Annotated in this window: 44 protein-coding genes and 1 pseudogene (1 of these 45 cut by a window edge); 12 read left to right on the top strand and 33 right to left on the bottom strand. The window is 44.8% G+C overall.

The window, feature by feature from the left end; genetic code table 11:
• Positions 1-91: 91 nt before the first annotated feature.
• A complete protein-coding gene (locus AB1K91_RS15440; protein ID WP_413091063.1) occupies positions 92-442 on the bottom strand; it encodes an IDEAL domain-containing protein in 351 nt (116 codons plus the stop codon).
• 280 nt (positions 443-722) lie between these two features.
• On the opposite strand from AB1K91_RS15440, the gene corA reads away from it, so the two are divergent.
• Positions 723-1,679, top strand: coding sequence for a magnesium/cobalt transporter CorA (corA, locus tag AB1K91_RS15435; RefSeq protein WP_413091061.1), 957 nt, complete (start codon positions 723-725; stop codon positions 1,677-1,679).
• A 31-nt stretch (positions 1,680-1,710) separates the two neighbouring features.
• On the opposite strand, the gene AB1K91_RS15430 is transcribed toward corA, so the two are convergent.
• The 8 genes from AB1K91_RS15430 to AB1K91_RS15395 form a co-directional block, all read right to left on the bottom strand.
• Positions 1,711-2,022, bottom strand: coding sequence for a carboxymuconolactone decarboxylase family protein (locus tag AB1K91_RS15430; RefSeq protein WP_413091059.1), 312 nt, complete (start codon positions 2,020-2,022; stop codon positions 1,711-1,713).
• A gap of 134 nt (positions 2,023-2,156) precedes the next feature.
• Positions 2,157-2,693: a Rossmann-fold NAD(P)-binding domain-containing protein gene (locus AB1K91_RS15425; protein WP_413091058.1), complete on the bottom strand. Its 537-nt coding sequence runs from the start codon at positions 2,691-2,693 to the stop codon at positions 2,157-2,159.
• A 50-nt stretch (positions 2,694-2,743) separates the two neighbouring features.
• Positions 2,744-4,399, bottom strand: a complete 1,656-nt coding sequence (locus AB1K91_RS15420) for an SLC13 family permease (protein ID WP_413091057.1) — start codon at positions 4,397-4,399, stop codon at positions 2,744-2,746.
• 146 nt (positions 4,400-4,545) lie between these two features.
• Positions 4,546-5,802 carry a metal-dependent hydrolase family protein gene (locus AB1K91_RS15415; protein WP_413091073.1) on the bottom strand — a complete coding sequence of 419 codons (1,257 nt, stop codon included), beginning with the start codon at positions 5,800-5,802 and terminating at the stop codon, positions 4,546-4,548.
• Between the two features lie 8 nt (positions 5,803-5,810).
• The gene (locus AB1K91_RS15410; RefSeq protein WP_413091055.1) at positions 5,811-6,989 is read right to left on the bottom strand and encodes a hypothetical protein; all 1,179 of its coding nucleotides are present in this window, start codon (positions 6,987-6,989) and stop codon (positions 5,811-5,813) included.
• A gap of 12 nt (positions 6,990-7,001) precedes the next feature.
• Complete coding sequence (locus AB1K91_RS15405) at positions 7,002-8,183, bottom strand: M20 metallopeptidase family protein (RefSeq protein WP_413091053.1); 1,182 nt, start codon at positions 8,181-8,183, stop codon at positions 7,002-7,004.
• A 181-nt stretch (positions 8,184-8,364) separates the two neighbouring features.
• A complete protein-coding gene (uppS, locus tag AB1K91_RS15400; protein WP_413091051.1) occupies positions 8,365-9,021 on the bottom strand; it encodes a polyprenyl diphosphate synthase in 657 nt (218 codons plus the stop codon).
• A gap of 76 nt (positions 9,022-9,097) precedes the next feature.
• On the bottom strand, positions 9,098-10,276 hold the full coding sequence (locus AB1K91_RS15395) for a M20 metallopeptidase family protein (RefSeq protein ID WP_413091050.1): 1,179 nt from the start codon (positions 10,274-10,276) through the stop codon (positions 9,098-9,100).
• A 321-nt stretch (positions 10,277-10,597) separates the two neighbouring features.
• Here AB1K91_RS15395 and AB1K91_RS15390 point away from each other — a divergent pair, with 321 nt between their 5' ends.
• A complete protein-coding gene (locus AB1K91_RS15390; RefSeq protein ID WP_413091048.1) occupies positions 10,598-14,137 on the top strand; it encodes an alpha-L-rhamnosidase in 3,540 nt (1,179 codons plus the stop codon).
• Positions 14,138-14,174: 37 nt separating this feature from the next.
• On the opposite strand, the gene AB1K91_RS15385 is transcribed toward AB1K91_RS15390, so the two are convergent.
• The 4 genes from AB1K91_RS15385 to AB1K91_RS15370 all read right to left on the bottom strand — a co-directional run bounded on the left by AB1K91_RS15385 (position 14,175) and on the right by AB1K91_RS15370 (position 17,148).
• Positions 14,175-15,251 (bottom strand): zinc metalloprotease, encoded by a 1,077-nt coding sequence (locus AB1K91_RS15385; RefSeq protein ID WP_413091046.1) that lies wholly within the window; start codon positions 15,249-15,251, stop codon positions 14,175-14,177.
• Positions 15,251-15,781 (bottom strand): DUF2812 domain-containing protein, encoded by a 531-nt coding sequence (locus AB1K91_RS15380; RefSeq protein ID WP_413091044.1) that lies wholly within the window; start codon positions 15,779-15,781, stop codon positions 15,251-15,253. Before AB1K91_RS15380 ends, AB1K91_RS15385 begins: the two co-directional genes overlap by 1 nt.
• Positions 15,778-16,113 carry a PadR family transcriptional regulator gene (locus tag AB1K91_RS15375; RefSeq protein ID WP_413091042.1) on the bottom strand — a complete coding sequence of 112 codons (336 nt, stop codon included), beginning with the start codon at positions 16,111-16,113 and terminating at the stop codon, positions 15,778-15,780. The genes AB1K91_RS15380 and AB1K91_RS15375 overlap by 4 nt, the downstream gene beginning before the upstream one ends.
• Before the next feature lie 132 nt (positions 16,114-16,245).
• Complete coding sequence (locus AB1K91_RS15370) at positions 16,246-17,148, bottom strand: RluA family pseudouridine synthase (RefSeq protein WP_413091041.1); 903 nt, start codon at positions 17,146-17,148, stop codon at positions 16,246-16,248.
• 180 nt (positions 17,149-17,328) lie between these two features.
• Between AB1K91_RS15370 and AB1K91_RS15365 the strand changes: the two genes are divergently transcribed.
• From AB1K91_RS15365 to AB1K91_RS15345, 5 genes are all read left to right on the top strand, one after another.
• Complete coding sequence (locus AB1K91_RS15365; protein WP_413091040.1) at positions 17,329-18,264, top strand: LysR family transcriptional regulator; 936 nt, start codon at positions 17,329-17,331, stop codon at positions 18,262-18,264.
• 475 nt (positions 18,265-18,739) lie between these two features.
• Complete coding sequence (locus AB1K91_RS15360; protein WP_413091039.1) at positions 18,740-19,954, top strand: hypothetical protein; 1,215 nt, start codon at positions 18,740-18,742, stop codon at positions 19,952-19,954.
• A gap of 18 nt (positions 19,955-19,972) precedes the next feature.
• Positions 19,973-21,325 (top strand): M20/M25/M40 family metallo-hydrolase, encoded by a 1,353-nt coding sequence (locus AB1K91_RS15355; RefSeq protein ID WP_413091037.1) that lies wholly within the window; start codon positions 19,973-19,975, stop codon positions 21,323-21,325.
• A gap of 207 nt (positions 21,326-21,532) precedes the next feature.
• Positions 21,533-23,416 carry a rhamnogalacturonan lyase gene (locus tag AB1K91_RS15350; RefSeq protein WP_489686337.1) on the top strand — a complete coding sequence of 628 codons (1,884 nt, stop codon included), beginning with the start codon at positions 21,533-21,535 and terminating at the stop codon, positions 23,414-23,416.
• Positions 23,417-23,531: 115 nt separating this feature from the next.
• On the top strand, positions 23,532-24,008 hold the full coding sequence (locus AB1K91_RS15345; protein ID WP_093728102.1) for a cupin domain-containing protein: 477 nt from the start codon (positions 23,532-23,534) through the stop codon (positions 24,006-24,008).
• Between the two features lie 40 nt (positions 24,009-24,048).
• Here the strand turns inward: AB1K91_RS15345 and AB1K91_RS15340 are convergent, their stop codons facing one another.
• From AB1K91_RS15340 to AB1K91_RS15305, 8 genes and pseudogenes are all read right to left on the bottom strand, one after another.
• Positions 24,049-25,509: an aldehyde dehydrogenase family protein gene (locus tag AB1K91_RS15340; protein WP_413091035.1), complete on the bottom strand. Its 1,461-nt coding sequence runs from the start codon at positions 25,507-25,509 to the stop codon at positions 24,049-24,051.
• A gap of 14 nt (positions 25,510-25,523) precedes the next feature.
• Positions 25,524-26,201, bottom strand: coding sequence for a methyl-accepting chemotaxis protein (locus AB1K91_RS15335; protein ID WP_413091033.1), 678 nt, complete (start codon positions 26,199-26,201; stop codon positions 25,524-25,526).
• Between the two features lie 101 nt (positions 26,202-26,302).
• The gene (locus AB1K91_RS15330; protein ID WP_413091031.1) at positions 26,303-26,986 is read right to left on the bottom strand and encodes a chitosanase; all 684 of its coding nucleotides are present in this window, start codon (positions 26,984-26,986) and stop codon (positions 26,303-26,305) included.
• Positions 26,987-27,213: 227 nt separating this feature from the next.
• Positions 27,214-27,402: a hypothetical protein gene (locus AB1K91_RS15325; RefSeq protein ID WP_413091029.1), complete on the bottom strand. Its 189-nt coding sequence runs from the start codon at positions 27,400-27,402 to the stop codon at positions 27,214-27,216.
• Between the two features lie 11 nt (positions 27,403-27,413).
• Complete coding sequence (locus AB1K91_RS15320; RefSeq protein WP_413091027.1) at positions 27,414-27,938, bottom strand: GNAT family N-acetyltransferase; 525 nt, start codon at positions 27,936-27,938, stop codon at positions 27,414-27,416.
• Positions 27,939-28,324: 386 nt separating this feature from the next.
• A pseudogene (locus AB1K91_RS15315) lies at positions 28,325-28,799 on the bottom strand (GNAT family N-acetyltransferase).
• Between the two features lie 45 nt (positions 28,800-28,844).
• On the bottom strand, positions 28,845-29,027 hold the full coding sequence (locus AB1K91_RS15310; protein ID WP_413091026.1) for a hypothetical protein: 183 nt from the start codon (positions 29,025-29,027) through the stop codon (positions 28,845-28,847).
• 20 nt (positions 29,028-29,047) lie between these two features.
• Positions 29,048-29,230 carry a hypothetical protein gene (locus AB1K91_RS15305; RefSeq protein ID WP_093728108.1) on the bottom strand — a complete coding sequence of 61 codons (183 nt, stop codon included), beginning with the start codon at positions 29,228-29,230 and terminating at the stop codon, positions 29,048-29,050.
• A gap of 137 nt (positions 29,231-29,367) precedes the next feature.
• Between AB1K91_RS15305 and pabB the strand changes: the two genes are divergently transcribed.
• Positions 29,368-31,101, top strand: a complete 1,734-nt coding sequence (gene pabB, locus AB1K91_RS15300; RefSeq protein ID WP_413091024.1) for an aminodeoxychorismate synthase component I — start codon at positions 29,368-29,370, stop codon at positions 31,099-31,101.
• On the opposite strand, the gene AB1K91_RS15295 is transcribed toward pabB, so the two are convergent.
• From AB1K91_RS15295 to AB1K91_RS15265, 7 genes are all read right to left on the bottom strand, one after another.
• Positions 31,098-31,844, bottom strand: a complete 747-nt coding sequence (locus AB1K91_RS15295; RefSeq protein ID WP_413091022.1) for a class I SAM-dependent methyltransferase — start codon at positions 31,842-31,844, stop codon at positions 31,098-31,100. The genes pabB and AB1K91_RS15295 overlap by 4 nt on opposite strands.
• Positions 31,845-31,991: 147 nt before the next feature.
• Positions 31,992-32,405, bottom strand: a complete 414-nt coding sequence (locus AB1K91_RS15290) for a MerR family transcriptional regulator (protein ID WP_413091020.1) — start codon at positions 32,403-32,405, stop codon at positions 31,992-31,994.
• Positions 32,406-32,611: 206 nt separating this feature from the next.
• Entirely contained in the window at positions 32,612-32,926 is a 315-nt protein-coding gene (locus AB1K91_RS15285) for an NUDIX domain-containing protein (RefSeq protein ID WP_413091019.1), read from the bottom strand.
• A 67-nt stretch (positions 32,927-32,993) separates the two neighbouring features.
• Entirely contained in the window at positions 32,994-36,125 is a 3,132-nt protein-coding gene (locus AB1K91_RS15280; RefSeq protein WP_413091018.1) for an alpha-mannosidase, read from the bottom strand.
• Between the two features lie 12 nt (positions 36,126-36,137).
• The gene (locus AB1K91_RS15275) at positions 36,138-36,962 is read right to left on the bottom strand and encodes a carbohydrate ABC transporter permease (RefSeq protein WP_413091016.1); all 825 of its coding nucleotides are present in this window, start codon (positions 36,960-36,962) and stop codon (positions 36,138-36,140) included.
• Between the two features lie 16 nt (positions 36,963-36,978).
• The gene (locus AB1K91_RS15270) at positions 36,979-37,836 is read right to left on the bottom strand and encodes a carbohydrate ABC transporter permease (protein WP_413091015.1); all 858 of its coding nucleotides are present in this window, start codon (positions 37,834-37,836) and stop codon (positions 36,979-36,981) included.
• A gap of 72 nt (positions 37,837-37,908) precedes the next feature.
• Positions 37,909-39,273, bottom strand: a complete 1,365-nt coding sequence (locus AB1K91_RS15265) for an extracellular solute-binding protein (protein WP_413091013.1) — start codon at positions 39,271-39,273, stop codon at positions 37,909-37,911.
• Positions 39,274-39,541: 268 nt separating this feature from the next.
• On the opposite strand from AB1K91_RS15265, the gene nhaC reads away from it, so the two are divergent.
• Both nhaC and AB1K91_RS15255 read left to right on the top strand, forming a co-directional pair.
• Positions 39,542-40,948: a Na+/H+ antiporter NhaC gene (gene nhaC, locus AB1K91_RS15260; protein WP_413091011.1), complete on the top strand. Its 1,407-nt coding sequence runs from the start codon at positions 39,542-39,544 to the stop codon at positions 40,946-40,948.
• Complete coding sequence (locus AB1K91_RS15255; protein WP_413091009.1) at positions 40,938-41,810, top strand: MBL fold metallo-hydrolase; 873 nt, start codon at positions 40,938-40,940, stop codon at positions 41,808-41,810. Before nhaC ends, AB1K91_RS15255 begins: the two co-directional genes overlap by 11 nt.
• Positions 41,811-41,847: 37 nt before the next feature.
• On the opposite strand, the gene AB1K91_RS15250 is transcribed toward AB1K91_RS15255, so the two are convergent.
• From AB1K91_RS15250 to AB1K91_RS15230, 5 genes are all read right to left on the bottom strand, one after another.
• Positions 41,848-42,132 carry a hypothetical protein gene (locus AB1K91_RS15250; protein ID WP_413091007.1) on the bottom strand — a complete coding sequence of 95 codons (285 nt, stop codon included), beginning with the start codon at positions 42,130-42,132 and terminating at the stop codon, positions 41,848-41,850.
• Between the two features lie 172 nt (positions 42,133-42,304).
• The gene (locus tag AB1K91_RS15245) at positions 42,305-42,745 is read right to left on the bottom strand and encodes a GNAT family N-acetyltransferase (RefSeq protein WP_413091005.1); all 441 of its coding nucleotides are present in this window, start codon (positions 42,743-42,745) and stop codon (positions 42,305-42,307) included.
• A gap of 32 nt (positions 42,746-42,777) precedes the next feature.
• Positions 42,778-43,374, bottom strand: a complete 597-nt coding sequence (locus tag AB1K91_RS15240; protein WP_413091004.1) for a YdeI/OmpD-associated family protein — start codon at positions 43,372-43,374, stop codon at positions 42,778-42,780.
• Between the two features lie 43 nt (positions 43,375-43,417).
• Positions 43,418-43,792, bottom strand: a complete 375-nt coding sequence (locus AB1K91_RS15235; protein WP_413091069.1) for a VOC family protein — start codon at positions 43,790-43,792, stop codon at positions 43,418-43,420.
• Positions 43,793-43,816: 24 nt separating this feature from the next.
• Positions 43,817-44,572, bottom strand: coding sequence for an AAA family ATPase (locus tag AB1K91_RS15230; protein ID WP_413091002.1), 756 nt, complete (start codon positions 44,570-44,572; stop codon positions 43,817-43,819).
• 46 nt (positions 44,573-44,618) lie between these two features.
• Between AB1K91_RS15230 and AB1K91_RS15225 the strand changes: the two genes are divergently transcribed.
• Both AB1K91_RS15225 and AB1K91_RS15220 read left to right on the top strand, forming a co-directional pair.
• Positions 44,619-45,020 (top strand): hypothetical protein, encoded by a 402-nt coding sequence (locus AB1K91_RS15225; protein ID WP_413091000.1) that lies wholly within the window; start codon positions 44,619-44,621, stop codon positions 45,018-45,020.
• A gap of 255 nt (positions 45,021-45,275) precedes the next feature.
• A protein-coding gene (locus tag AB1K91_RS15220) for a glycoside-pentoside-hexuronide (GPH):cation symporter (protein ID WP_413090999.1) crosses the window boundary here: on the top strand, positions 45,276-45,288 show its 5' end (the start). Its footprint extends 1,343 nt past the window's final position; 13 of the gene's 1,356 nt are visible here — the first part of the coding sequence; its start codon is at positions 45,276-45,278; the stop codon falls past the right edge of the window.

The following is a 45,288-nucleotide window of genomic DNA, read 5'->3' as shown; positions in this document are numbered from 1 at the left end:
AGTCCGGTACAATACCGGCTCCACACCAGCCAACAGGCTATCTAATATTGACTCTAACTTTTAGGGTGCACATCATTTACGCTCGGTCTGTTCAATTCGGTATATACGCCGTGCTGGACTCTGATTCCAATTCATCCAGTTCCTTCAAATCTTCTGTCAACTGTAAGAACCAGTCCTTATCCCCCGAAATAAGGGATAAATCGATAAGGTTCAAAAGATGTGCCTTGCTCGGCTCTACGCTTGGCGGAAAATATTTAATCTTGCTCTGGAAGGTTTCGATCGTTTTGCCGACCGTATTTTTATGATCACTTTCTGTAACGTATACTTTCACCGTATTCAGTTTCGCATTCACCGCTTCGACGAAGCCAGTGAATAATTCATCATTTATCGAATGTCCTGTTACCCAGTCACCAACAGTTACAAAGCTTTGATTATCAGACATAACATTGTCCTCCTTCAGCTTAACCGGCTGGCTAAGCAATGGTGATTGTTGTAGGTTGTTGATTACTATAAAAGATTCACCGCAAAAGCGCAATACTTTTGCATACAAAGTTTTAAAATATTCAGATAAATGTCCCTTCAGCACTTTTACAACTGTTACAACTAATGGCTGTCTATTCATTTTATACCCCGTAGCCCTTTTCTTTAATCCAACGGCTTGCCGTTTTCTCTCTTCCTCCGAATACGTTATAATGTGGCTATATATTGCAGGAGGTTGTACCATGATACGCAGCATAGCGGTAACACGTGACAAAAAAATACTTAAAGATCTGTCGTATCAGGAATTGAATAGTCCGGATATAGAATGGTATTGGGTTGATTTCAGCGTACCGACGGATACAGAATCGAATAAACTTGGCGAGATTTTTCACTTTCACCCATTGGCAATCGAGGACTGCTTTCATTTCCTTCAGCGGCCTAAGCTCGATGAATATGATGGCTATCAATTCCTTGTCCTCCATGAACTGAACCATGAGACGTTCGTCTCGGATGAGTTGGATATTTTCCTTTCCGATCACTACGTCGTCACCTTCCACTTGGAGGAATCAATGGCGGCAGACCATGTATGGCAACGAGTGATGTGCGAAGGACCTGCAGAAAATACGCCCTCGAAAATCGTTTATCATTTAATTGATAAGTTGGTAGATGATTACTTCCCCCCTCTATATAAGATGGAGGATCGACTGAATGAAATTGAGGATGAGGAGAGTCACAAATCACCGCAAACAATGATAAATGAGGTATTTGATATACGAAGTGACCTGCTAAGGGCCCGTCGAACGATTGCACCAATGCGGGATCTGATCTACCGGTTGCTCAGTATACAGAAACTCGACTTCGTCCAGGAACAAAGGGCTTATTTCAATGATATTTATGATCATCTGCTGAAACTTACGGAGATCGTTGATTCCAACCGGGAACTTACATCGGATATGCGGGATAGTTACGAGTCGATCAATTCCAATCGAATGAATGCCATCATGATGACATTGACGATTGTCTCGACTATTTTCATTCCACTCACTTTCATCGCCGGTGTATATGGAATGAATTTCGCATATATGCCAGAGCTTCACTGGAAATACGGTTATCTTGCAGCGATACTATTGATGGCAATCATTGCATTGGTGATGCTATGGCACTTCAAACGCAAGGGATGGTTCAATATATTCAAATAAGAAATGCGTGCAGATAGTCTGCACGCATTCCTTATTGGTCGTCCACTACCTCTTTTAGTAACGACATAGCTTTTAACGAAGGCGGGAACCCATTCAATATTGCACAATGTTGGATTGTCTCCATTATCTCTTGGACAGAGATGCCGGATAGGAGAGCCACTTCGAATTGCTGCCGAAGGGCACGCTCATCTCCGTTCGTTACAAAAACAGCGATATTGAGCAATGCCAGGAACCTACCGTTCAGCCCGATAGATTCCTTCTCTCCACTGTCAGCAGCAAGGTTCTCTTCTTCCTTCATCAGCTTGGCCACCAACGCCCAACCTTGATTTTTCGCTTCCTTCATGGGGGACCCTCCGCTTATACTTGAGCAAATCTAGATCTATTTTCCTAGTTGCACAATTCTATTATCGGTAGAATCCACTCACTTATGAACTCTTTATAAGAAAAAAATCAATTTTGTCTAAAGGGAAATCGAATTTATGGTCTGGCGCTCCATGGCCAGACTGTCCCGACAATACAGCGGGGTTGCGGATGCTTGACGGCTTGTATTACTCCATCTGCAATTTCCTGATTCGTCAGCCATCTCGAAATATCTTCCGTGATCCGGAAACCAAGAATGACTTCGTGATAATCAATATTTTCTGCAAATTTAGGAATATAGTTGTGTCGAGGATCATGGGCTTTACTTCCTTTTATATGAAAAAATGATATTGGTTTTTGTAATGTACCATAAAGGTCACACATGGCTTGTATTGCTTCCTTGCCGCTGCTATGAATCCAGCTGACAATAATATCTGGAGCCGAAAGATTTTCAAGCTGGTTTTGGAAACTATCCAGCTGATGATAATCTGTCTGTATCATATGTATACAATCAGGATGGACAGCTCGTTTGACTACACGCAGCAGGCTTTCTTTTGTTCGGGCAATCATGGTTACTTCATGGCCCTCCTCGTTCCAATTGAGAACAGCTGCCTGGAGCATGCCCGTTCCCCCAATAACCAATAAATGTGCCATAAGTTCTCCTTTAAAAGTTAAGAGCCTGCCGTTGACAGACTCCAATTATTTTATTTCCATGACTCAGGATACACATTCAAATCGAGTCCCCACAGTGGTCCGACCAGTGCAAAGACACCCAGTATGAGAAGTATAAGAGTGAAGATATTCAAAATAAAGCCTATCTTCACCATTTCCGCTATCGTTATTTTACCAGATGCAAATATGATAGCATTCGGTGGCGTTCCAACCGGCAGCATGAAAGCGCAGTTGGCGGCCATCGCTGCCGGAACCATGATCGCATATGGATGAACATCCAAAGCCAATGCCAATGATGCCATCACTGGCAGAATCATCGTGGCAGTTGCTGTATTGGATGTAATCTCCGTCAAGAACAATACTAGTGTCGTTGAAATGATGATGATCAAGAGGATATTCATACCTTCCAAGATCGTCAGTTGGTCTCCGATCCATTGTGAAAGCCCGGAACTAGTGAATCCAGCTGCGATTGCAAGCCCGCCGCCGAATAGAAGCAGCACCCCCCATGGCAGTTCTTTGGAAACGTCCCAATCAAGAATTCTCTGTCCCTTTTTATTTACACTTGGTATCAAGAATAATAATACCCCTGCCAATACCGCGATGAATGTATCACTTATACCAGGTATAGCGATAATCTCAAGCACTGCATCCGCTTCCCAAAGGAAAGTGCGGCTTACCCACATAAAAGCAGCGAAAGTGAATACAGTAAGAACGGCTTTTTCCTCGAAGGACATTTTACCGAGATCTTGTTTTTGTTTAAGTATGAGGTCTTTTCCACCTGGCAGCTCCTTCATCTTGATCCGGAAGACAACCTTAGTAAGATAAATCCATGACGAAAACAAGAGAATTACTACAATTGGTACCGCAATCAGCATCCAGCCCCCAAAGGAGATTTCCATCCCGAACAAGCTGCTTGCCATCGCTGCCAGGATAATATTCGGAGGTGTTCCGATCAGCGTTCCAAGCCCGCCGATTGTACCAGCATAACCGATGGCGAAGACCAGCGATTTCTCGAATTTCCGATTATCTTCCCCAATTTCCTGTTTGCTGGCTTTTGCAGCTTGACTAGCTTGATAGATGATAGCCGTCCCTATCGGCAGCATCATCATGACTGCCGCCGTGTTGGAAACCCACATCGAAAGGAAGCCGGTCGCGATCATGAACCCAAGTACGATACGGGATGTACTCGTTCCGACGACACTGATGATATTCAGTGCAATTCGTTTATGCAGATTCCATTTCTCCATTGCCATGGCAATCAGGAATCCACCAAGAAAAAGGAAAACGATTGGATCGCCATAGCTTGAGGCTGCTGTATCTCCATCCAGTCCTTGCGTCACTGGAAGAAGAATGAGCGGCAATAAACTAGTTGCCGGAATGGGAATCGCTTCTGTGATCCACCATGTCGCTACCCATAAAGTAGTGGCCAATACCATGCGTCCTTCGTAACTCAGACCTTCGGGGTAATAAAACAAAATGACAGACAGAAACAAGAGAGGACCTAAAAATAATCCAATCAACTGAGGGCGTTTATACGTTCGAGGTGCTTTGTTGGAAGTGCCAGACTGCTCCAGGGTATTAGTTTGTGTTGTGTTTTTCGAAGTAGGTACAGCAAATAGCAATAATTTCTTTGTCTTGTCATGGATATTCCATAGACCATTCCAAACGGATAACATACTAGATTTCATCCAATCGCCTCCTTTTATTTAAGCGCTTACATAGTGATGTAAGCAAATACAGATGATTACATGATAAGCCTATTAGACTCTGGGTTGTTCTGTCAAATATTTGTACAAAAAAACAGCAGGCATTTGCCCGCTGTCCTCCTTACTAGTTAACTTGGAATTCCCGCTTCGATGGAAAGCTGCTTTTTTAGCTTCCCTCCCTGGATGACCATAAGGATATTATCCGTATCAGCAAGCGAAGCTATATTTTCCAAAGGGTTTTCTTTAACAATAACGAAGTCTGCTAATTTCCCTTCGGCTATTGTACCAATTTTCTCTTCCCAGCCTAAGCATTCCGCAGCTGCCTTGGTAGATGCCAAAATCGACTCCATTGGACTCATGCCGATATCACACAAGAGCGCCAATTCACGGAGATTCGTACCATGAGCCATCACACCCGCATCAGTACCCATTGCAATTTTGACACCTGCCTCATATGCCTTTGCTACGCTGCGCTGATGGATTTCCATCACTTCTTTCGCTTTGTCGACTGCATAGGCAGGCATACTTTCATTTGCCTCACTTGCTTCCACGACACTGACAGGAGCAAGCAGCGTCGGAACAAGATATGTCCCATGCTCAAGCATCAGCTCGATTGCTTCGTCGTCCAGGAAAATACCATGCTCGATGGAGTGGATACCTGCCCGTACCGCTTGTTTCACTCCTTCAGCACCTTGGGCATGTGCCATCACTTTTCGTCCTTTGCGATAGGAAGCTTCTTCCACGATAATGCGCAGTTCTTCCATGGAGAATTGAGTGAATTCCGGATGATCCGTCGGACTCATGACGCCGCCTGTCGCATGCACTTTAATGATATCGGCACCTGCACGCAGCATTTCCCGAACCTTTTGCCGAACCTGCTCCGGCCCATCACAAATACCTGATGGAAAGCCAGGATAGGCTTTGTCAGTCAAATCCATATCGGACACCATCCAATTATCTCCATGGCCTCCTGTGATCGTAAGCGGATTGACACTGATTTGCATGCGTGGACCGTTGATAAGACCTGTTTCGATGGCCTGCTTGACACCTAGGTCTGCATAGCCGGCATCTCTTACTGTTGTAATGCCAGCATCCAGTGTTCGTTTCATATACGCCTGTGCTTCATAGAATCTCATTGAAAAAGGTGTAACCAGTGTTTCGCGCACATCCTTGATTTCCATCATCATATGCACATGCGTATCGATCAAACCAGGCAGGATATAACTGCCTTGAACATCGATGACTTCCTTGGCATCGATCCCGATGAAATCGGAAGCAGGCCCGATGGCGGCGATACGGTCTCCTTTGACTGCAATGACAGCATCCTTTATTATTTCTCCAGTTCCATCAATGACGACACCGTTGCGAATAAGCGTGTCCATGATCATCCTCCTTAAAGTGTTTGTACAAGAATACTTGCTATGACCACCGAACCGATGGAAACCGAAGCAAATCCGCCCATAAGCATCGGCGGCAGCAGCTGATTCAAAATCATTGCTTCTTCTTCCTTATTCCTGCCGACACTCCTGCTCACTTCCTGGGTGATCAAATAGTCCCCAGGGAAACCATACATCGCCGTCAGCACGACTGGTATCCCTTTGTTGCAGTCCCACTTGAATAGCTTGGAACCAATGAATCCACCTACCAGCAAGCCAATGGTACCGATGACCAAAATAGCCGAAACAGCTGGCAATACCGCGAGTATATCCGCTACTGTCACATCAACAAGTGATTCCATCACGACAAAGATCAATCCGACCATTGCAATACTAAAACCATTGGAACGCTCCAAAGCTTTTTCCGGGAAGAACCCGATGGCAGAGCCGATGATCCCGAGTGCCAAACCGAATAGACTGTAACTGATTCCAGTAAGTCCACCCAGCCAGACAGCTAAAGCAGAACCGATGAAGATCAGAAATAGAACGAAAAAGTGGCTTTCCATCAATTTTTCAGGGAACAAGCTTTTTCGTTTGGCTGGTTCTTCCTCATCCACTTCGCCATCTGCTACTGTCGCAGCTACATAAGCCTTGTTTTCGTCCATATCCTGTAGAAGCTTCAAACCGTGGCGGCGCAGCATCCAAGAACTTAATGGCATTCCTATCAACTGCTGCAAAGAAAGGATGATGGCAGGAATCGCAACCAAAGCTGTCAGACCCTGTGCCTGTAGACCTTCTGCTGTAACAAGATAGGCAATGATACCGCCGGTGAGCGGTCCTGCCCCAGCGACAGCTGTTTCATAATCAAAAAAGATCGGAACTGCAGCGAGCATCAGGACACAGGAGATAGTGATTCCAATCAATGTGATGATAACGGCTTTATATTGCTGTTTCATTACTTTCAAAGGAATCAGCGTTCCCATATGCACGAGGATGGCCGGCTGCAGAACAGCCCCGACCACTGTAAAAGTGGAGGCTGCCAGTATGTCTTTCGGCAGCACACCGATTTGCAATAAGGTAAAGAATACTACCACTACCACCAGCAATGTCGGAATCTTTGCCCGGGAAATAATCGAAAAAACTTCCCCCAAAGCGATGATCGCCAAGATGATCAGCGTCGCTGTTACAGCACTCATGAGAGCACCCTCCTATTCCAATACCAAGTCTTCAGCAATGGCTAGGAACATATTTGCCCCATCGGCCAAAGCCGCTTCGTCGATAAGGAATTTTGGATGATGATGCGGCGCCGGCGACTGGTTATCAGGGGAGCAAGCACCGACGAACACAAAGCAGCCAGGTACAACGTTTGAAAAAGCTGAGAAATCTTCGCCTCCCATGATTGCCTCTCCTTCAACAGCTGCCCCATCGCCCAATCTCCTTCGGATAGCTTCAAATGCAATGGCCGTTGCTTCCGTTTCATTGACAACCGAGTCGTAGCCATACGTATAATTCAATTCGTACTGACAGCCATTCGCTGCAGAAACGCCTTTGATGATCTGTTCGATTGCCTCGACTGCCCGTTTCCGTACATCCTGACTGAAGGAACGGACAGAAGCTCCGATTTTCACCTCTTCCGGGATGACATTGACCGCATCCCCTGCTTGTAATGTCGTGACAGATACGACCAATTCATCCTTTGGGCTGGTGATACGTGAAACAACCGTCTGCAGGCTAGTGATAATCTGCGCACTCGTAACGACCGGATCAATTGTATTCTCCGGCTGTGAGGAATGACCACCTTTTCCTTTGATCGTGACGTGGAACATGTCCGAATTGGAAGTAGCCGCTCCCGGTGTGATCATCAGCTGACCTAATGGTGTAAGAGAAGATAGATGCAAACCGAACACATAGTCCAATCCTTCTGTCACGCCAGCCGCAACCATTTCCCTGGCACCCCCCGGCAGCAGCTCTTCAGCGTGCTGGAAGAAGAAGCGAATCTCGCCATGAATCTTCTCTTGCTGGGCACTTAAAGCTTTGGCGACACCAAGCAATATAGCTGTATGTCCGTCATGTCCGCATGCGTGCATGACACCCTCGTTTTCGGATGCAAAAGGTAGACCGGTTTCTTCCTGGATCGGCAATGCATCCATATCAGCCCGGAATCCGATCGTCTTCCCCGGATGCGCTCCCTTGAGAACTGCCATCACACTTGTTTCTGTAGGTCTAGTCACTTCCAAGTTGGGGAAAGTGCTTAATGTTTCATAAAGGAAAGCAGATGTCTTATATTCCTGAAACGACAACTCCGGATGCTGATGCAGATATCTCCTCCAGCTGACAATTTCTTCAACCTGTTCATTGGACAATTCAATTTTGGTCTGTTTCGTTAGCATAAGATCTCTCCTTTGGAAATTGAATAATAAAATATTTCAGAAAATTTTATGCTAACTATAATAGCACTCCTGCTTTCCCCTTAAAACCCCTAAACTGTGTATTCATTCACCAACTCTTTATAAATGCGAAGGTTGAAACAAGCTATAAAATGTTTTTATGTCAGAAATGGATAACAAAAGATCATTGAATTGTAATAGCTTCTGACAGCATATCTCCCTCGAAGTCCGGCCAATACGCTTTAATGAACACTAATTTTGCATTGGCTGCTTGCAACAGCAGGAAGTTGCTGAGACGCTGTTCCCCGCTTGTCCGGATCAGTACGTCCACATCTGGCATCTCTTTCGTCCAGAAAAACTGCCGCAGTTGTTCATATTCCTGTATTCTTTGGCTACTTGATTGAATCATTTCTTTAATTCCATTAACAATCTCATCCTTGCTTCCGTAGTTGAGCGCAATCCGAAGAATCAATGTTCGGTTATGTATCGTTTCCTCCATCGTTTTCTTTACCACCGTCAAGGTCTTCGGCGGTAATGCTTGCAGATTTCCGAAAAACTCTACCCTGACCCCTGCTTTTTTGAGTGCTTTCATCTCTGTGTTATAAAAAATGCCAGGCAAACGCATGATATAATCCACTTCCTGTTTCGGGCGCTTCCAGTTCTCTGATGAGAAAGCATATAACGTCAGATTTTGTATACCTAGCTGGATTGCCGCTTCGATAGTCCTTCTCACTGCAAGCATTCCGGCATAATGTCCAGCACTGCGAGGTTTTCCCTGCTCTGTCGCCCATCTTCCATTTCCATCCATCATGATTGCCACGTGCTTCGGTATCCTGTTCATGCCATCCCCTCCTGCTTTGTAGCTTAGAATATGTCGCAAAAATTGTAAACAAAAAGAGGAGTACAATGACTCCCCTTTAAAAAACAAGCTCTTCTGCAACACCAAGAAAGAATTGGACACCATCCTGCATCGCATCTTCCTCAATTCGGAATTGCGGATGATGGTGGGGGGCAGGAGACGGATTATCTTTTTCCTTGGCACCGATAAAGACAAAGCAGCCAGGGACGGCATTAGCAAAGGCAGCAAAGTCTTCTCCTCCCATGATTGCACTGCCACGAAGAACTGCGTCATCTCCCAGTTTTCGCTTGAGGGCCCGCTCTGCTATTGCAGTAGCACCTTCATCATTGATAACAGAATCATATCCGTACGTAATTTCAAGTTCATATGCAGCTCCATTGGCTTCAGTTATGCCTTTCACCATACGTTCCAATGCAGTCATCGCATTTTTCCGTACATCTTGGGTAAGCGAACGCACGGATGCTCCAATACGTACTTCATTCGGTATGACATTCACTGCGTCACCAGCATGCAGCGTGGTGATGGAGACGACCAGCTCTTCTTTCGGACTAGTCATCCGCGACACGATTGTTTGCAGATTGGTAATGATCTGAGCACTGATGATAACTGGATCCACTGTCTTGTCAGGCTGTGAGGAATGTCCACCTTTTCCCTTTACTGTTAATTGGAACTGATCCGAATTGGACGTTGCTGGTCCATAGATGACACCAACCTTACCTTGTGGCAACTGTGATGCCACATGCTGCCCAAATACCATCTCCACACCGTCAGTGACACCAGCTTCCACCATTTCCTTGGCACCGCCTGGGAATAATTCTTCTGCGTGCTGGAAAAAGAAGCGTATTTCTCCGCATAGTTCTTGCTGCTTGGCACTCAGAATCTCTGCCACAGTAAGCAGGATTGCAGTATGGGCATCATGGCCACAGGCGTGCATCACACCTTCGACTTTTGAAGCGAAAGGCAAGTCTGTTTCCTCCTGTATCGGCAATGCATCCATATCTGCACGGAAGCCGATCACTTTACCAGGCTTCGCTCCCTTCAGCTTCGCCATGACACTCGTTTTTGTCGGCCTGCTCAACTCCAGGTTTCCAAAAGATGCCAACGTATCGTAGACAAATTGAGATGTACGCTCCTCCTGGAAAGAAAGCTCCGGATTTGCATGCAGATGTCTTCTCCACTCTAATAGATGTTGTTTGTGCAATTCAGTGACTTTCAACATAAAGTCTTTCGTCCTCATTATGATCCTCCCTCAATTAATCGCTCTCTTTTATTTAACTCAAGTGAATTATTTAATTGTATAAATCATAGAGTCACGCTACAAGAGACAAATGATCGAGTACTGCCGCCTAGATTTTTTCCATTATTAACCTCACAAACTTCTTATGAATCTCCCCCTAATCCGAGGAATAACCCCTCTATTTCTGTTGATGAATAAGGTAAAATCAATATCGATGTAAGCGCTAACACACAGGTGCATACAGCTAAAGCTGTCTATATATATGCACAGAAAGGACGGCTTTTAGGGTAGTACAATCAACCATCATAAAGGAGGAATCGTATGCGAACTCGGCTTTTTCGTCGTATTGTGCTGGTAACCTCTCTGTTTCTTGTATTATCCTCGCTTTTTCCCTTTGCTTCCAGTCCAGCACATGCAAAAAATCAGAAATCGAAAGTTATCAATCTATTGACCGATTTCAGTTCGACTCCGCTCGGACTGGATAATCCAAATCCTACTTTCAGCTGGCAAATGGAAGCTCAACATCAAGGAGCTAAACAAAAAGCTTACCAGATTGTCATAAAGGACCCCGATGGAAAAACCGTTTGGAATACCAAAAAACAGCATTCTGATAAGTCGGTCGCCATCCAATATGCCGGCACAGAACTCAAACCTACGACTCGGTACGAATGGTCAGTCTCTGTCTGGAACGAAGCCGGCAAAAAGTCTACTGCTGCAAGCTGGTTTGAAACCGGACTGATGAATACCGACATTTCTGCGTGGGATGGCGCTGAATGGATTGGAACCGAAGCAGAAGATCTTGTCCTTCAGGCACATTACTTCAATGTTTACAAAGTGCATTATAGCCTCCAGCTTGATAAGAAAACAGATACTGAGAAAGCCAGCTTCATACTCGGTGCAAATGACCCCAGATTAATGGATAAAAATAAAAACTTGTACAACCTGGAAAATGATCACAATGAAAGCTATGTTAAGTTTCAGCTAGACGTTTCCGATATTAAGAAAAACAGCGGAAATGCAAAGCTGGCAATCTTTCGTTCCGGTTACGAACCGGAAGATGATCCCGACAAACCACTTACGGAACTGGTCATTCCGCGAGATTTGATCGATCACACGAATAAGTATCAACCTCATGACATTTCACTTTGGGGAAATTCAGGTATTTTCCATATCTTCATAGATGGAGATAATCAAATAACTCCTGATAATGGCTACAATGTGAACCCCGTCGGCTCAGGCGGCAACTACATCGCTTTCCCAATGCTGTCCGAAATTGGATTTTCAGTCGACAAGAAGGATCGAGCTAGCTTTAGCAATTTAAAAGTCACGAACTATCGCAAACCATCAAATACGCTATTTGAAGAAAATACAGAAACGAAGAATTATAAAGGTATATTTGCGAAGGCGAAAGGAGTAACTGTCAAATCCGGTTCTTACAGCGTATCAGGGGGCAAAAAAGGTGTCTTCGTCGTTGCAGATCCAAGCGCCCATTCAACGCCTTATTTTAGGACCGAGTTCAAAACAGACAAAAAGAAAAAAATACAAGATGCAAGACTTTATGCGACAGCCAGAGGGATATATGAACTCTATTTGAACGGGGAACGCGTCGGGGATGATTATTTCAATCCAGGCTTGACGCAATACAACAAAACGCAAATGTACCAAACCTATGATGTGACAAATCAACTTAAATCCGGTAAAGCCAATGCCTTAGGAGCTATGCTCGGAGAAGGATGGTGGAGCGGCGCCAGCACATTTACTACAGAAAACTGGAACTACTTCGGTGATCGCAATTCCCTGTTGGCAAAGCTCGTCATTACCTATGAAGATGGCACGACAGACACCATCGCGACGAACCCCGAGTGGGAGTATACAACAGATGGACCACTCGTCTACGGCAGCTTCTTCCAAGGTGAAGTCTATGATGCGAATAAAGAAATGAAGAATTGGAGTAAGGCTAACTTCCAGCCAAAGAATTGGAAACAGGCTGTCGAAGTTCCGTTGGATGAAACGACGACAGCTGGAAATTTGGATTATAGTGATTTGCAGATTACGGGACAAATCGGCGAAAATGCCCGGATTGTCGAAACATTGACAGCACAAAGCATGGAAGAAGTCCGGCCGGGCGTGTATGTTTATGATATGGGCCAGAGCATGGTTGGTGTCCCGCAAATCAAACTGAAAAAGCAGAAAGCGAATGAACAAATCACCCTTCGTTACGCGGAAATGCTATATCCAGACAGCGAAGACTCCGGTGAAAATACCGGTATGCTCATGCAGGAAAATTTGCGTGCTGCGCTGGTGCAAGACACTTACCTAACGAAAAAGGGTAACCAGACGATTCAGCCTCGTTTCACTTTCCATGGGTATCGCTATATCGAAATCACCGGGGTGGAAAAGGCACCCGCCCTCAAGGATGTGAAAGGCTTGGTGATCAGCTCCATTCATGATTTGGATTCGAGCTACGAGACGTCCAATCCAACCGTGAATAAGCTGTGGGAAAATATAACTTGGAGCATGAGAGGAAATTTCCTCTCCATTCCGACAGATACACCGGCCCGAAATGAACGGATGGGATGGAATGGCGATATTTCCGTCTTCTCGGAAACAGCTACTTATATGGATAACGTAAACCAGTTCCTGCGCAGGCATAATCTAGCCAACCGTGACCTGCAGCGTGATGACGGGCGCTATTCCGATGTAACACCAATCGGCCCTGGCTTTGGCGGCATACTTTGGGGGAGTGCCGGATTGACCGTACCGTGGCAAGCTTATCAGCAATACGGAGACGGAACTGTCCTGCACGAACACTATGCATCCATGAAGCAGTATGTCGATTATCTCGATACGAAAGTTAATCCGACAACAGGTTTGATAAACGAAGGTCCTTTAGGTGACTGGCTCAGTCCTGAAAACAGTAAGACGGAGAATGTTTTCCTATGGGCTGCGTACCATGTCCATGATCTGGAGATCATGGCAAAAACAGCTGAGATCCTTGGACATGACGATGATGCTGCTCATTATTGGAAACGATATGAAGAGCGTAAACAGTTCTTCAATGATAAGTTCATTGATCCGGAAACGAAAAAGACATTGAAATCCGATGGATCTATTTCAGACAGTCAAGCATCCTATGCCGTACCACTGGCCCTGAACGTATTGGATGAAACAAATGCAGAAGCTGCAGCTGACCACCTAGTGGCCGCCGTCCAAAGGAAGAACATAGATGATTTGGGTAAGGAGCGCCCAGAGTACTCCTTAATGACTGGTTTCATTGGAACCGCAGCAATCAGCCAAGCGCTTTCTGATCATGCTCATGATGATATAGCCTACCGCTTATTGCAACAGACATCGTACCCTTCTTGGCTGTATTCGGTTGAAAACGGTGCAACGACAATTTGGGAACGCCTCAACTCCTATACGGAAGAGGACGGTTTCGGCGGCAATAACAGCATGAATTCTTTCAATCACTATTCGTTCGGAGCTGTTGGGGCATGGATGTACAAGGAATCCCTGGGAATCAAACGTGATCCCGATAACCCTGGCTTCAAGCACTTCTTGCTTGAACCGACGCCAGATCCGGATCGGGTAATGACATGGGCGAAGGGACATGTGGATTCCATGTATGGCCGTATCGAGAGCAGCTGGAAAGTAGACGATCAAACATTCAGCTACGATGCTGTCATCCCTTCCAATACGACAGCTACCATTACAATCCCGGCAAAAAATACGAAATCAGTTCGGATCAACGGTAAGCCAATCCAAAAAGCAATCGGAATCACTTTTAGAGAACATAAAAATGGAGAAGTTACCTTTGAAGCAGAGTCCGGTAGTTTTACATTCACATCGATTCTGCCATAACTAAAAGAAAGGCTCCCTCGCCGGGAGCCTTCTTCATTTAAGCAATCGTTTTAGCTGATGTTCGGATTCGGGTAGCAAGCATCCTTGTCCATTCACGCTCCAAAACCCCGAATCCATTCAATTTCGCATAAGGGGAAAAAGCTTCTTTGCTGTAAGCCAATGCTTTGTCTATATCCTGTCTGGTCCAAGCCAGCATTGCTTGCATTCGGCTGTATGTACCCTCGCTGAAGATCGTTACTCCTTCAGCATTCTTGTACAGTGCCTTATCATCCAACGTCCCGCTTAAGGCATCGGCAAGCATTCGCCATTCCAGGAAGGGGCCGTGATAGACAGCCATCCTCTTATCGGATTCTATCCGGAAGTGATTGAATTGACGCTCTATCGCTGGCTTTATTCCATCTCTATCTGCCTCCACGTAAAAGACGAACATAGACTCTATAAATACATCTTTAAGCTCCGCCGCTTTCGCCATTTTCTTTTTACACTGCTCATATAGGGTGGACGACCAAAACGCAGGACGCTTCGATCCATACATTTCGGCCATCAGCTTGGCTGATTGAATCTGACGTTTCCCAGCTTCTGTTTGTCTGATTAATCGATAGAAAGCTGAGCCGTCTGTCTGAAAATCACCATTCGGCAGCGGCAAAATGGTGACTACCAGAATTGCCCCATGTAACAGGCTGCAAAATGCAAAGAATTCAATATTGCTAAAATGCCACATTGCCAGGAATAAAACCCCAAGACTACTACTCATGATTGGACCGCTGATAGTCATGACTGACAAGTCCTTCCGAAGTCTATCTTCCGTATGACCTTGAGCCGGAAGCATTAAGGCGACCCCGCCGATGAGCCCCCAATTACGATTTTCACGCAATCTTATGCCTTTCCTTCCTTTTTCAATATGAAATGGCCCTGCAACAACGTACCCAAAATCCATTCCCATCAGCTTCCCGCCGATAACATGACCAAGCTCATGCAGCGCGATTGCCAAGAAGCCTGCCGTAGCAAGCTGTGCATATGTGATGACTTCCGACTGCAAATTCGGCAGGAAGAAATACACACCCGTAAACACAAACACTGCTAAAACAAATCCGAACAACGGTCTTCTATGCATCAGTCTTTCCCCTTTCTCATCAGCTTGATGGAACGATAATAAAAGGCTGCTGTCATCATCAAACTCAACACAGCCAAGATGAACAGCAGTAAGCAAACAATCGAGGCTATCCAGCTATCTGTTACGCGGACGATCAAGAAACCAATAAGAGTCAAAATGGTTGTTACCAAAGCCATTTTTGGAATGAAAGTCGCTGCTCGCTTTAATTTATCCTGCTTGGTATCTGCATCGGTATAAATGGGCGCTGCTTCTGGAGAAGCCTCGAAGATGTACATTCCATATGAGCTACAGACCAATGTCCAGCCAGAAAACTCGAACATTTCCAAGTACTCTTGTTCTTCTGCTTCATCCAAAGTACGATAATCAATCATGTATTGCACTTGCTTCGGTTCACCGCGCACTAGCCGATAACCCATAAATGCAAAATCCTGCAGATGCCAACCTTTTGCTGCTTGCTTGGCAAGTTTTTTCATATCCTTTTTCTCCGAAAAGGCCAGTCCGCCTGAACTTACATACTTTGTTTGTCTCATCGTCCCTTCCTCCCTTTCGTCTGTAAAACTTCTTTCGCCAAGTCGACCATTCTGCTCCGCCTTTTGATTTCCTCTTCTAGCTTAGAAATACCAGCTGCTGTTGTTACATAAGTTTTCCGCCGCGGCTCGCTGTCTGGTTCAGCTTCAATCAAGTCAGCATCCACCAATTTCTTGATGATGGTGTACAGCGTGGCAGGACCAATCTTAAACATTCCATCCGTTTCTTCTTCTACATATTGCATGATGGCGTATCCATGCCTTGGCTCCACTAATGCAACCAGGATGTAAAAAACGGGATCCGTCAGTTCATCCAACGACTTTCCTTTCGCCATAATCAATTCTCCTTTATATCCGTTTTTGATATATCACTTATGGATATAGTACTGTGTATGGAAGTTGCTGACAATAGGTATAAATTTTTTCTATAGAAAAAAGCAGAGCAACGTTTGCTCTGCTTTTTCAAATCACCTTGATTTAGATGTGAATAGTTTCGGAATATCGGATACGAACCTAAGCGGCATGCCATTGACAGGATGTTCAAAATTCAGCTTGCGAGCATGCAGGCAAAGACGTTTAATGGTACGATCCTGCGCTCCGTACTTTTTGTCTCCCGCTATCGGATGCCCGATATCTGACATATGAACGCGAATCTGGTTTTTCCGTCCTGTTTCCAGGCTTATTTCCATCAGCGTAAAATCTTTGTTCCCCTGGAGTACCTGGTAATGCGTCACTGCCTTCAATCCGTCGTTTTCGTATTTGCTTGAATACATCTTATGCGTACTAGTTTCCTTCAGCCAAGAAGTAATGGTTCCTTCTGACTTGGAAACATCACCTTCCACGAGGGCAACATACGCTCGTTCCTTCGTTGTTTTCCACGATTCCTGCATTCTTTGTTTAATTTTCTCTGATCGGGCGAATACCATGACACCGGATGTATCGCGATCCAGCCGATGGACGACAAAAATCTTATTATCACTATGCTGCGCTTTTACATAATCAGATAATTGGCGGTAAGCTGTATTCGCTTTTTCATTATCGGTAGCGATTGACAACAGACCGGAAGCCTTCTCGATAACGATGATCGTATCATCTTCATACATGATCGTAATGCCTTGAAGCGGTGCTGCTTCTGTTACCATATCTGTCCGTATGGCCACTTCCTGACCTGGCTTCAGCTTGTCGTTGAATTGCGTGGAAACCCGGCCATCAATGGACACCTGACCGCGAGCCAAAATGGATTTGACTGAATTTCGGCTCTTGCCGACAACTTTCAATAAGAAAGGTAATAGCTCTTCTGCCTCTGTTACTTTATATACTTTCGGCTTCGCAGGTCGGAAACCTCGAGAGCGCGGACGTTTATTTTTCATATTTGGATCCTTTCTGTACCATTCGTGATGGCGCCATTAGTGCATCCTTTCATCTTAAGTGTTCTCGATTGGAAATACAAGCTCTGCCCTTCTAGATAAAGGAATTTTTCAAAGATTCCTATACATTTTGTGTAAAAAAATATAAGATGGACAAGTATAGAACGGCAGGAGTGAAGGAACATGAATATTGACGGATTGGAGTCATTTCTAGCAGTAGTCTCCAATAAAAGTATTTCCAAAGCATCAAAAGCCTTGCATATTACACAGCCTACATTAAGTACACGGATACGGAAACTGGAAGAAGAACTTGACTTCGTCTTGTTGACTCGCAGCTGGGATGGTATCGAGTTGACAGAAGAAGGCTACTTTTTCCTTCCTTATGCAATTGAACTGCTCGGGGAGCTGCAAGATGCGTCATTTGCACTCACAGGGGATAACAAAATAAGTTATCAGCTGCTCAGCAAAATCAATGCCGGTAAAGATGAATTCAGGATCGGCATCAATATTTGGTTGGCACCGGTATTCAACCACATCATCATCCCCTACATGCGGGAAAACTTTCCCCACATTCCTTTCAAATTCATAACGAGACCGACGAACGTTTTGAAAAAATTATTGGAATATGGCAGCATTCAGTTCTCCATTCATTATGAGAATTTGGCAAAGACTCCATTTCTCTGTGAACCGCTGCTTCAAGATGAATTTGTCATCCTTTGTCATAAGGAGGATGCACCGATTCTCGATGGTAAAATCGTAAATGCAAATAAGTTAGATAAGAAATTGATTGTCTTCGAGCACGCAGCATTGACGAATAATCTGGAAAAGATCAGCTCCCTTTTAGGCTTATTGCAGGCCAAAGAATATCAGATGGTTGATGATGTACAGAATATGTTTTCATTTATCGAGAGCGGCTATGGATATACAGCCCTACCGCGCTCCATCCTTTACCATATGAGTGAGCAAAGAATGTCCAACATCGCCATCATGCCCATAGACGACTTGGATCTAACAGCTTCGGTAGCTCTTGAATATCAGGCAAACGACCGATTCCAGGATGCAATCAGCGGGTTGACGAATGAACTTAAACGCTTCGTCCAAGTCATGTACAAGGAATAAGAGCTAAGCGAATGTCTCGCTTGGCTCTTTCTTTTGACTAGTTCTACTTAGGCCCCTGCGCTTTGCTTCATAAAGTCCTCCACCCGCTTGGCACACTCCGCATGGCATATACCGATCCTTACACTCACTTATCTGCTGTCTGCAAACAGGCATAATCGATGATTTGCATCGACTGAGCGAGCTTCACGAAAAAATGGTCAAATACAGCCTGCATGAACTCCTCCCTCCTCGTAATCTGAGCTTCAAACGCCTTCAATCATAAGCACTTCTTGTAAAAGTTCACAACAACCGGTCATATTTGCAGCCAGACGGAAAAAGCCGGAGCATCAACAATCGACTGAAAGAATGGCAGCCGATACAAAACATTTGGAATAACGAACAAAAGATACCACTAATTGATTAGTATGTTGACAATTTTCTGAATATAGTTTAGTTTTTAATAATATTCTTACATAGAAACTGGAGGAGGATGTAGATGTGGAGTGAGGTAAGTAGCAACCCCGTCATGATTACCTTATTATTGATTGCTGTTTTAGGTTTGGGAGAACTAATCTCCATTTGGACAAAAGCCCGCATCCCTATGCTGCTGGCTGCTTTGCTGCTTTATGTTGCACTCCTTTGGACCGGAATCATACCGACTGGGCTTATGTCTGATTCTGTCATCACCGCGTTAGGTTCGCTTATTGTGGCTCCATTTGTCGTGCACCTAGGTACAGTGGTGCCTTTCTCCTTGATTAAAGGGCAGCTAAAACCAATCCTGATTGCTTTGATTGGTTCGATTACTGCAGTAGCACTTGTATTGGCAGTCGTTCCGATATTTTTTGATTATGAAACTGCAGTCGCGGGAGCTGGTCCAGTAGTCGGCGGGATTGTGGCTTATCTTGTGACAAGTGAAAGACTGACTGAACTGGGATTAGCCAGCCTTGTGATCATCCCTGCATTGGTATTAAGCATTCATAAACTATTCGGTATCCCGCTTGCTTCCTTTTTCCTGAAAAAACATGCCATCATGGTGAAGCAGCAAGTACAGGCACGTCTCCAAACCGGTGCTGCTTTGGAAAAAGAAGCAGCCGTAGAAGAACGGTCCAATACCGTGGTCAAAGCGCAGAATGAACGAAAACTGCTTTTACCCGAAAAATATCAGACATCCCTTATCTTCATCCTCCAGCTTTATTTAGGCAGTGGTATCGCCATCATCCTTGATGCCCTCACCGGTATCAACTACACTATTTTCTGTCTGATCATAGGGGTCATCGGCGCTTATATCGGCTTCTATCCAGCAAAAACAATGGAAAAAGCAAATGCAACCGGCCTGGCCATGATCGCCGTGATCTTCATCGTCATCTCTTCCATGGATGATGTGACACCGGCTGCTTTGGCCAGCTATATCCCGGAGATCCTGTTAATCTGTGTGCTTGGTACCGCAGGTGTGACATTGGGTGGACTATTGGCTTCCAAGCTCTTGGGCGTTGGCAAGTATCTTGGTATGCCGGTTGCATTGACTGCGCTTTTCGGATTCCCTGCGGATTATATCCTTTGTGAAGAAATCAGCCGTGAAGTCGGGGATACAGAAGAAGAACGGGAAGCAATCATGAATGAGATAGTGACACCGATGCTTATGGGTGGATTTACAACCGTGACGACTTGTTCGATTCTGATTGCCACCGTATTGATTGGTACACTTAATTAAGAAACAAAGGAGAATTCGATGGACACGATTGCAATAAAAGACTATATCCAAACAAATAAGCAAGATTTCCTGGATCAGCTTTTCACCTTGCTCAGACAGCGCAGCATCAGTACGCAGGATGATGGCATCGAAGAATGCGCAGAACTTTTGAAGGGTATGATGGAGGAGCTCAGAATCGAGACAAAGATCATCCCAACCGCCGGCCATCCTGTTGTCTATGGTGAACTGATCAAAGACCCTGAAGCTTTTACTTTGCTCATTTATGGCCATTATGATGTCCAGCCACCAGAGCCTTATGAAGCGTGGGATTCCCCGCCATTCGAACCAGAGATCCGCAACGGGAAAATTTATGCCCGTGGTGTCGGCGATAATAAGGGGCAGCTGATGGCACAGCTCTTTGGCGTAAAAAGCTATCAGGAGACAGCTGGTGAGCTGCCGATCAATATCAAATTCGTCTTCGAGGGAGAGGAAGAAAAAGGAAGTACCAATCTGGCAGCATTTGTGAAGGAACATAAGGATTTGCTCAAGGCCGATCTTGTCTACACGTCCGATGGTCCATCCCACAACAGCTCTTCCCCGCTCGTATTGCTTGGAGTACGCGGCATGCTATCGATTCAATTCGATGCCAAAGGGGCTGATCGGGATAACCATTCCGGCAATACAGGCAATATCGTACCTAATCCGGCCTGGAAACTGATCGAACTTATGCAAACGATGCGTGATGCTGACGGACATGTAAAAATTGAAGGCTTTTATGACAGCATCCGTCCATTTACGGCCTACGAAGAACAGCTGCTCACAAAACTGCCTTACGATCAAAAGACACTAGGGGAAAAGATTGGCTATCCAGCACTAACTCTGGATGGTCCCTCCTATTATCAGAAGATGACCGGTGAACCTACCTTCAATATCTTTGGTATGGAAAGCGGCTACACAGGAGAAGGAACAAAAACGATCATCCCTTCCACAGCCAGACTCAAAATGGATATTCGTCTTGTCGTCGATCAAGATCCTCAAGACATTTTTGAAAAAATCAAAAACCACGTCCAGACCTATGCACCAGATATTGAAGTTACATATCTGGGCAGTATGCAGCCATCCCGCACCAAGGCTGAACTTCCTATCATTCAGAAGGTCATCAGCGCTGTCGAGGCAGCTTATGAAACAAATCCGCTCATCCAGCCGAGCATGGGCGGTTCCCTTCCGGATTATGTGTGGACAAAAATCCTGGGCCTGCCATCTGTCATCGTACCCTATGCGAACTTCGATCAGCATAATCATTCGCCAAACGAGAACTTGGAGGTGGACTATTTCCTGAACGGCATCCATTGCACAGCCCATGTGATCCATACTTTAGGGAATTATAAATAACAATCAATTGGATTCAACTTAGCCGAACGTACGCGAATCCTTCAAGCAGGATTCGCGTACGTTCGGTTTTTGTTTTTATAGTTTACGTAGCCTCTTTTAAGATATTTACAACCATATTTGAGAACCCACTGCCTCGTCTAATAAGATTTGACCTTCCCTCCTGCAATATCATGAAAACGCTTCAATAAAAAGGAGAGGAATGATCATATGAAAAAATGTCTGCTTTTCCTGCTCGTCCTGCTTCTGACATTCGCAATCCCCTTCTCTGCTGACGCCAAGAAACTACCTAAACGTCAAATGGAGTATTTGGACCGTGGGGCTGTCGCCATAAAAACAGAGGACGGCGTTTTCCTCAGCTGGAGATTCCTTGGGAATGATACGAAAAAAACTTCTTTCCATGTTTACCGGGATGGGAAGAAAATTACTCGTAAACCCGTGAAGCATAGCACAAATTTCCTTGACACAGATGGGACTACCAATAGTGTCTACCGTGTGGAAGCTATCGGGAAAGGCGTAGATCAAGATAATATAAAAGTGTGGCAGGACAATCAGCTGCATATCCCTCTCCAAAAGCCAGCTGATGGCAAAACACCGGATGGGAAGTCCTATACCTATGCTGCCAATGATGCCAGCGTCGGCGATCTGGATGGTGACGGGGAATGGGAAATCATTTTGAAATGGGATCCCTCCAATGCACAGGATAATTCCCGCTCCGGCTACACAGGCAATGTTCTAATCGATGCTTATGAAATGGATGGGACGCATAAATGGCGAATTGATCTTGGGCCTAATATCCGCGCAGGCGCCCATTACACACAAATGCTCGTTTATGATTTTGATGGTAACGGAAAATCTGAGCTCGTCGTCAAAACTGCTGACGGAACAAAAGATGCAAAAGGAAAAGTCATCGGCGATGCAGATGCAGATTACCGCAACGCATCAGGCTATATACTCGAAGGACCAGAATATTTGACCGTATTCGAAGGCAACACAGGTAAAATCAAACAAACAATCGATTACGAACCAGCCCGCGGCGATATTTGTGATTGGGGTGACTGCTACGGAAACCGAGGCGACCGCTTCCTTGCCGGAGTCGCATATCTGGATGGCAAAACACCGAGTATCATTGAGGCAAGAGGCTATTATGAAAAAACGGTAATTGCAGCATATACCTATAAAGACGGCAAATTGAAAAAGCAATGGATGTTCAATAGTGAAACACCAGGAAATGAAGCCTATGCACAGCAGGGTAATCATAATTTGAGTATCGGTGACGTGGACGAAGACGGCAAGGACGAAATCATCTATGGTGCCATGGCATTGGACGATGATGGCACTGGTCTTTATTCGACTGGTCTTGGTCACGGAGATGCGATGCACCTTAGCGATTTAGATCCTAATCGTCCAGGGCTTGAGGTTTTCCAAGTCCATGAACCGTATCCGAATGAAGCTGGTATCGAATTCCGCGATGCTCGGACAGGAGAACTAATCTGGGGCGTCCCGACAAATATGGATGTAGGGCGCGGACTTGCATCTGACATCGATCCCCGCTATCCAGGAGCCGAGATGTGGGCAATTGACGGCGCATGGAACAGCCCGACAGGCGGACTTTACGCTGCTTCAGGGGAGGAAATATCCACGAATATCCCTCCTGCAAACTTTGCTATCTGGTGGGACGGCGACTTGACTCGTGAAATCCTTGATCATACTTTCGATGAAAGCATCCAGACTGGCACTGGCGTGATCGGAAAATGGAACCCAGAAACAGAAAAAATGGATACATTACTTGATGCAGAAGGAACTTACTCTAACAACGGAACCAAAGGAAACCCTGCTCTCCAGGCTGATTTGATCGGCGACTGGCGCGAGGAAGCCATCTGGCGCACAGAAGATAGCAGCGCTCTTGTCCTTTATACAACAACAGATCTAACCGAAGAAAAACTTCCTACTTTAATGCACGATCCTGTCTACCGTTTAGGAGTTGCTTGGCAGAATGTAGCCTATAACCAGCCTCCTCATACAAGTTATTTCTTGGGAAACGATATGGAGCAGCCAGATATGCCACGAATCGACGTGATAAAGGCTAAATGATCTTTTTCAGAGTACAGGTAAAACTCCTGTACTCTTTCATTTTGCTTTTCTAATTTGAACCCGCAGTAGGCAACTGCATAGGATAAGATATAACAGCATCAAAGGAGAATAAAAAATGTATGATAGAAATCCTCACAACCACTGGCATCACATTCCAAACGATTGGCGTAATTATCAGTGGCAGCAGCCAACACATGATCACGGAAATTCACCATATGTTGTTGATATCGAACAAGTTACCGAAAATAATCATTTCTTCCGGACCACTATATGGACAGGAACACATCTTCAAGTGACATTGATGAGTATACGCCCAGGAGAAGATATCGGATTGGAAAGGCATCCGAATGTCGATCAATTCCTTCGCATAGAATCCGGACGGGGGCTAGTACAAATGGGCCCTAGGAAAGACAACTTACATTATCAGCAATATGTCCAAGATGATTTTGCCATCATTGTGCCTGCAGGAACATGGCACAACATTATAAATACTGGTCATACCCCTTTGAAACTATACAGCATTTATGCACCGCCTGAGCATCCATTTGGAACAGTCCATCGAACGAAACAAGATGCCATGGCTGCAGAATAGCAAAAGACCCCCTGCCTTCCAAGCTGGGGGTCTTCTGCTATTAGCTATATGGATATTGTCTGCGATCGTGCTGGATGCTGATCCATTTTGTCGTTGTGAATGCATCAAGGCTCCACTCGCCGTTCAGACGGCCAAGGCCGGAATTCTTCACGCCGCCAAATGCGACAGTAGGTTCATCATTGATCGTACCATCGTTGATGTGGATCATACCTGTATCCATTTGCTTCGCAAGCTCAGCTCCGCGCTCCACGTCTCTCGTATGGATTGCGCCGCTCAAGCCATAATCACTGTTATTTGCATAAGCTAACACTTCTTCATCGCTTTTCACTTTCAAAATACTAACGACTGGCGCAAACAGCTCTTCGTTTGCAAGTGTCATATCTGGTGTCACATCGCCGAAGACTACTGGTTCGACAATGTTGCCTTCCACTTTACCTTTGATTAGCGGCGTTGCACCTTCTTCGATACCTTTTTCAATCAACGCTACAGTCGTTTTTACTTGCTGTTCATTGATAAGCGGTCCGATGATTGTGCTTGGATCTTTTGGATCACCGCAAGTAAGCGTGGAAACCTTCGCCAAATACTTTTCAACGAATTCATCATACACATCTTCGTGCACAATCAGACGATTGGCAGACATACAGATTTGACCTTGGTGTGTGAAACGGCTGAATACAGCTGCACTAACTGCAAGTTCCATATCTGCATCCTCCAAAACGACCAATGCACTGTTACCGCCAAGCTCCAGATGCGCTTCTTTCAAATTCTTACCGGCTACCATTCCGATATGTTTACCGACTTTTGTAGATCCTGTGAAGGAAACAGCACGCGGGATCGGATGCTCTACGAAATTATCGCCGATTTCACTGATTTCTGTCACGATGACATTCAGCAAGCCCTTCGGAATACCAGCTTCCTCGAAAAGCTTCGCAATCATCGTACCGCCAGTGATAGCTGTATGCTCATGCGGTTTCAATACAACACCATTGCCAGCTGCCAATGCAGTCGCAACAGATTTCATGGAAAGGAAGAATGGGAAGTTGAATGGGCTGATAACACCCACCACACCTACAGGCACACGATAGACACGGTTTTCCTTGCCATCGATCGGGGACGGCAAAATCTGACCATTCATGCGGAATGGAAATGTGGATGCTTCCTTGATGATATTCGTTACAAGACCGATTTCGAATTCAGCTTTTAGTCTAGTACCGCCGATTTCTTCTATGATAGTCGCAACGAAAGCTTCGTGATTGGCTTCGAGATACGCAACCGCTTTTTCAAAGACAGCGCGTTGTGCCACCGGATTGGTTTTTGCCCATTCCTTTTGAACACGCGCCGATGCCTCATACGCTTCGTTCAAGTCATCCAAATTCGCAGCTTGGTAAAGAGCGATTAGTTCACCGTCAAATGGATTGCGATTCTCCATTTTCACACTGCTCTGACCTTCTCGCCATTCTCCGTTGATATATTGACTGTTCAAGTGCTTGAAATTCTCCATGCCGGTCACCTCTATTAATCTTTGATTGAGATATTATCTTTTGCTAGTTTTGCCAGCGTTTTAACGTTTGTGTTAATTTCCTCCATCGTCGCTGTCAGCTCTTCGATGGCAGCTGATTGTGTATCCGATTCTGCATTTGCTTCTTGAATCGAATTGCCCAGCTTGCTAATCACCGTCTTGATTTTTTCTGTGATCTGATGGATCTCCGTTACCTGCTCCTTGGACCCGGCGGCCATCTTGCGAATCTCATCCGCTACTACGCTGAATCCCCGGCCATGTTCCCCTGCGCGAGCCGATTCAATTGCTGCATTGAGACCAAGCAAGTTACTTTGATCTGCTATACCTTTGACGACATTGGAAACTTCCTCGATGGCATCCACGCTCTCCGTAACCTCTGTTGCTTTTTTCGATATGTAAGACATGCCTTCTGCCAAACCGGAAATGGACTGTGCCATATCTTGAATCGTCGCTGTAACGTCACCGATAACTCCAGAAAGGTTCGAAGCTATGGTAGATAACTGATTTGCACTTTCAATGCTCAATCCAACACCTACACCGCCAATTACGTTTCCTGCTTCATCATGCAACGGTATCGCCCTGGCGATAATATTTACACCGAAAAGCTCCTCTGGCACAACTGCATACTGATTTTTATTCTGACGGATTGCTGCTGCTACGATATCCCCATCCATCAATGGATCGCCAGGCGTCACATTCAATGAGAAGGTTTTAGCAGGATAATTGATAATAAGCTTTTCTGTACTGTAAATCCCAATCGTGACATCTTCATTGATCAGATTCTGAAGAAAGCTTTTAAATATTCCGCTTCCTTCCCCTTTTGAGACGGTGACTTACTTACTTTTAGTGCTTCTTTTCTAATCCCATTAAAGCTATCTGGATCTTCACCTGGTCCGTGAACAACAAGCGCATCATAATAAATATATTGACCTAATAAACTCAATCCATCTTCTTCAGCAAATTTTATCGCAGGATAAAGATATATTTTGTCGACAATATTATCTTGTGCTTGCATCATTTCTTTTGTCTGACCGACTTTTTCCCAGTCCTCTTCGAAAGCCGCCCCCAAACCTTCGTGGGAATCAGACCCCTCGACTGCTTCCAAAGGAGACAAGTATTTTACCAAGATATTATCAGCAGGTTTTATCTTTTGGTATTCCTTTACTACCTCAAGTAGGTCCCCAGTTCCAGAAGTAAAACCAATAATACCAGCTGTATACCCCCGGCCATCCTGGATATCCTCCATATATGAATATTGTTCTTCATAATCAGTGGAGGAATTCTCAGCGCTCGAAACAAATGAATAGACAATCTGACGATAATACCTATTTTCTATCGTTTTATCAGGGTTCTTCTTCTGCGTATTTATATCTGTATTTCCTTCCTTGCACTGGAAGAAATATATACCTCCAAAAATCACTAACAATGAAAATAATACATAAATGAATCTCTTTTTCATTCCGACACTTCTTTCTCTCAGCTGCATAACGGGTATTTTAGAATCCTGAACCCTTTCTTTATAGGTGTCTTTATGGAAAAGCCAGTATTTCCTTACAACTGCCTAAGCAAGTACTAGGCTTCAACCATTCATAATGCTCCGTCTTGAACCAAAAAAATCCCCAATTTAATTGGGAATTTCTTTTGTCTTGGTCTAAAAGGTCCTACTCCTGATCAGTGCTGACCCTATCATATTCTCTTATTATTGCGAGCTTTTACAATCCGCCAATAACCGATTTGGAAAAGTACTATCCCTATTATGATAATTGCTATACCACAAATAATCGCAAGCATATCATCAATACGCCAGAACAAAATCAATAGGATTCCGACTAACTCCAATAGTACGCCTGCTATTAGCAGCCATTTATTCATCATTTCCCTCTCCTTTACATGAGGTCCCGAGGGTTAATGATAGCAAGAGTTTGATGATCTTGCCACTTTCCATTGATTTTGACATTTTGTTTTGCAATACCTTCTTTATGGAACCCTGCCTTTTGCAGCACTTTGATCGATCCGATATTATGCGGCATGACACCTGCTTCCAGCCGATGAAATTCCAATTCATCGAAAGCGATATCGACTACCTGACGAACCGCTTCCGTCATATATCCTTTACCGTTCTGCACTTTATCCAAGAAATAACCAATCCAGCAGCTTTGCAGATTCTCACGTAATACTTCCGATAACAATACAATACCGATGATTTTTCTGTCCAAAAGAATCACATAATGATATCCGGTATCCTCGTCGGCTGATACAACCGCCCGCTTGATACGCTCGCTTTGTCCATCCAATGTATAGAAATGCTCTTCACGCTTACCTGTATAAAGCTGGAAGAATTCCTTATTGCGCAGTTCCAGTGATAAGAGATCTGCTGCATCCTGTTCTTTGACTAACCGCACTTCAATCATTTTTGCTTCCGCCTCCTAATATCATATTCCTATTTCCCCCCACATCTCGAAACCAGAGTGTCCGATAAAGTGATCTGGCTCGATAACCCTACAGGCTAGTTAGGGGACACCCCGGCACGGCGTCACCATTGTCACACCGTTATCCCTTCCTAATGATAGGATAAAAAGAGCAAGGAGGAAGGAATACACCACTCACCCCTTCCATCACTCTGTGAATTTCAGCAAGGTAAGCACTTCTGCTGTCGTATACTGTATCTATCGTATTTCGAATTTCATGATGAAATAGAAAAGCTAGTATCGGTTGATGCTGCCCATTAAAAGGATGGACAGCATCAACCAATCCTCTAACATGCGTTATGCCTTTTCGCATAATCATACGACGCATACTATATTAACCATTTTTCGTAATAAACCAAATGTAGCCCGTACGTTCAAAGGTTGTACTTTACCAGTCAGCTGATAGCCTGCTTTTTCATATAGATAGCAGTTTCCCTTCTCTTCCCGCAGTGTAGCTAAACGCCACACCTTTGCATCAGAAAACATATTTTCTACTTTCTTCAATGCCTGTTGTGCAATTCCCTTACCTTGATAAGAAGGATGAACGAACATCGGACTGATCCAATATGTACCAGGATCTTCAGAAAAAATACAGATAGCTCCTACAAATTGACCGCCTGCCATTATTTTATAGAATCCACCATCTGGTCTGTTGATACGGATCTGTGTACGGGTTAATGGCTCATTGGCTGGGTTTGTTTCCATGTCCAGGTATTTATCAAGCAGCGGCTGGAAGGAAGCTTTTTGGTATTCGTAAATTTGTTTTGCATCTGCATCTGTCGCCTTATGTAACGTGATATTCATTTTCTTGCCTCCATTGCGATAAAGGGAATAAGTAATAGACATGTATTAGTCCTCAGTTTTTGACTGCTTCAACACGGCTACTGCTTTTAACCCCAACAAAAAAGCCCATACACTGTATATCACTAGCACCATCCACTCCAACCAGCGAAGATGACTTATATCGACACTTGTCATAAACAAAATGAAAGTGAGCAGGATAATGCCATCGGTAGCGTTGAAACGTTTCATTCTTGCATACCTCCTCCTCGTCAATACTCTTTTTTCCGTACAAAGCGGAGCACATAAGCAGCCAGCGAGAGCACAATTGCTGCACATATCAAAAGATCCGGTATCCACAGGACATATCCATCGAGATTTGGCCGGATTCCAATCAGATAGATAACTGCAAATACCCAAAAACCTATTTCCTTCAACACTTGGATTGTCCGCAACTTGCAACTCCTCCTGTGATCTTATACATCTGATACGGAAAATTTATGGAAATGGTTTCAATTATTACACTATTTCAATTTGCTGTTCCGGAAATTCGCTATGTGAGATACTAGGAAGGCAGGAAAGGAGATGTTCCATGTACGCTTATTTCAATTTTGCTGATGCAGATGGACAGACCCGGCATCGGCGATTCACGGGGCAGCATAAATTGCTGACTGCCCGCACAATAGAAGAAGTCATACCCTGTCTCGAGCAGGTGCAAGCATATACAAAAAGAGGATTCTACGCAGCTGGCTACCTTTCTTATGAGGCTGCAGGAGCATTTGATTCTAGCTATGCCACAGTCGAAGGATCAGCGCTGCCGCTTTTGCAATTTGGTATCTATAAAAGTTTTGGTGAACAACAGCCTGGCGCAACGGATGCTGCAGTTGAAAAACTGAATTGGGTGCCAGCCATCCAAAAAACAGCGTATGAGCAGGCTATTCAGACTATCAAAGAGGAGATTGCTGCCGGGAATACCTATCAAACGAATTACACAATGCGTCTGCGTACCCGTTTTACAGGTGATCCTGCTGCTCTTTTCCGCCAGATGCAGCGTGCGCAGCGTGCTGATTATACTGCCTATCTTGCTTGGGAAGATATGGCGGTGCTATCTGCTTCTCCTGAGTTATTTTTCCGCTGGGATGGCAAACGTATCACCACGAAGCCAATGAAAGGTACGATCAAACGCGGGGTTGCATACGAGCAGGATCTAAAACAGCGGGAAACCCTCGCAGCATCCGTTAAGGATCGTGCTGAAAATGTCATGATTGTCGATCTTTTGCGCAATGATATCAGCCGGGTTGCCAAGCTTGGTACTGTCCGCGTCCCGGCTTTATATACAATTGAGAAATACCCGACTGTCTACCAGATGACCTCAACTGTCGAAGCGGAAACCTTACCAAACACAACGATTATCGATATCATGCGTGCACTTTTTCCATGCGGGTCGATCACAGGTGCTCCCAAAGCAAGCACGATGAAAGTCATCTCTGAAATCGAACCGGAACCACGTGAAGTCTATTGCGGCGCCATCGGCTATATCGAGCCAAACGGTGAGGCTGTCTTTAATGTGCCCATCCGCACAGCGATAGTCAATAAAACTAACCAGCAGGCTACCTATAGCGTCGGCGGAGGCATCACCTGGGACTCCACTGCCGATGGAGAGTACGAGGAAGCTATCGCCAAATCGTCGGTGCTGCAGGAACAACTTCCTGACTTCGAACTGCTGGAAACAATCGCGTATGAAGATGGTGCTTTCGTGTTAGAGGATAGACATATTCATCGTCTGGTACAGTCAGCAGATTATTTCAGTATTCCAATCGAGGAAGCACAGGTCCAGAATCTCTTGCGTAAACATCAAGCATCGTATCCGGGACAATCCCATCGGATACGAATTTTAGCTGATCAACGCGGAAAGCTAGAACTTTTTTATAGTGCGATGCCAGCTCCAATAAAAGGTAAGCAAAAATTCGCATTGGCTGCCACACCTATCGACAAGACAAATCGATACTATTATCACAAGACGACTCATCGTAAAATATACGAAGATTACAAGATGGAGGAGCCAGATGTTTTTGACACGCTGCTCTGGAATGAAGCAGGCGAGCTGACGGAATTCACGATCGGCAATCTCGTCATGGAGCTGGATGGCAAACTGCTTACGCCTCCATTGGCCTGCGGCTTGCTGCCAGGCACATTGCGGGAAGAATTAACGGTAAAAGGTACGATCAAAGAAGCTGTCTTGACGAAAAACGATCTCCAAGCTGCCTCACGCATCTGGCTGATCAATAGTGTCCGCGGCTGGGTGGAAATGGAGCCCGTCGATTAAGGACGGGCTGCTTTTCTTGCCTTCAAAATCAAAAAAGATGGCCGGCGCAGCTCATGTTCGATGCGCGGAAGCTTAGCAATTGCTGCTTTATCCGGAATCGGTTCGATTACTTCTTCCAGACTGAAACCATTCCGGATAAGTCCATTGCATAACGACGCAATCGATCGATGGTAGTAAATCACTCCGTCCACATACCATTTTGTCTCGCGCCTGCCTTGCTCGTGATAGTTGTCAACGGCGAAATGGAGCCGGTTCCCTTCTGCATCCGTGATCCATTTATCGCCTTCTTTTCTGGCAGTGCTGATTGGATGCTCGGTGGAAAACAAGAGGATAGCCCCTTCTTTCAAGGCAGCATGGATGGATTGGATGACTGCTTCATAGCCTGCAACGTAATGCATCACAAGTGAACTGACGGCAATATCATAGCTTTCGCTTGCCATCACCGCATCCTCCAAAGCTGTCTGAACGTATTCAATTGCGGGGTGGGAATTTCTATTTTTCGCTTCCTGCAGCATGTTACTGGATGGATCAATCGCTGTCACACTTGCTGCTCCTTGCTCTGCACAATACCTTGCCAAGTCTCCCATGCCACAACCGATGTCCAAGACACGTTTGCCCTTCAAGTCGGGCAGCATCCGTTTGATTTCCGGCTGTTCCAGAAGTTCATTGTAATTCACCGGATCTTCCCGAAGAGCCTTGTAATTGGTAAAAAACACCTCATTGTCATAAATATTCTGCTTCATGATATCGCCTCCTAATCTATAATCGAATACAATTCCATTTTGGTATCAAATAAAAAAAAATACTAGACTTATGATTCTGACTTTTGTATCATTTAGATTGAGGCGTATCTGCTTCAAGTAATAAAAAAGATCACCATCGTGACCTTTTCAAGATTTATCCTTCAGCTTCTCCATCTCTTTTTTCATCTGTTTCTTCACCTGCTTGAACAGCTTTTCCCTTTCTTTCTTCACTGCTTTTTTCACTGCTTGCGAGATGAGCTTCTCCAATTCCTCCGAGGTTATATCCAGCTTTTTAGTTTCTGCCTTTTGCTCTTTTGTCTGGCTATGCCCAGTCAGCTGCTGGATCGCATCTGCGAATGACAGTTTTTCTCCAAGCAATCTCTTTAGTTCTTCCAAAGTAGCAATGTCTTGTTCCGTATAAATCCGCTGCCCTTTCTCATTTCGTTGGAATAAATAATGGGCACCTTCCAATGCAATCGCCCATCTTCTGAGTGTCGAGGTTGTTACATCCAATGAAGCAGCCAGATCCTTTGCTGTATACTGCATTTCTTGCGTGGACAAATACATTCCCCCTTAGCGTATGTATACTGGAAACACTTTCCTAAAGTATACTATAGAAAAGGTAGTTTCCAAAGCCTTGATAACCTATGGAAGTCCGTTCCATTTTCGGACCGCCCAGGCCTGGTGCTCATGTAACAATCCGCTTGCAGCTTCATCAGGCGGCAGCCAAATCAGCTCATGATCTTCCTCCACTGGCTCCATTTCTTTTAATCCAGGCGTACAGCTAAAAAAGACGCTATGTTCTGTATGTACTGACTACCATCCCTTGACTGGAAAAATTGTGTCGCTTCACATAGGAATGATGGCTTGCTAATCGAATATCCTGTTTCTTCCATGACCTCTCTCCTCAGGGTTTCCAACTCATTCTCTTCCTTTTCCATCCCTCCCCCTGGCAGAAAAAGCAACTTGTCGTATGTTCTTTGGATCACGCCTATTCTGCTGGAATGGTCGTACATTATCCCATATACCGCCAGCCTTTTTATATATTTTTGGTCAGGCTCTTTTGTACCGAACAGATGCATAGTCTCTCTCCTTATCATTGGTAAACGTAGTATACAGCAAAAAAGAAAAGCCCATAAAGGACTTTTCTCAGGATTTGGATAGACGAATCGTCTTTATCTCATAGGGAGTGAAGGATAACGCTATCTTACCTTTGTTAGGTTTTTTGTCTATTACTCTTTCCCGCAGATCGCATTCCTGCCAGCTCGTATACGCGAAGGCAAGCTGTATTATTACCTCCTGTGATCCCCCTGTGTATTCATGGAAGCGGATGATGATGTCGTCATTATCCTCCGCTTTTTTGATTGCATCGAGCTGTACATATGGATTATCAATAACAAATAGTTTTTCCAGGCTTTCCTTTTTGCCTCCGCTGTATACTTGGAACGGCTGATTGAGCTTCCAAGCTTCCTGTACCGTATTTGCTTCCACCCATCCTTTTTCATGCGGATAAAGGGAATACGTAAAGAAGTGGCGGCCTTGATCTTGCTCGATATCCGGTGCGATTGCGGATTTTAGCAAGGACAGGCGAATCGTATGATCTTTGATATCGTGTCCATACTTGCCATCATTCAGCAAGCTGACCCCATAATTCTGCTCGGAGAAATCCACCCATTGATGGGCAACCGATTCAAACCTAGCTACATCCCAGGAAGTGTTCCAATGTGTCGGCCGCTTGACGTTGCCATATTGGATATCATACGTTGCTTCCGTAGCCCGAATCTGGACAGGAAAGGCCACTTTCAATAATTGCTGCCGTTCATGCCAATCCACTTCTGTCTTAAAATCGATCACCTTCCGATTGCGATAGAAAATGATATCTTGATGGATCGTCGAACTGCCATAATGCCAGTTTGCTTCCATGACAAGCTGGAGCGGCCCTGCTTCTTTCAAAGTAAAATCAAGCAGATTCGTAATCTCCTTCTTTTTCTCCTGATAGAACAAATCAATATCCCAGGCATCATAATCTAGCGGCTTATCCTCAAACACCTGAAATACATTTCCGGATTCTGATTTTGCTATGACATGCCTTTTTGCTTTTATATCAAACAATGACTCAATCTGACCATAATCATTGAATTTCACTTCATAGAAAGGGGTTACCAGCTCGCGATTCTTCCATTCGAACCACTCTTCCTCTGATTCTGAACTTGCCTTTTCAGTATTCAGATAGATTTGTTTACAACCCGTCCCCGGAACCGCCGGAACATCGACCAGCCAGCCGGCCTTGTGCTTTTGGGCCAGCAAAACATCCCCGTCTTCATCCTCCCATACACCTGAATCCTCTGTATTTATTTTCACGATACCGTCTAATTCCCATGACGAGGAATTGACGATACTCCATGTGTGGTTCTTATCTGCAGTCAGTTCATCTGCTGCCCCTTTTTGTAACGTTTGAAGCTTTGCATATGCATCCTCATATTCCATCTTGCTGTCCTCATACACTTCCCGAATGGACGAGCCGGGAATGATATCGTGGAATTGATTGCGCAATACGGTCCGCCATACTTCTTCCAGTGTAAGGGATGGGTATTTTAGAAAGTCATCTGCCTGTATCGCTTTGAAGACATGGAGGAATTCCGTTGCACGCAATTCCAATTCCATTTTTCGATTCATTTTTTTATTGTAAGCCTGGCTTGTATAGGTGCCTCGGTGATACTCCAAGTATAGCTCCCCATCCCAAACCGGCATGAATTCCGATGTATGCTGGGTTTGGTGATGCAGCGATTCAAAGTAACTTTTCACATCGCCTGTTTTGACGTTCGGCAATCCTGGTATCCGATCCAGTCTCCGCCTCATCTCGAGCATCGTCCTATTGACGCCGCCACCGCCATCCCCATATCCATAGGAAAGGAGCAGCTCCTTTGCAAGTGCTTTATTTTTATAGTTATCCCAAGTACCTGTTACGGTATCTGGCAGAATTTGACCATTATAAGTGGCGAACCAGGTGTTTTCCCTTGGGGATGGATCCGGCGTCGTGATGAATTGCGTCAGGACTTCACTTCCATCCATACCACGCCATGTGAATGTGTCATTCGGCATCCGATTGAATTGGTTCCAGCTGATTTTGGATGTCAGTAATGTCTTGATCCCTGCTTTCGTAAGGATCTGTGGCAAGGCCCAGGAATAGCCGAACACATCCGGCAGCCAGAGATAATGTACATCTTTGCCGAATTCTTTCTCAATGAATTTGGCTCCCTGCAGGATCTGGCGCACCAGGGATTCACCAGAAGGCAAGTTGCAATCAGCCTCCAGCCACATTGCTCCATCCACTTCCCACTGACCTTCAGCGATTTTCTCTTTAATCTGGGCGTATAGTTCCGGGAAGTCTTGTTTCACATAGCTGTAGAGCTGCGGCTGTGTTTGCAGGAATTTATAGTCTGGATATTTCTCCATCAAACGCAAAACAGTGGAAAAAGAGCGTCCTGCCTTTTCCCTTGTATGCTTAAGACGCCACAGCCACGCGACATCGATATGGGTATGGCCGATACAGCGAATGGTAATTGGCGACGTGCTGTCCATAGCATCCAACTGCTTCTGAAGATGATCATTTGCCCCATAGACAGACTGATAGAACGTATCGCTGCCCGGTAAGCTCCAGTCAATCAATCGGATGGTTTGGTCCAAAAGCGATAAAAGCTGAACCCTCTCCGCGGCATTCTCATCCAGTATTCGTATCGTTTCTAAAATGGCGAAGGCCGTATAATACAGATCATCTGCTTGTTCATCGAAAACAGCTAGCTGAGCCTGTTTCAATTGGTGCTCCTGATCTATCCTTTTGCCGCCTCCTTCCAAGCCGGACCAAAGACGGAATGCCAGGAAGATGGAATCACCATGCCAATCATCCTCAAAGAATAATTCCTGATGATTGGAATCCACCGCTTGATACATCACGTTGTTCACATAGCACTGTGACTCAAATCCCGAATTCCCTCCTCCGCCAGTTTTACCGAAATCGAATAAACCAACAACTTGCTTTCCTGCCCACTTATCCGGAAGGTCGATTTCCTTCGCCAACCAAAGATAACGATCACGACCTTTCCAATGATCACCCACATAAAGCTTTTCTTTGAAAGCCTCCAGTCCTGGAACTTCCGGAGCCACCTTCTTCTCCATATCGTCCATCGCTAAAAAGTGCTGTAAATCAATTCGGTCCTGATACCGGTATTTCTCCAATTCTTCTATTCTTCTTTCCAGCTGACGTTCTTTCAAACCAAACATACTGACACTCCTTTAGCCCTTGGAGGCTCCACCGAGGCTGAAGCCCTTGGACATATATTTTTGAGCAAAGATATAAAGAATGATCGATGGCATCGTATACAGCATCGAAAACGCTGCCAATTTGCCGTACTCGATGATGCCGTAATTCCCGAAAAACTGATACAGCGTCACGGATGCCGGCAGTTTTTCCTGTGTCTGAAGCAAAATATACGGAACGAAAAAGTTCCCCCAGCTGCCTGTAAAGGTGAAGATGGCAATCGTGAAGATTCCCGGCAGCATCAGCGGTCCAACCACTTTTCGCATACTAGTCAGTACAGATGCCCCATCCACCCATGCCGATTCCTCCAATTCGACCGGCACCGCGTCCATGAAATTCTTCATCATCCAAATTGCATATGGCAACCCTGAAGCTGCAAGGAAGATCGTCGTGAATAGGATGGAATCCTGGATGTTCAGGAAGAGGAACAGCTGATAGACTGGCACCATGACGGCAGTGATCGGCAAAGATGTCATGAATAATATAGTAAGCAGGAACGACCGCTTATATCGCAGCCGATAACGAGAAAGCGGATAAGCAGCCAATCCGGCAACAATCACGACGATCGTTGCCTGCCCAAGCGAGATGAACAAGCCGATTGCAAACGAGCGGATATTACTAGGGTCTGAAAGAATGGCCGTAAAGTTATCCAGCGTCCACTTCTCCGGCAGCTTGATGGCTTGTGTCGCCTGTTGATCAAATGAAGCGAAAACAAGCCATAAAAACGGCAGCAAGAAGCAGATGGCTAAAAAGACCAGCGCCAGATAGTGGACCACTAATTCTTTTTTTGATATCTTCATTCTGCATCCCTCCTCCTTATAGTTTCACTTTCATAAAACGCATGTACAGCAGGCTTGCAATCGTCCCGATGACGAGTAATACAAGGGAAATGGCTGTGCCGTATCCGAATTGGTAGTTTACGAACGCTTGATTGTACATGAAGATCGGGAGTATCTGCGTAGCGTTGCCCGGTCCTCCGCCTGTCATCGTATAAATCAACGTGAATACACCAAGTGTCTGAAGGGTTACAAGCATCATATTGGTCACGATCGACCCTTTGACAATCGGCAGTGTCACACGGAAAAAAATCTGCCAGCGTGATGCACCATCAATCACGGCTGCTTCTTGCACCGATTTTGGCACATCATCCAATGCCGCTTGGAAAACCATCATCGAAAAGGCCGTCCCATGCCAGATATTCGCGATGATGACACTAACCATCGGGAAGGTGAACAACCAGGTGATCGGTTCAAAACCGATCCCTTGCAAAATGCTATTGAATGTACCTGCATCACTCAGGAAAGCCACCCAGCAAAAAGCAACGACAATCTCCGGCGTGACCCAGCCGGCAATCACAATGACACCGATGAATCGTCTAAACCCACGACGTTTTTCTTTCATCAGCAAAGCGATGATCAATCCTAATACAACCTGTCCGATTACAGCAGAGAAAAGTAAGAAGACAATTGTCCGGAACACACTGACCCGAAATTCCGGATCCTGGAACATGTTGGCGAAATTTTGAAATCCGATAAACTGAATATTGGCTGCGTCTGTTCCAGTCAATGACAAATTCGTAAAAGCAAAACCAAAAGTCAGTAACATCGGAGTAATGAAAAACAACAATAAAAGGATCCAAGATGGGGACAAAAAAAGTATCGCTTTCCTATGCATACATATTCGTCACCTTTCTTCTGCCCAATCAGAGGGTACTGGAAAGTCCAGCACCCTGGATGGGATGGTTTCCTATTCAGCTACCTTCGTATTTTCTTTGCCTACCACTCGTTCCACACCAGCTTTATATTGTTCGACTGCATCTTCAGGAGATAGTTTGCCAGTGGCAACTGCTTCCACTACTGTCTGCAGCTGTGTGGAAACTGCCGGATATTTATCATTAGCTGGTCTGAACTGCGCATTTTCCAGGAATGCTTGTGCTTCCTTGGCATAAGGACGATTCACATACTCTTCTACCTCAACGGCATCTGTACGGGTATTCAAGTTACCGTCCGTCAACGAACGATTGATGCTGTTCTCTTTCTCCATCAAGAATTGAATGAATTCCCAAGCTTCCTCCTTCATATCCGCTTTGGACGGAATTGCCCAAGCCCAGCCTCCGCTCATCGTAATCGTTCCAGGATCCTGCCCTTCTTGAGTCGGCATCGGTGCAAATCCGATTTTCTCTTCCACATTTTCAATCGGTGCTGCTCCGTTCTCTGCCCAGTTCCGGGCATTCCAGCTGCCGTCCAGTGCTATTGCCAGTTTCTTTTGCGGAAATAACTGCTGAAAAGCCACATTTCCGGATTGGCCACTCATGACGACCGAGAAATCAGGTCCCAAATTTTCTTCGTTGTATACTTGTTCGATAAAGCGGAACGACTCCAGCAACCCCGGACTATCCACGACCCATTTCTTCTCGTTTTCGTCATATAATGTATCGCCGGTACCATAAAGCAGCATCTCCAGCGTCTGCATGGAAACCGCTTCTCCGTTGGCCTTGCCTACTTGCATGAACAGTGGCGTCACTCCGTCTGTCTTCTCTTTGATTGTTATCGCTGCATCTAATACATCATTCCAGTTTTTCGGTTCCCAAGGTACAGGAAGACCTGCCTCCTGGAATAATTCCTTGCTGTACCAAAGCCCACGAGAGTCGGAAGTCGAAGGAATCCCATACACCTTGCCATCTTCCGCTGTTACACCGGACTTTAGATTTTCAATGATATTACCCCATTCGTCCCAATCAGAGATACGATCATCCAAAGGCTCAAGGTAACCGGCATTAGCATCGGAATTAAGCATGAATGTATCCTCCGATACAACATCCGGAGCCGTTTCCGCTGACTTCATCTGCAATGCAACCTTTGAGAAATAGTCTCCCTCGCTCGCTGTAATCGGCGCTATTTTTACATCGATATCAGGATGTTCCTTCTCGAATTCATCCACCACCCCTGAATCGAAGAATTTTTTCAATGAATCTACTGATCCAGGTGATCGATAAACAACAGTTAATTCTTTCTTGCCATCCGATGATTCTGTATTGCTTGAGCATGCTGCCATCGTGACTAGAATGAAAATAAGCATGAACAAGCATATACCTTTGGCACTCTTCCACATCTACAATTCCTCCTCCAGATTCCTCTCTAATCGATAAATGAAAGCGTATACATATTGTTCCAAATGAAAAGTCAGGGGTTAACCTGACACCTATAACGGATTATATGCCTTGCTCCCTCCCTTATTCACATGATTAAAGGAATTAACTTCTGACTATTCTAAATTTTAATGTTACATTGACACTTATACCCCTGACACTTATTATTGTAAGAATATATAACAAGGGGACATCCAAAAATTTTAATATGTTCTCAGAAAGGAAACTATCATGACGCAGAAACAACCTCTTTTCATTCAAGCGCTGCTTCCGCTAATCGCGCTCGCAGTCGCTGCGTTTTTCTCCCTGTTCTACTGGAATGCGGGAATGCTCATGCCGTTGATAATCAGCTTGATTGTCACTTCGGTACTAGGCGTATTACTTGGACACAAATGGAGTGATCTCGAGTCCTATATGGGCAAAGGAATCCAAAGGGCGTTGCCTGCTGTCTATATTCTGATCATCGTCGGTATCATTATCGGGTCGTGGATAAGCAGCGGGGTAATTCCAACGCTTATCTATTATGGTCTTGATCTTATTCATCCTTCTATCTTCATCCCGAGTGTGGCACTTGCTACCGGTGTTCTTTCTATGGCACTTGGCAGCTCGTTCGCTTCGATTGGAACTGTCGGACTAGCCTTCATTGCTGTTGGAGACAGTATGGGCTTCCCATTAGCTTTAGTAGCTGGGGCAATTATTTCCGGAGCTTACCTTGGAGATAAATTCTCGCCATTATCGGAAACAACTAACGTAGCCGCATCTATGGCAAACGTTGACTTATTCAGCCATATCCGACATATGCTGTGGGACACTATACCGGCATTCTTGCTGTCGGTACTGATTTATTGGATTGTTGGCTTGAACTATGCAGGTGAAGTAAAGAGTATTGAGGAAATTCGCACGATCAATACGCATTTGGCGGATTCATTTGTTATTCATCCATTACTATTGTTTGTACCGGTTTTGACTGTAATCGCATTGATTAAAAAATATCCTACTCTACCTTCTTTGGTATTGATAAGTTTTGTGGGAGCTATCCTCGCATACATTGTTCAAGGTGCGTCCGTAACAGAGATTATTGGAGCAATGACGAACGGCTACAGCGGCGATACTGGCTTGGAAAGTTTGAATAACCTGCTTCACCGCGGCGGTATCACATCCATGATGGGCACAATCGGGCTCGTATTGGTTGCAACTGCACTTGGCGGTATGCTTGAGGATATTGGAGTATTGAAGACAATTACAGAGACGTTCATCAATCGCGTGAAAAGTACTGGCTCCTTGATAGGAAGCACCGTGCTTTCTGCGCTAGTCGTTGGTTTTGCAACTGGCGCACAGATCTTGGCAGTCATTCTGCCAATCCGTACCTTTAAGCAAGCCTTTGAGGATCGTAATCTAGCAGCGAAAAATCTATCACGCTGTGTCGAGGCAGCTGGTGCCGTTGGTATCAACATGGTGCCTTGGAGCGTGCCAGCCTTCTTCGCTGCAGGTGTATTGGGTGTAAGCCCTTATGATTACATCCCATTCGCTTTCTTTATTTTCTTAGTTCCGCTTATCAACGTGATATATGGATACACAGGATTATCGATTGCAAAGAAAGAAAATGGAAAAGAAGAAGGTGCCAAACATGCCAGCTGATAACATTAAACTTAGGTTTTTAGGCAGTGCACAAGATGCGGGGGTCCCGCAAGCTAACTGTTATTGCACAAATTGCCAACGTGCTCATGCAGACCGTAATTATCGCCATTTTGCGGCAAGTCTGGCAATCATCACAGATGATTCCACCTGGCACATGATTGATGCGACACCAGATTTCAGGGAACAGCTGTACAGCATGCAGAAAGCCTATCCAGAAGCAGGCATCATGGACAGCATCATCCTGACACATGCACATGCAGGACATTATCCTGGTTTGCTTTTTCTGGGGAAAGAGGGAATGTCCACATCTGAATTACCTGTTTATGCGAGCGAGAAAATGGCACAGCTGTTAGCGAATGATGCACCTTGGAGCCAGCTGGTAGGATTGAAGAATATTGTTACCAAGCCAATTCAAGCTGGCATTGCTCAAGAACTCACATCCACTGTTCATTTCACACCGGTAGAAGTGCCGCATCGGAATGAATACTCTGAAACATTTGGTTTCCTCATCAAAGGACCGAATAAAAAAGCGTTGTACATTCCGGATATTGATTCCTGGAAAGAATGGGAACATGATATCGGAGAAATAGCAAAAGATATTGATTATGTCATTGTAGACGCTACTTTTTACAGTAAGCAGGAAGTCGCGGAAGTCGGGCGGGACATCAGCCAAATTCCCCACCCTTCAATCACGGAGACGATGGACCGACTTCAAGAGGCCGTCGATACAGCCAGAACGAAAGTTTATCTGACGCATCTTAATCATTCCAACCCGATACTGGATCCTGAGAGCGAGGAGCTCCAAACGATAAGGAATCGCGGTTACTTCCTGGCAGAAGAGGGATTGGAATTGGAACTATAACAAAAAAGCTGCCAGCCGTAATGGGCTGACAGCTTTTTTACTTATATAAAGAACACAGCCGTGAAGTTTTGAAAGTAACAGTGAACTTGGGAAGTTCCTGCTGTAGTGAGGCAAACAATAGTCTGCCTTCGCTGTTGAAAATATTTTCCTTCTTTTCCGCATCAAGTTTAAGTTTGTCCTGTTCCCAATCCACCCATTCTCCGTATCCTTCCGCCCATTTCTCTATCTTCTGTTTCAATGTGTCTGTAACTGGTAATTCATCAAAAACCAGATTTTCTTTACAGCGCGCACACCAAATCGGATCGGCAAAATCTGCTTCCAAAAGAATCTCCGTCATTTTTTTACAGCCGCATTCCAATCATAATTCCCCTCTTTCCGCAGACATCAAGTAACCAAGCAATAGATAAGTACATCTTTCTGTTGGAAGCTCCACTGCCTTCCTTAGTTAGACGAATGTCCCGTCATCAAGATATTCACTGTCCTGCAAAACTTCTCTACAACCTAAGTTCATAATGGTAGAACTGCTTGTCACGCTCGTAACCTTTCCGTTCATACAATCGCTGTGCCTTCTCATTGTCAGGCGCCGTACTTAGCGCAATGCTCCCCGCTCCGGTTTCTTTTGCAAAAGCCTCGGCTGCTGCAAGCAATCTTTCTCCTACACCTTGTTTCCTCGCACTTTCCGCCACATACAGATCATTCAAAATCCAAGCACGTTTCATGCCGATCGAAGAGAAGGTAGGATAAAGCTGGGTAAAACCGACACAATCATCACCATCTTTTGCGAGAAATATGACAGAATCCCCTTTCTCCAGTCTTTCTGCTATGTACGCCTCTGTCCCGCTTAAGTCATTAGCTTGTTTGTAAAACTGACGATACTGGTTGAATAAATCTGCTGCATGTTTTACGTCTCGTAATGTTGCTTTCATAATGTTCATTTGTTCCCCTCCAATTCCTTCCTATCTTCTTTCTATTTATCATTCAATCCCTTGCCATCCAGAATATGCTTTACATATTTTTCAACCCTTGACTCTCGGGTTTTGGCTTGTTTAGCCTGGGAAAAATATAGGATGTATGCTCTTTGCCGTCCCGGTGTCAATGCTTCAAAAGCAGTCTTCAAGGCAGGTATTTCATTGAATTTATTGTGAAGTTCTTCAGGAATTATGTAATCTGTTTCCTTCTTAAAATCCACTTCCAAACCCGCTTTCTCAACTTTGACAGCATCATGGATATAGTCTTTCAGGATAGCTTCCATTTCAGCTATTTCCTTAACGTTGGTGAAACGAATTTGGCGCGCTGCCTGCACATTCTCCGTTTGCTGGATCAAGATTCCATACGGATCTTTCAACAATGCACCCTTGTGAAACAAAAGCGCACAATAATCTTTGAAGCCATGGATTAATACGACGTTTTTCCCTTCAAAAGTGTAACAAGGATGCTTCCATTTGAATTCTTCTGTCAGTCCACAATCACGGATAATACTTCTTAGGCTTACAAACTCTTCTTTCCATTGTTTAGCCTTAATCAGAAAATCATCAACTTTAGGATTCATCTTACTTTCCGTCACTTTTAGAAACCTCCTTATCATCATATTCAATTCTTATATCTAGTTATTTTAACTGATTTATCCTGTTTTGCTCTTTTTCTTTATCAAGATATTCAAAATAGCCAAGCTGATTCCCCCAAGGATCAGGAAAGGTTGCCCACTTAACCGGTACACCTGATCGTGTATAAATATCAAAATCCTGTATATCAAGCTGTTCCATTACTCGTGCTCTTTCTGCTTCCAAGTCTCTGACTCCTAAGCGCAATGGCCCGTTTCTGTATTCCGTTTCCGCCGATTCGGCTAGCTGCAGCCAGCAGCCTGATACTACTTCCCATTCTAGAAATCCTGCATGCGGAATGAAATCCGGATCTTTTTGAAGAAAAATTGTATACCAAACCCTGGCTTCCTCAATATGGGGAACAGCAAAACGAATTGTCATCTCGAACAAAATTTATCTCCCCAATCATTTTCCAATCAGATGATGCAAAAGTCTGCCCCTGTCCTCAAAAAATTGCTTCATGACACTGTAATGCTGTGTTTCTTCGAGTTGGACTTCTTCCATCCCTTCTGCATCCAGCTGCAGAATTTTCGCATCCGGATAAGCCATCAGCAGCGGCGCATGTGTGGAGATGATGAATTGCGACCCTTTTTCCACCAGCTCATCAATCCGTGCAAGCATCGACAGCTGACGGATCGGGGATAAAGCCGCTTCCGGCTCATCGAGAATATATAATCCATTGCCGGCGAAACGCTCCATGAAAGCCGCGAAAAATGCCTCTCCATGGGATTGTTCATGCAAGGATTTCCCGCCATAGGAATCAATGATCTTTCGTCCGAATCCCCCTTGATCCAGTTCTTCGATATGCGTCGCTACATTATAGAAAGTCTCTGCCCGAAAAAAGTAGCCATCCCTTGGGCGGTTCCCACCGCGAATAACCCTTAATAATTCATGTAAATCTGAATGGGACTCATAGCTGGAAAAAGAGAAGTTCTTCGATCCGCCTTCAGGGTTGAAGCCGAGCGCAACTGCAAGCGCTTCGAGCAAAGTCGACTTCCCCATTCCATTTTCCCCGATGATATATGTAACATTTGGATGGAAGGAAATATGTCCTAAGTTTTGAATAACCGGCAGGGAAAATGGGAATTGATTAGGGAGCAATGAAGCTTCTTCAATGAGACTCATTTGTCTCACATATTGATTAGTTTCAGTTAATTTCACACTATCATTCCTATCTTTATACATATCAGCTTGAGGAGGATTTATCATGCAAGAATATATTCTGTTCGTGATACTGCTTGTCCTGTTTTTAGCAGTCATCATTTTCACTCGTTATTTGAACAAACCTGTTAAAAGTCTATTTACTGTCTACTACTTGGCACTCGGAGCCCTATTCATTGTCGTCAAGGAGCGTATTGACAGCGCCTATCATGGCACAGCAACGACTCCTAATGCCAATTGGATCGTGAATAATGAATGGGTTGCAGATATCCGTCATTTGCTGTTTGTTCCAATGATCGGCTTGTTGATATACCTGCTTTACAAGGGCTATCAAGATCCAAAAGGACCTTGGAAACGCTCCAACATCCTGGGAGTCACTATTCCATTAGCTACTCTGCTGGCGGTCTTGTATTTTCTGTTCACTTATTTGTATGGCTATCATGCTTGAGCGTATGTTCGAGCATGATCCATTTCTATCAGAGTTGACCCCGGGTTTCCATTCTTCTTACAATATAATTATGCATGTTATCATTCTACAGCGATACCCCTTCACTATAATCTTCCACAAGATAATACTATCTATTGCAATTTTCCATTTTCATTTACCTGTAAATCGGACACAATCATATGTAATACGAATATTGTCACCGCAAAAAGAAAGCGCTTAATATTGTGTATATAAACTGTTTAGGGGGTTCAAATCATGGCTCCATTGT

Origin of the sequence: Terribacillus jepli (assembly GCF_047228925.1) — a bacterium.
Classification (GTDB): Bacteria; Bacillota; Bacilli; order Bacillales; family Amphibacillaceae; genus Terribacillus.
This window is presented reverse-complemented; position numbering and strand designations above follow the sequence as displayed.

Bases quoted from the DNA above. Each gene is read 5' to 3' on its own strand.
- AB1K91_RS15440 (WP_413091063.1), bottom strand. From the start codon at position 442: ATGTCTGATAATCAAAGCTTTGTAACTGTTGGTGACTGGGTAACAGGA.
- corA (WP_413091061.1), top strand. From the start codon at position 723: ATGATACGCAGCATAGCGGTAACACGTGACAAAAAAATACTTAAAGAT.
- AB1K91_RS15430 (WP_413091059.1), bottom strand. From the start codon at position 2,022: ATGAAGGAAGCGAAAAATCAAGGTTGGGCGTTGGTGGCCAAGCTGATG.
- AB1K91_RS15425 (WP_413091058.1), bottom strand. From the start codon at position 2,693: ATGGCACATTTATTGGTTATTGGGGGAACGGGCATGCTCCAGGCAGCT.
- AB1K91_RS15420 (WP_413091057.1), bottom strand. From the start codon at position 4,399: ATGAAATCTAGTATGTTATCCGTTTGGAATGGTCTATGGAATATCCAT.
- AB1K91_RS15410 (WP_413091055.1), bottom strand. From the start codon at position 6,989: ATGAGTGCTGTAACAGCGACGCTGATCATCTTGGCGATCATCGCTTTG.
- AB1K91_RS15405 (WP_413091053.1), bottom strand. From the start codon at position 8,183: ATGCTAACGAAACAGACCAAAATTGAATTGTCCAATGAACAGGTTGAA.
- uppS (WP_413091051.1), bottom strand. From the start codon at position 9,021: ATGAACAGGATACCGAAGCACGTGGCAATCATGATGGATGGAAATGGA.
- AB1K91_RS15395 (WP_413091050.1), bottom strand. From the start codon at position 10,276: ATGAGGACGAAAGACTTTATGTTGAAAGTCACTGAATTGCACAAACAA.
- AB1K91_RS15390 (WP_413091048.1), top strand. From the start codon at position 10,598: ATGCGAACTCGGCTTTTTCGTCGTATTGTGCTGGTAACCTCTCTGTTT.
- AB1K91_RS15385 (WP_413091046.1), bottom strand. From the start codon at position 15,251: ATGCATAGAAGACCGTTGTTCGGATTTGTTTTAGCAGTGTTTGTGTTT.
- AB1K91_RS15380 (WP_413091044.1), bottom strand. From the start codon at position 15,781: ATGAGACAAACAAAGTATGTAAGTTCAGGCGGACTGGCCTTTTCGGAG.
- AB1K91_RS15375 (WP_413091042.1), bottom strand. From the start codon at position 16,113: ATGGCGAAAGGAAAGTCGTTGGATGAACTGACGGATCCCGTTTTTTAC.
- AB1K91_RS15370 (WP_413091041.1), bottom strand. From the start codon at position 17,148: ATGAAAAATAAACGTCCGCGCTCTCGAGGTTTCCGACCTGCGAAGCCG.
- AB1K91_RS15365 (WP_413091040.1), top strand. From the start codon at position 17,329: ATGAATATTGACGGATTGGAGTCATTTCTAGCAGTAGTCTCCAATAAA.
- AB1K91_RS15360 (WP_413091039.1), top strand. From the start codon at position 18,740: ATGTGGAGTGAGGTAAGTAGCAACCCCGTCATGATTACCTTATTATTG.
- AB1K91_RS15355 (WP_413091037.1), top strand. From the start codon at position 19,973: ATGGACACGATTGCAATAAAAGACTATATCCAAACAAATAAGCAAGAT.
- AB1K91_RS15350 (WP_489686337.1), top strand. From the start codon at position 21,533: ATGAAAAAATGTCTGCTTTTCCTGCTCGTCCTGCTTCTGACATTCGCA.
- AB1K91_RS15345 (WP_093728102.1), top strand. From the start codon at position 23,532: ATGTATGATAGAAATCCTCACAACCACTGGCATCACATTCCAAACGAT.
- AB1K91_RS15340 (WP_413091035.1), bottom strand. From the start codon at position 25,509: ATGGAGAATTTCAAGCACTTGAACAGTCAATATATCAACGGAGAATGG.
- AB1K91_RS15335 (WP_413091033.1), bottom strand. From the start codon at position 26,201: ATGGATGGGGATATCGTAGCAGCAGCAATCCGTCAGAATAAAAATCAG.
- AB1K91_RS15330 (WP_413091031.1), bottom strand. From the start codon at position 26,986: ATGAAAAAGAGATTCATTTATGTATTATTTTCATTGTTAGTGATTTTT.
- AB1K91_RS15325 (WP_413091029.1), bottom strand. From the start codon at position 27,402: ATGATGAATAAATGGCTGCTAATAGCAGGCGTACTATTGGAGTTAGTC.
- AB1K91_RS15320 (WP_413091027.1), bottom strand. From the start codon at position 27,938: ATGATTGAAGTGCGGTTAGTCAAAGAACAGGATGCAGCAGATCTCTTA.
- AB1K91_RS15310 (WP_413091026.1), bottom strand. From the start codon at position 29,027: ATGAAACGTTTCAACGCTACCGATGGCATTATCCTGCTCACTTTCATT.
- pabB (WP_413091024.1), top strand. From the start codon at position 29,368: ATGTACGCTTATTTCAATTTTGCTGATGCAGATGGACAGACCCGGCAT.
- AB1K91_RS15295 (WP_413091022.1), bottom strand. From the start codon at position 31,844: ATGAAGCAGAATATTTATGACAATGAGGTGTTTTTTACCAATTACAAG.
- AB1K91_RS15285 (WP_413091019.1), bottom strand. From the start codon at position 32,926: ATGCATCTGTTCGGTACAAAAGAGCCTGACCAAAAATATATAAAAAGG.
- AB1K91_RS15280 (WP_413091018.1), bottom strand. From the start codon at position 36,125: ATGTTTGGTTTGAAAGAACGTCAGCTGGAAAGAAGAATAGAAGAATTG.
- AB1K91_RS15275 (WP_413091016.1), bottom strand. From the start codon at position 36,962: ATGAAGATATCAAAAAAAGAATTAGTGGTCCACTATCTGGCGCTGGTC.
- AB1K91_RS15270 (WP_413091015.1), bottom strand. From the start codon at position 37,836: ATGCATAGGAAAGCGATACTTTTTTTGTCCCCATCTTGGATCCTTTTA.
- AB1K91_RS15265 (WP_413091013.1), bottom strand. From the start codon at position 39,273: ATGTGGAAGAGTGCCAAAGGTATATGCTTGTTCATGCTTATTTTCATT.
- nhaC (WP_413091011.1), top strand. From the start codon at position 39,542: ATGACGCAGAAACAACCTCTTTTCATTCAAGCGCTGCTTCCGCTAATC.
- AB1K91_RS15255 (WP_413091009.1), top strand. From the start codon at position 40,938: ATGCCAGCTGATAACATTAAACTTAGGTTTTTAGGCAGTGCACAAGAT.
- AB1K91_RS15245 (WP_413091005.1), bottom strand. From the start codon at position 42,745: ATGAACATTATGAAAGCAACATTACGAGACGTAAAACATGCAGCAGAT.
- AB1K91_RS15235 (WP_413091069.1), bottom strand. From the start codon at position 43,792: ATGACAATTCGTTTTGCTGTTCCCCATATTGAGGAAGCCAGGGTTTGG.
- AB1K91_RS15225 (WP_413091000.1), top strand. From the start codon at position 44,619: ATGCAAGAATATATTCTGTTCGTGATACTGCTTGTCCTGTTTTTAGCA.